This window comes from Chryseobacterium ginsengisoli (assembly GCF_039542325.1).
Classification (GTDB): domain Bacteria; phylum Bacteroidota; class Bacteroidia; order Flavobacteriales; family Weeksellaceae; genus Chryseobacterium; species Chryseobacterium ginsengisoli.
The window spans coordinates 288,357-346,027 of the sequence record NZ_BAABHX010000002.1; the positions used below are offsets into that span (position 1 = coordinate 288,357).

The following is a 57,671-nucleotide window of genomic DNA, read 5'->3' on the forward strand; positions in this document are numbered from 1 at the left end:
TTATATAGAAAAGGGAAAATTAAAAACGTATTTCCTGTTGACATCGAAAGTGAGCTTCCACAGTTTTATGAAATAAAAACCAAAACAAGTAATAATCTGTGCAATATTAATAAAGCATTAGATCTTATAAATAATTTGCCTGAAGTTCAAAAACAGTCAAAATTTGTGGATTCTATTTCATTAAACAAGAAACGTCTTTCTTTTATGACTGACAGTCTGGAGCTCGATAAACAGGCATATTATATGATCAAAACAGGGTTTAGCGGGGAGTTTCATTGGGAAACATATACTATTTTCTATATCAATAAGAATAACTGCAATGAAATTTTAGTTGATGAAACAGTTACTGGAGATATAATTTCCTTGAAAAAATGGAGAAAAAGGAATCAATAATTAATTCACTTATTTTAAAGAGTACCTAAATACCATATCATGAATGAAACAATTGAAAAATTAGACAAATTTCTATCAACCTTAAGACCTGAATTTTATTCTGAATTGAATGATCCATTGACCGATGAGGAATTAGACAATCTAGAAAATTATTATAAAGTAGAAATTCCAAAAGATTTACGAACACTCTATAAATGGAAAAATGGACAAAATATGAATTGTTTTGATTCTTTTGTAAATAATTCAATGTTCATTCCTTTAAATCAGGCTCTTTTTGATGCATCCGAATTAAATCCAATGATCGGAACTGATTTCGAAATCGAAAATTGGTGGAACGAAAACTGGATTCCTATTTTTCAAAATGGAGGTGGTGACAGTATTTGTTATGATTTATATGGAGTTTTCACAGGACAGAAAGATCAGTTAATTGAATTTTGGCATGCTGATAATGACAGAAATATTATCGCAGAAACACTTGAATCTTTTCTTGACAAATTGATTAACTTTTACGAAACCAAAAATAAAAACGATTTTGACGAATATTTTAACATTGAAAATATTGAAGGATTTCCAAAGAAATTTATTGTTGAGTAATCATTAAAATTATTGATTGTGATAAAAAAATTAAATCGGCGGCACCTTTGGTGCCGCCGATTCTTAATAATAAAAATGTTAATATGAAGTCTATAAAATTACAGTCTGTATAGAATGTGCAGGTGCAGATAACTTCGCCGACATTCCTTCGATCCAAAGATTTGTATCAATATCATTGTCAGAATCATTCATTACTACGGTAACTAGCTGTCCGTTTTCATTCATAAAAGTTGTGGAAGTTAAGGCAATTCTGTTTGATGAAGTCCCGATTCTTTGAGCATTTGGCTTAATGTATTTCGAAACGTGCCCAACATAATAATATTCATAAGTATAATGAACTTCGCCCGTTTTTGTATCTGCGATGATCGGTGCAAAACAGAAATTTCCAACGTGGTTTGGACCTCCTGTTTCGTCAAGAAGAACATTCCAATCTGTCCATAAAGCTGTTCCTTTATTGAAATCGTTGATCATATTTCTTCCATATAATTCGCCCAATTTTACGTCATAAATTTTAGACATATCAAATTGTTCCTTACAACCTTCTGTAAAAGCAAGAAATTTATCCGGAAATGCTCTCTGAGTTTCAGCTAAATTATCAAAAAGTTGGGTTTTATTATTCCACGTTTCATACCAGTGATAACCAATTCCGGAAGCATATTTTGAAGTTTCGGGATCGCTTAATGTTGTTGTTGCTCTTTGATAAATTAAATCACGGTTATGATCCCAAATCATTACTTTTTTATCTTTATAACCGTTTTTCCAAAGCGTCGGACCTAAATTCTTTTTAAGGAACTCTCCTTCCTCTTCAGCCGTATAAATACATGATTCCCAAGTCTGAGTTGCCATCGGTTCGTTCTGAATTGTTAATCCCCAAATATTGATCCCTCTTTTTTCGTATTCTTTGATGAATTTTACGTAATAATCTGCCCAGGTTTGATAATATTGATTTTCCAATCTTCCTCCTTTCAACAGATTTTTGTTTGACTTCATCCAAGCCGGCGGACTCCAAGGCGAAAAATAAAATGTAAAATCTTTTCCGATTGATTTTTGAGCTTCTTTAATCATCGGAATTTTAAATTTTTCATCATGCGCAACATTGAAAGATTTCAATGAATTATCATTTTCAGTTACATAAGTATAAGAATCACTTGAGAAATCACACGAGTTCATATTCGTACGAACAACTGTATATCCCAAACCATTTTTCCCATAATAAGCATCAATAATTTCTTTTTGCTTATTTTTTGGAAGCTTATAAAAAGTTTCGGCTGCAGCGTCTGTAATGGCACCACCGATTCCAATTAATTTTTGATATTTAAAATCCGGATCCACAAAAATACAGGCATCTGTTTCTTTTGGCTGATCCATTTTTTCAAATTTTACCGTTCCTTTATCAACCATTTTTTCGTTGGTTGCAGAATTAGTAAAAATCACTCTTGCTGTTTTTCCCGCATTTTTTTTCCAGTAGTTTTGCGCATTTGCGTTGAAAATCATCCCAACTGCAAAACAACTTACGACTAATTTCTTCATAATTTCTTTCTATTTTTTTTGAGCAAATCGCCCACTTCATTATTTGTTTTGATAAACTCTTACATAGTCTATCTCATATTTCTGAGGAAAGATCGTATCATCAATTCCTTCTTTTCCACCCCAAAATCCTCCGACAGCCAGATTTAAAATGATAAAATACGGCTGATCAAAAGGCCACGCTTCATATGTTTTTTCTTTATTTTCATATGTAAAAAACTTCTGGCCATCGATGTAAACATCAATTTTCTCCGGTGTCCAATCCGCTTTATATATATGGAATTTTTCACTTACATCTTTTACAATCAAAGTATCGGTTTTCTGTGTTCCGATGATATGATTATACTTTTTGGTATGAACCGAAGCATGAACAAAACCTTGATTAAAACCAACATGTTCCATAATATCCAATTCTCCGTCTTCCGGCCATTCTTTCATATTTTCGCTCATCATCCAGATTGCAGGCCATGTTCCACGACCTTTTGGAAGCTTTGCACGAACTTCAATTGTTCCATATTGAAAAGAAAATTTTCCTTTTGTTAAAAGTCTTGCGGAAGTATATTTATTCTTTTCCCAATCTTCTTTTTTGGCTTCAATGACAAGATTCCCATTTTCCACTCTTGCATTTTCCAAACGGTTTTTGGTATAAAACTGAGCTTCATCATTTCCGTAACCATTACCTCCGACATCGTAATTCCATTTGGAAGAATCTGGTAATCCTTTATAATTAAATTCATCATTCCAAATTAATTTTCTGCTCGAATCAGGTTTATTTGAAGCACAATTTAATGATGAAAAAACCAAAGTTCCTCCAATAATTAATTGAAAAATATGTTGAAGTTTTATTTTCAAAATCTTGAATTTATTATTTACTGTTTTCAAAGTTTGTCATTCCGAGGAACGAGGAATCTCTATTATATTAAAAAAATAGATTCTTCACTCCACTTCGTTTCTTTCAGAATGACAAACAATGCTTTCTATTAATGTTTTTATAAAAAACATTCAGTCTTTTACCACCAAAAGCGGGTTTCATCCCGCTCTTAGTAAGTAAACTAATATTTATTTTGACCAATTAATTCTTTTTGTCTGAACATTTTGAGAATCGGTTCCGACCATAATGTCGAATTCTCCACCTTCCCAATCAAAGTTTAACTGATCATCATAGAATTTTAAATTTTCCGGAGTTAATGTAAAATTAACTGTTTTACTTTCTCCTTTTTTAATGAATATTTTTTGGAAACCTTTTAATTCTTTCACAGGTCTGACTACCTTTCCGAAAAGATCTCTGATGTACAGCTGAACCACTTCTTCCCCATCGTAATTTCCCGTATTAGAAACATTTACACTGATGTTTAAATTTTGATTTCCTTTAAGATTGGTTGAGTTTAAATTCATATCAGAATATTTAAATTGAGTGTAACTTAAACCAAAACCAAAAGGAAATTTCGGATCATTATCCAAATCAATATAAGCTGAAACATAGTTTCTGTCTGTATTATTTTTCGCTGGTCTTCCAGTATTATAATGGTTATAATAAACAGGAATTTGCCCTTCTGTTCTAGGAAAACTCATTGGAAGTTTTCCACCCGGATTTACTGTTCCGAAAAGTACATCTGCGATAGAATTTCCAGCTTCCGTTCCCAACCACCAAGTGTAAACAATGGTCGGAATATTGTCTGCAGCCCAGTCAAAAACCAAAGGTCTTCCTGCATTGATCATTAAGACAATTGGTTTTCCTGTTTTTGCGATTTCTTTTAGAAGATCTTCCTGAACTCCTGTAAAATGCAGATTACTTCTACTTTTCGCCTCACCACTCATTGCTGAACCTTCGCCTAAAGTCATGATCACAACATCTGCTTTTTTTGCTGTTTCCACCGCTTCAGCAAACATCGATTTGTCCTGATCATCAACGTTTGCACCTTTTGCATACAACAACGTTGAATTTTTATCTAATTGATTTTTAATCCCATCAAACTGAGTAATGATTCTTTGATTATCATCTTTGAAAGCAATCGACCAAAATCCGTGATTGGCAGAAGTTTCTTTTCCGAAAGGACCAATTAAAGCAACAGTTTTTGTCGATTTTGAAAGCGGAAGAATGTTCTTTTGATTTTTAAGCAAAACAATACTTTTTGAACCAAATTCTCTCCCGAATTTTCTGTTTTCCTGATTGTTTAACTGCTCTTTCTGTCTTTTTTCGTTGCTGAATCTGTAAGGATCATCGAATAATTCCATTTCAAATTTTTTAACCAAAATTCTTCTTGCTGCATCATCAATCAGCTTAGGATCAACCTTTCCTTCTTTAACTAAATTTGGAAGTTCAGCCATGTAAGCACGGCTTTCCATATCCATGTCGCTTCCGGCATTAATAGCTTTTTCGGCTGCTTCTTTATTATCTTTTGCATAACCGTGAGAAACCATTTCGCCGATACTTCCCCAATCTGAAACCACAAAACCTTTATAGTTCCATTTGCCTTTTAACAAATCTCTTAAGATATATTTGTTTCCCGTTGCCGGAATTCCATTGATATCGTTAAAAGAATTCATAAAAGTCGCAACACCAGCTTCCGCAGCTGCTTTGAAAGGTGGAAGATAAGTTTCGTTCAGTTGTCTTAAACTCATATCTACAGAATTGTAATCTCTTCCGCCAACTCCAGCTCCATACGCTGCAAAATGCTTTGCACAAGCCATAATCGCATCAAGATTACCCAAACCTTTTCCCTGAAAACCTTTGATTCTTGCCAAACCAATTTGAGTTCCTAAGTAAGTATCTTCACCAGAACCTTCCATTACTCTACCCCATCTCGGATCTCTTGCGATGTCGACCATTGGAGCAAACGTCCAGTGAATTCCGTAGGCAGATGCTTCTGTCGCTGCGATTCTTTCTGATTTTTCAATTAATTTTAAATCCCAACTTGCAGCCTGGCCTAAATTTACAGGAAACGTTGTTCTGTATCCATGAATAACATCCTGTCCAAATAATAAAGGAATTCTTAATCTTGAGTTTAAAGCTAATTCCTGAAATTTTCTGGTTTCCTCGGCTCCCGCCACGTTGAGCATGGAACCGACTTTTCCTTGTTTTATTTCATTTAAAACATTTGCAGAATTGGAATTCTGAGGACCTGTTGCGTATTCAAAACCGCTGTATTGAACCAACTGTCCTATTTTTTCTTCTAACGTCATTTTTGACAATAGCTCAGAGACTTTCTGATCAATTGTCTTTTGTCCGAATGCATTGAATCCTAATGCTGTAAAAGCTAATATGAAATAAACTCTTTTCATTTTTTAATTTTAGAAAATATATGTTGCGGTTGAAACTCCCGGAATTGTCACAGAAGCTGTTTTTTGATTATACTTAATATTGAACGCTTTTTCCGTAGAATTGCTGTTCTGAACAATCAAAACTGTTTTCCCCACCGGAGTTTTGAAAGCTACCGTTGAAAGATTATCGTTTTGCGTAGAAGCAATTCTCTGAGAATTTACAGGAACAAATTTCGAGGCATGAGCAATAATATAATAGGCAACATTTTTGTCGTAACCTGCTGCTCCATTCACTGTAATTGCACCTTTACATTGGGTACAGCCACCTGATGTATGCGGTCCAAACGAAGCATCATTTGCTACATTCCATTCCAAAGCTGTCTTACTCCAGTTTCTCATTGATCCAATGACAACATTTTTCACATGCCAATCCAAATCTCCGGAAAAACCTCCTGTAGAACTTGTCCATTGTTCTGTAAAATATACGTTTTTATTCGGAAATAAATTATGAACTGTACTTAAAGCCGAAATATCTCCAGCGTACAAATGAAAAGCCGATCCGTCAACATAAGGATTCGCAGCCGTGTCATTTAAAACAGCTAAAGGATAAGCCGGATTATCGCAATTGTGATCGTAAGCAATAATTTTAGTATTAATATTTGCAGCCTGGAAAGCGGGACCTAAATTATTTTTGATAAAATTCGTCTGATCCGTTGAAGTCATATACATACTCGGATTATTTCCGGGATGTAATGGTTCGTTTTGTGGTGTGATGGCATCGATTTTAATTCCCTGAGCCTGCATTGCCTGAATATATTTTACAAAATATTGAGCATAAACTCCGTAAAATTCAGGTTTTAAACTTCCTCCAATTGTATTTCCATTGTCTTTCATCCAAACCGGCGGTGACCAAGGTGTTGCTAAGATTTTAATATTCGGATTAATCATCAAAATATCTTTTAACATCTGTATAACAGCCTGATCTTTAGTCAAACTAAATTGGGCAAGTGTAGGATCTGTCTGTCCTGTCGGCATATCGTCATAAGAAAAAACTTCGCTGTTCAGGTCTGAAGCACCGATGCTGACTCTTAAATAATTAATACCAATTCCTGAACTACTGAATAAGTCATTCAATAATTCCTGTTTCTTGGCTGTATTCAGCTGATTGATCACCTGAACACTTCCTCCGGTAAGCGTATATCCGAAACCATCAATACTTTGGAAAACCTGCGAAGCATCTACTTCGATTGTCGTCCCGGTTCCTGAAGTTCCAGAAAAATAAGCTGTACCCTGTTGTTGTAGTTTCACTGTCTGATCTCCTTTTGTCAACCATACCTGTACCGGATCTCCGGAAGTACCTCCACCTCCGTTGTTCCCTGAATTATCGCTATTATTAGCTAAATCTGAAGATGTGCTGCTACAGTTTAAAAAAGAAAGAAGCGCTACACTGCAAAGTGCAGCACTTCTAAGTACGAAACTATATGAATATTGTGATTTCATATCAATTTAATATTGCAAAAAATTATTGCATTCTACGAAATTCTACTTTATCGATACTTAAACTGTTAACAGTTGATCCTCCACATTTTATCTCCAAATAGACAGTTCCTGTAGTTGTCGCTGTATAAACACCTCCATTTTTTGAACCATCACATCCTACAGATGATACTTTTCCTTTGAATGCAGATTTTCCACATCCTGACCATGTATTAATATTTCTATAAACTGTTCCTGATATATCCTGACCCGTAACAGGAATACTATTTAAGACATAAACTTCAAACCATGTGTCTACTAAAGCCGTATCGGATGAAGCAACCATATCAATTGAATATTTTTGTCCTGCAACAACATTTATGGCCTGAAAAATACCCTGTTGAGCACCACCTGATGCAACAATAGTAGCTTTACCATTGGCAAAAACCCATTGTGCTCCTGAAGTACTTATTTTGTGAGTTGTCCATTTTGAGACTTCGTCTGGTGTATCAAATCTACCGCCAAGAATCATATTTCCGGCAATAGGATCTGAAGTAGGCACAGTAATAGTCTGAGTTCCTTTACCAGCTAAAACTCCACCAATTCCATACGCTTGATGTTCTATTACGTAGGTTCCTGCATCCGGAAGAAAAATATCCTGTATGTTTGTTCCTATATTAAAACCTTCATCATCAATATTCCATTTTGTCATGATGTAGTTATTGGCATTTGTAGTTAATCTATATCTGTTTTCTGCTGTTTTTGCTACTTTAAAAGTACCATCTACAGATCCCTGAGAAAGACCGTTTCCTTCACCATCTATGGTGTCTGGAGAACAACTTGCAAAGAAAAACATTGCTGAACCCAATAAAATGGTTTTATTAATATATTTAGTTATCATTGTTTTATTTAAATTAATAGTTAGGATTTTGTTTTAGAATTGTTCCTGTAAGTTCTGTGTAAGGAATTGGTAAAATTTCATTTTTACCAGCTACAAAACCTCTTGAACCTAATTTTGCAGGAGCATCGCCCCATCTTACCAAATCAAACCAACGGTGCCCTTCACCTACTAATTCTCTTCTTCTTTCATCTTTAATAGCCTGCATAGAAACAGGAACTGATGCTAAACCAACTCTTGCTCTTACAGCATCCAGCAAAGCTTGTGCTCTTGATCCCGCACCATTAAGTGCTTCAGCTTCCATTAAATATGTATCTGCTAGTCTAAGATAAATATAATTTTGACGATAATTTAATTCTGCAGGACCAGGCAAAGTTGTTACTTCGTCTTTTGTTGGCATATATTTATTTAAGAAATATCCACTATCCATATAAGCAGGTGAATAATCAGCTTTATTTTGCTCTTTAAGAGCTTTTACATTCAGAATTGTAGCATTCATTCTTGGATCACCTTGCATAAAGTTGAATAAATCTGTTGTAATAGCATTAAATGCCCATCCTGCAACAACATCTGGTGCATCCGCAGTTTTCTTACTATATCCTCTTGGAGCGACCATAATATTAGTAGAGTTTCCTTCGTCGTTACCTTGCCCCCAGAAACTCCAGTCAGAATTTCCTTTGTTGGTATGCATCACTTCGATGATCGACTCTGTAGTGAATTTATTATCTGTAATCCAAAGACTTGCGAAATCACTTACCAATTTGTATCCATACTGGTTTGTTCCGCCAGGAGTTCCATTTACGTCAGCAAACTGTGCAGCCGCTTCAGCTTTTTTATTATCGAATAAATAAACTTTTCCAAGCAATGCTTTTGCAGCTCCTTGGGTTAGTCTTCCTTTTTGATCTCCCGAAACTGTCATTGGTAATCCTGGAATAGCAGCAAGTAAATCTGCCTCAATCTGAGCATATACTGCAGCTTTAGGAGCTTGAGGAATGTTATAATAATCGTCTGTAGCTTTAATTTCTTTAAGAATTAAAGGTATATTTCCAAACATTCTTACGAGCTCAAAGTAATATAAAGCTCTTAAAGTTTTAGCTTCTCCTGTGAATCTATTCTTTACGGCATCACTCATGTCTGCCGCAGGAATTTTTTCTATCAAAACATTAGCTCTGGAAATTCCCTGATAATAATCTCTCCAATAGCTTGCAGGCATTGTATTCGGGTTCAATTGATAATTCGATAATCCCTGAATCCCTGCACCGTCTGTTGAACTTCCCCCTCCTGCATAAAAATCATCAGATCCTGCATTAAAAAATGTCACCATATTTTCAAAACCACCTGCATATTTTCTTAATGGATCGTATGTTCCTACAAGAGCGAAGAAACATTCTTGCTCATTTCTGAAGAAATTATTTGTATCAAATGCTCCAAGATTTTTTACGTCTTCAAGATTATCTGTATTACAAGCTACATTGATTAATCCGGTTCCGATAAATAATGATGCTGCTATGCTTATTTTAAATATTTTATTTTTCATTTTTTTAATCTTATTTAGAATGTAACGTTAGCTCCGAAAAGAAAAGTTTTAGCTTGTGGATAATATGCTCTGTCTATACCAAAGCTATCACCAGCTGCAATTTCAGGGTCGTAACCTGTGTATTTTGTAAATGTGAAAAGATTTTCCCCTGTCACATAAAAACGTAATTTACTTACCCCAAAATTTTGTGTCATAGATTGAGGAAGAGTATAACCTAACTGAACCAGTTTTATTCTTACATAATCACCTTTTTGCAAATAATAATCGGACATCCAAGTATAATTGTGGTTGGTATCGTTAGTTGTAAGTCTTGGTGTTGTGTTAGAAGTACCTTCACCTGTCCAACGATCTAAAATAGCCGTTTGATAATTAGCATTCAAAATATCAAGACGTCTAAGACCTTGGAAAATTTTGTTTCCCGCTTGTCCTTGAGCAAAAACCATTAAATCCCAGTTTTTGTAGTTCAAGTTAACAGTCATACCAAAATTAAATTTAGGAACTGAATTTCCTAGATTAACTTTATCAGCATCACTTATTTTCCCGTCTCCGTTTGTATCCGCCCAAATGAAATCTCCAGGTTTTGCATCAGGAAGTATTAGTTGACCGTTTGCATTTTTATAAGCATTGATCTGATCCTGATTTTGGAAAATACCTAAATTCTTATACCCGTAGAATGATCCGTAAGATTCTCCTACCTGAATTCTTGAAACTGGTCCCATAGACTGGAATCCAGGTCCGTCAATATATTGTCTTCCTTGCTCCAGACTTGTAACAGTATTTTTAAGATATGCAAAGTTTCCGTTCACAGAAACTCCCCAATCTGACCAGTTTTTCTTATAACCAAGCTCTACTTCTATCCCTTTATTTTCCATATCTCCAATATTTGCAGTCGGAGCAACTGTTACTCCCACATACCCAGGGATTTGGATTTGTCTTAAAATATCCGAGGTTTTCTTTTTATACACATCAACAGTTAAATTGAAATTAGTTAAGAATTTAATATCTGCTGCGATATTTAATTGAGAAGTAGTTTCCCATTTCAAATCTGGATTTGCTAATGTATTTGGAATATATCCCGGCATAATTACATTATTTCCATTTGTGTAATTTGCTCCTGGTACATAGAAACTGGCGAAAAGAAAATCTCCGATTCCATCATTTCCTAAAATCCCATATCCTCCGCGTAATTTCAAACTGTTAACTATTTTATTTTCCGGCCAGAAATTCTCTTTATCTACATTCCATCCTACGGAGAATGCAGGGAAAGTTCCCCAATGATGATTAGCGCCAAATTTTGAAGAACCATCACGTCTGATTGTTCCTGTAAACAAATATTTATTAGCATAATCATAAACAATTCTTCCAAAATATGATGCTTTATGAGTATTTACATAATCCCATGCATTCATATTTTTTTGATCCTGTGGAACAAAATAGTTGAAAGAGGCATCCAGATAACTGCTGATTGGTAAGTTAGTATGTGTTACTGTTTGGCCGAAACCAATATTATATTCGTAATAACCTGTACCAGCTAAAACATTGAAATTATGTTCTCCAAATTTCTTTTGCCAGTTAACCGTATTTTCAAAACTCCACTCTAGTTTTTGCTGAGTTGTTCTGCTTAAGCTATTAAAATTTAAATTACTGTAGTTTGGATTAAGATAAAAAAGTGGTGTAAAGCTTTGATTTCCCCAATATGATTTTTTACCGTTAATAGACGATTTAAATGTAAAATCTTTTGCAAATTTCACTTCAGCAAAAATATTAGCAATAAAATCATCAGACCAACCTGTATTTCCTAATTGTGTATATCTAAAAGCAAGCGGATTAGACATTTCCTGACCTACCAAATTAGAAATACCATAAGGATTTCCATTTGGATCTCTTACAATATTAGGGTTTGAATATGTACTTGAATTAGCTACAGCAGGATCGGTCACAACCAAAGGTGTTGTAGGATCCAAATTTACAGCAGAACTTAAAGGTCCTCCAAATTCACCATTAGCATTAATTCCCTGAGACTTTGTATGAGTATAAGCAAAAGTCTGTCCTACTGTTAACCAGTCTGTAACTTTGTGTGTTGAGTTTAAACGTCCTGTTAATCTTTTGTAATTAGAGATATCACTCATTACAATACCTGTCTGATCAAAATATCCGAATGAACCGTAGAAAGTAGATTTTTCATTTCCTCCACTGATACTGATCTCATGATTAGATCTTTCACCAGTCCCAAAAATCGCATCTTGCCAATCTGTACCCTTTCCTAAAGATTGTGGATTTTGGAACACCGTGCTTTGTCCACCGTTTACATAAGCTTCATTTAAGATTGTTGCATACTGAGTTGCATCCAAAAGATCTAATTTTCTTGAAGCTCTTGCTGTACCATAAGATCCATTATAAGAAAGATTTAATCTTCCTCTTTTCCCTTTTTTAGTAGTAACCAAAATTACCCCTCTTGCTGCAGAGACTCCATAGATTGCAGAAGAAGCACCATCTTTCAATACTTCAATGCTTTCAATGTCCGATTGATTCAGCCAGCCAATTCCATCTACTACAATTCCGTCAACTACCCATAAAGGATCATTATTGGCATAATAACTGGTAATACCTCTTACACGAATTGTTGCCGCAGAACCCGGTTGCCCTGAATTTGAAATTACATTTACACCCGCTGCTCTACCTTGTAATACTTGTTCAGGTTTACCCGCCGGAATGTTATCAATGTCCGCAGCCTTAATACTTGAAATTGCACCCGTCACATTACTCTTCTTCTGAGTACCATAACCGATCATTACTACTTCCTCGATTTTCGTCTCTTTGGAAACAGTATCTTTCTTTGTGTTTTGGGCACTGAAATTCGCAGTGAAATATAGCACTGCAACCATTCCCAAACTTCTAGATATTCTTACATTCATATACAGTTAGTTTTTTAATTCTCAAATTGAGACAATAAAAATATATTTTTTTTTAAATAATTAACATTTTATTAATAATTATTTTAATATTTCGTTTATTTTTGGGGGTTTAAAGGCATAAATTTTATCTCATAAACTGTAAATTTTCCTAAAAATCCAATAAAAACAATCCCCAAAATGACGACCAAGCTCTCCAAAATTTCACTTCCGCTCAAGTTGACTTTTCTAATTTTCTCAATGGTGTTAAACTGCATGGGCATTGTAATTCTTCAACTTTCGGAGGCAAAAATCACGTATGATAAGCTTGGTTTTTTAGAATCATTTAAGGATCTTCCGATCGCATTTATTTCTCTTTTTGCCGTGAACTTTATCAGTAAATTCGGGACGAAAAAATCATTAATTCTGGCTTTAACAATTGTTGGGATTTGTTCACTTATTTTACCATTTGTAGAAGTATTTTGGTTTTATAAACTTTGGTTTGCGATTATCGGAACCTGTTTTGCCATCGGAAAAATTTGTGTTTTTGGAATTATTCGAAATAATATTTCGGACGAAAAATCTCTTGCAAAAACCATGAACAGCGTTGAAGCTTCTTTCATGATAGGAATTTTTGTTGTGAATACAGGTTTCGGCTGGATCATTTCCAGTCAGTTCTCGGAATTTTGGAAATTTGGATTTCTGTCAATTTCAGTTTTATCGGCGATAACGATCTTTTTATTTTCAAGACTTCCAATTTCAGAACCTATTAAAACGGAGAAAGAAAATATTATTAAAGATCTTTCAAATTTAATTAACCCTCTTCTAATAACATTTTTAGCAGTCATTTTTTCAATCGTTTTTGTGGAACAAAGTTTTAATTCCTGGTTACCTTCTTTTTATAAAAATCATTTAAAGGTTAATTCATTTTTTGCCCTTCAGGCTTCTTCATTTTTAGCGTTGTTTTCTTACATTGGCAGAACAATTACTGCAAATATTATCCAAAGATTTTCATTATCAAAATATTACGTTTTATGTTTATCATTGATTGTTTTAGTATTAATTATCATCATCGGAATACAGTTTTTTAACACAGATGATTCAAAATCATTACTATTTTTATTCCCGGTAATCGGGTTGTTCCTGTCGCCGCTCTACCCTGTTATCAATTCAAAAATGATTGCTAAAATTGATAAATCAAAAGCAAACCTTTTTACCTCATTAATTGTCATTTTTTCATCTTTAGGAAGTTCCATAAGTTCAATTATTATGGCAGTTTTATTTGGAAAGCAACTTTTAAATTTTTATTCTGTATATATTTTACTCGCTGTAATTGTGATGTTTATGATAAGTTTAATTTATTTTAGACTTGCTGATAAAACATTTGGAAAATAATTTTATTTTTACTGTCATGGAAATCAAGAACGAAAAAAATAAGGAAACACTTCAGGAACTCATTGATACAAAAGACTTTGTAGCGCATGTATCTGTTGACTGCACCATATTTGGTTTTCATAATAACATCCTGAAAGTATTACTTTTGAAGTATCACGACCTGGATTTGTGGTCACTTCCCGGTGGTTTTGTGTTTAATGATGAAGATCTTCGTGAAGCAGCCGCGCGTGTTTTGCATGAAAGAACTCATCTTAAAGATATTTTCCTTAAACAATTTCACACCTTCGGAAGAATTGACAGAACGGAGAATAATGTTCATCAAATCCTGCTAAATAATAAAGGCGTTGAAGTTCCTAAAGATCACTGGATTTTCCAACGATTCATCACGGTCGGTTATTGCAGTTTGATCGATTTTTCAATGGCAAATACTTTTCCGGATGCCTTTAATGAAAGCTGCGAATGGTTTGAAGTAGATAAGCTTCCAAAAATGGCTTTTGACCACGACAGAATCATCGAAACCGGACTTGAATACTTAAGAATGAATATCAATACCGAGGTGGCTGCAAGTAATCTTCTCCCTGAAAAATTCACAATGAAGGATCTTCAGCTGTTATATGAAACGATTTTAAATGAAACCTTTAGAAGAAACAATTTTCAACGTAAGATATTAAGTTTAAACATTTTAGAAAGGTTAGAGAAGCTTTATGACGGCTCAGCCAATAAAGCGCCCTATCTTTATAAATTTAAAGAAAGAATTTATAATCCTACCAACGAGTATCCTATTTCAAACGAAGATGAAAATTAATTTTGCTCTTTTTTGTTTAGAAAATTCAATTTAATCAATTAAAAATCAACAACTAAAAGACATTAAAAAAAAATTTCTCTACAATAATGAAAAGTCTTATTTTTAGGAAAATTAAAATATAATGTCATATTATTCCCTTACAAGCATTCCTGATTATTACGGGATCGATGCTTTACTTACTGAAGAACATAAACTTATCCGCCAATCTGTGAGAGATTGGGTAGAAAGTTTTGTAATGCCACAAATAGATCACGCAGCACAGAATCATACAGATATCCCTAATTTGATGAAAGAATTGGGGCAAATCGGAGCTTTAGGACCATATATTCCTGTTGAATATGGCGGTTCAGGTCTTGATCAGATTTCTTATGGTCTGATTATGCAGGAACTTGAAAGAGGCGATTCTGCAGTACGTTCTGCAGCTTCCGTGCAAAGTTCTTTGGTAATGTTTCCAATTAATGAATTTGGTTCTGAAGAACAAAAAAGAAAATATTTACCAAAATTAGCAGCCGGAGAAATGATTGGTTCTTTCGGTTTAACAGAGCCTAATCACGGTTCTGATCCTGGTTCTATGGAAACTCATTTTAAAGATATGGGAGATCATTATCTTTTAAATGGTGCTAAAATGTGGATCACAAATTCTCCTCTTTGCGACATCGCCGTAGTTTGGGCAAAAAATGAAGAAGGAAAAGTTCAGGGATTAATTGTTGAAAGAGGAATGGAAGGTTTCACAACTCCGGAAACTCATAACAAATGGAGTTTAAGAGCTTCAAAAACAGGAGAATTGGTTTTCAATGATGTGAAAGTTCCGAAAGAGAATTTACTTCCGGGAGTTACAGGTTTGAAAGGACCTTTATCTTGTTTGAATTCAGCGAGATACGGAATTTCTTGGGGTGTAATCGGTGCTGCAATTGATTGTTATTGCACTGCAGTTCAATATTCTAAAGAAAGAAAACAGTTTGGAAAACCAATCGGATCATTCCAATTACAACAAAAAAAATTAGCTGAATTTTTAACGGAAATAACTAAGGCTCAATTACTTTGCTTACAGTTAGGAACGCTTAAAAATGATCATAAAGCAACTCCTGCACAAATTTCAATGGCAAAAAGAAATAATGTACATATGGCTATTGAAATCGCAAGAGAATCTCGTCAAATCCTTGGTGGAATGGGAATTATGGGTGAGTTCCCGATGATGAGACACGCTGCAAACCTGGAATCTGTGATTACTTACGAAGGTACTCACGACGTTCATTTGTTAATTACAGGTCTTGATATTACAGGAATTAATGCTTTCTAGAATTTAGAAAACTGAAATAAAAAAGAGCTTGATGAATAATCAGGCTCTTTTATTTTGTTTAAAATCAACAAATTAATTTAATTTGAATACGCTTTTATTTCTTCAATAAAATTCATATTTGGATTTAAAATTTCTTCAATTAAGCTTTTAATAGATTTCATTGCATCATCAATATCTCCTTTATCAAATTGTAAAGAAACAACACCTTTTCTGGCTTCAGCAAAGCTCCAAATTCCTGTTTCGATGGGCAATCCCCAAAATTCCGGAAGATTTTGAACTACGTAATGATAAATACACAATTGTAACGCCTGCTTTCTGTCGCCATTATGAAAATATTCATCAATATTTGATTCATCAATTTTAACGGTCAAATTCTTAATTTTTGCTGTTTTATAATCTATAATTCTTAGTGTTCCGTTCAGTCTGTCGATTCTGTCAATGAAGCCGAAAAAAGAAATTTTATCCTTTTCATCAAGATAAAAATCTACATTTTCGAAACGCTTTTCTATGTCTAAAATTTCTAGTTTATTGCCTGATTTTACCAATTCAAGATCATAATTCAGGATGCTTTCAATTACTTTTTTGGCAATCGCTTTATGTATGAAATTCATTCCTTTTTCATAAAACTCAGGCTGATGTTTTAGCTTATCAATAGCAATTTCAATATATCGATCTATTGCTTTAATTGATTCTTTTAAATCATTTTCTTTTAATACTTTACCTTTCAAAACCTCATATACTTCTTGAAGTGTATAGTGAACCAGATTTCCATAATTTCTAACCGATAGTTCTTCTTCAATTTCATCATTTTCAGAAGTTTTTAAGATCTTAGAAAGATAAAAATCGATTGGATTGTAAAGGTAACTTATAAGGTGTGAAGCTGAAACTTTCTCTTTCCATTTTTCCAGTCTTTCCAAAACGATATTAGTTTTAGAAATTTCGATCGGCTGAGTAATAATCGGCTCAGAAGAATTTTCAATAATCAGATGTTCAATTTTATGAGAACTCTCCATTTCAATCTGTGTGATAAATCTACTTTTTTCGCCCGTGTTTACTCCCGAACTCAAAGCATTAAACAACAGATGAACATTTTTGGAATCTTGAATCAACCGGTAAAAATGGTAAGCATAAATACTGTCATTTTCCAGGAAAGTATGAAGATCAAAAAATCTTCTGATATCGAAAGGAATATAGGTATTCTGTGAATTTCCAAGCGGTAATTTACCTTCATTCACGGAAAGTAAAATTACATTCTCAAAATTCAAAAGACGTGTTTCCAATAAACCCATAATCTGTAAACCTCGTAAAGGTTCACCCTGAAAATCAATACTTTCAGAATTAATATGCTGATTGATCAAAATTTCCAGTGTTTCCATTTTGATCTCAAACTGATACGGCGATAATTGATTCTTAATTATCCTAAATGAATTCTCGAAGTGAGAAACGTTTTCGTATTGAATATCATCTATTTCCAACCATTTTACTTTCTTACAAAATTCAATAAGAAGGTCCAAATAAATGCTTGTAGAATCCGCTTTTCGAAGTAAATCATAATAAGAAAGTTCACCCAAAAGTTCCTGAAATAATTTTTTGGAGATATAGACAATATTCCTCTCCTCTATTTTTGTCCTAAACTGATTGATAACCAACTCGTCTTCAACAGATTTCGGAAGCTCTTCAAGGATTGGAAAAACATCACGGTAATAATAAGATGACTTATTTTTCTCTAATTGTTTCTGAAGATAAAAAAGCTGTTTTACAGCATTCGAAAACGAAAGATTTTTCAGAGGAAAACCCATCGTAATATTCAGATTTTGAACTCCATGCATTACATCTAAGCTTGCAGGAAGTAAATTTTCATCCAATAAAACAACTGCCGTATTCGAATAAGTTTTATTTTCTATTTCTTTAAAGATTTCCGGTAAAATTTTCGTTTGTGTAATATTTCCTGAAACTTCGTAGACCTTTATATTTTTAGGCTGGTTAAAGTCATCTTCAATCCAGTTGAAAAGCCTGTTATCATCAAATTCTTTCCAAGTTTTATGATTTCGAAGAAACTTTCCCGCTTCCTGTCTTTCATCATCAAAATAATAGTGATCTGCCTGAAAAAAACACTGTGCTTTATTCCATTGCAAAAGACTTCTAACCAACTTTTCTTCAACCGGAGTAAAGGCATTAAAACCGCAAAAAACAAATTGCTCCTTAGTATTTTTAGCAAAATCAACAATTTTAGCTTTTGCCGTTTCATGAATCATTCCGGAAGTTGCCCAGTTTTTTTCCTTTAATTTTTGTTTTAAAGCTGGAAGAAAAATATTCATATTTTTCCAGAAATTAAGGAATTTTTTTCGCGGGACATCGTCATCTTCTCCCAAATCCTGCGCCCATTCCTTAATCCTTTCTTCATCAAACATATATTCTAACACTGCCTGATCACTTTCAGAAAACTTCAAAATATCATCCCAATCTTTCTGCAAAGTAGGAAACCATTTTAAAAATTCGGAAAAATCATCATTTGGAATAAGATTAAGACTTTTATAAACATCAAAAGAAAAAAGCCATAAAGAAATTCCCTGAATAGCCTGTTTATCTGCAATTCTGTCAATTAATTCTTCCACTGTAAAGAAGTTCGGAAGAAACCCTGAATAATTATTTTCTTCGAGGATCTGCCGGATAAAAACTATCGGACGTTTTCCAGGCAGAACGATGTTAAACTCAGAAAGATCCGAGTTTTGAGCTAATAATTCGTTGATGATTTTATTGAGGAACTTCAAGACGCTTTATAGCTTTTATAATTTTCTAATTCTTCAGCAATAATACGATTATATTCTGATTGTTTTTCTTCGACGATTCCATTATGTGTATCACCGTCATAAGCTTTTTGAAAATCCTGATATTCCTTAAGAATTCTGTTGTAAATAGTCTGAAAATATTTATCGAAATCGTTTCCTGTTTTAATTTTTTCCGCGACTTCTTTCCGTAATTTTCTCGAAAAAACTTCAGCTACATCAAAATGTTTTTGTTCGTGTAAAAGCACATAATTATTGATTCTTTTTACATCTTTCCAAGATTTATCTTCATTGAAAACTGTTTCAATCTTTATTTTTATCGGTGATTTTGGATTTGAGGATCTTACGTAGGAATAGATCCAGCCACAGTTGGTGTATGCAACCACATTTTCACCACGCTGATTATTTATTTTACTTTTAAAATTACTCCATTTTAATTTAGTTTCCTCTGTCCAATATATTTTTTGACTAAATAAAGCATTGGAAATCAGAAAACAAACTACAAAAATCCCTTTCATTTATTTTTTACTCAACTACGATTGTTTTGGCAATCCAGTTATTGCCGCCATTCCAGAATTTAAAAGTGTAGGTACCAACATGTTGCGGGCTGAAATTGATCTGACTTGCAGCCGTATAAGCAGACTGTGTGCAAGGACCATTTGTGATGTATTTATAAGCCGTTACTGTTCTTGCAAAATTATCATTATGAACATAATCATATCCATAAAACCCCTCACAATGAGAAGGATAAGCAGAATATGTTTTAATACTTTGAACGCCAAAAACATCCATCGTATCATTAATGATTTTTACGCTATCAATTTTTATTTTATCAATATTTTCTATTGTCTGATAATCGTCGTCGTCATTACACGAAGTAAAAAATAATCCTAAAACCAATGCAGAAAACCCAATATGGAAAAACTTTCTCATAACTACAAAATTTTATTAATAATTTCGGCAAAAATTATTCCTTAATTATGTTAAATTAAGAATTAAAATTACCTTTTGACAGATACACTACTTTTTTAGTATCATAAAATTCTTCATCAAAATAATTTTTAAGACTGAAAATTTCACATTTCAATCCGGCAAGTTCTTCTGCAAGATCTCCGCCTTTTAAATATAAAATTCCGTTGTGTTTTGGATTAAACTGTTCTTTTTCAAATTTGCCTTTCAGCCATCTCAGAAATTCAGGCATTTGCGTCACAGCACGACTTACTACAAAATGGAATTTTTCCTTTAATTTTTCTGCTCTCCCGTGAATTCCGGTTACATTTTTTAATCCTATTCGTTCTGCAACAGCATTTACTACAGTTATCTTTTTACCGATAGAATCTATTAAAGTAAACTGTGACTCAGGAAACAAAATCGCCAAAGGAATCCCCGGAAAACCACCTCCGGTTCCGATATCCAAAACTTTGGTTCCCGGCGCAAATTCCATCACTTTTGCAATTCCCAAAGAGTGTAAAATATGCTTTTCGTACAAAGATTCCATATCTTTTCTTGAGATTACGTTGATTTTTTCGTTCCATTCATTGTATAAATCTTCCAATTTATTGAACTGATCAATCTGTGTTTCTGTAAGATCCGGAAAGTATTTTAGTAGTAACGTTGTAGACATGTGAAATATTATAAAAAGCAAAAATAAGTTTTTTATCAGCGTTATTCAAAACTCAAAAAATAAAAGATTGCCGAGTGACAATCTTTTGGGTCTAATTTCTTTCGATATAATTATTGGTTCTTCTTAAACGTTTGGTAATTTCTTCGTCTAATTTGGGATTTTTCTTGATATCATCAAGTCCAAGTTGGGCAATATAACCATCTTTTAACTGAATATCCATTTTACCTGCCTGTTTGTTAATACTCATACTTTCAATATCGTCATTGCTGAAAGTAAAACCATTCATCGTTTTTTTATACTCTGCAAATGTCATTTGTTTAGTAGATTTTGGCAGAAGTGAAAAAATTCCTTTTATTTTTTTGATCTGGATTAAATTAAAAGCATGATCATTTTCAGAATCTTTAATGCTTACTATAAGTCCCGGAAGTCCTGAAAACTTGTACGGACCATCATTTACAGGATAATCTTTACTGAACCAAGCTTCCCAAATTCTGCCTTTGTAATTTGCAGTTGCTTTTTGACAATTGATATTATTGATCTTTAAAAATTCTTTCTCAATTTTCCATTTTGGAGTTTCATTATCAGGAATTAACAAATTGACTGTCTTGAATTTATCATAAAAATTCATTGCCTTTTTTGCATAATCTTTTTCCACGATATAACTTAAATTTTGATCATAAGATTTAGCCGATAATAAATCTTTATAACTTTTTGTCACAGAATAAGTTGAATCTCTTTCATACTTTGTTGAATTGTAGAAATATGAATTTTTTCCGTCTGTATCAAGATTCATGTAATCGGTAATGATAGAATCTTTTTTATTTACGTCAGGTTTCATTTTATATTCATAAACGAAACGATAATTCTGAGCCGAAGCAAAAGACATGATGAAAAAGAAAAGTAATTTGTACATTATTTTTTGTTTGGTGTTTAAAATCTTTCGAATAACTACAAACATAGTGATAAACTTCAACCTGAACAAAAAACCTATAAACTAGTTTTATTTTAATTTTTTGAGAAATACTTTTTATTATATATTTGTTAAAATAGAAATAATTTAAATGAATAAACTTTCAGATAGAGTAAATAGACTTGGTTACTCACAAACTTTTGTAATGTCGAATAAGGCTAGAGAAATGAAAGCCAGCGGAATAGATGTCATCAGCTTAACTTTGGGCGAACCCGATTTCGATGTTCCGGATAATATAAAACAAGCGGCTTTTGACGCGATCAACGAAAACTACAGTCACTACTCTCCTGTTCCCGGATTTTTAGAACTTCGTGAAGCAATTGCTTATAAACTAAAGAGAGACAATAATTTAGAATACAAACCTTCACAAATCTGTGTTTCAAACGGTGCTAAACAGGCAATTATCAATGTTTTAGCGGCAATTATCAATGATGGAGATGAAGTTATCCTTCCGAATCCTTATTGGGTAAGCTACGACGAAATGGTAAAAATGATGGGAGGAAATTCTGTTATGCTTCCGACGTCGTATGTTACTGATTTTAAAATCACTGCAGAACAATTGGAAGAAGCGATTACAGATAAAACCAAAGCCGTACTTTTCAGTTCGCCATGTAATCCTTCCGGAGGATATTACACTTATGATGAATTAAAATCTATCGCAAAAGTTGTTGCTAAATATCCTCACGTAACGATAATTTCAGACGAAATCTACGAATACATTAATTACGAAACAAAAACAACTTCGATTGCTCAGTTTCCTGAAGTCTATGAACAAACAGCCGTAATCAACGGAATGTCAAAGGCTTTCGCAATGACAGGTTGGAGAATCGGCTATTCCGCGTGTCCTGAATGGTTGGCAAAAGCTTGTGAAAAAGTTCAGGGACAAATGACAAGCGGAGCAAATACTGTTGCACAAAGAGCTTCAATTGTAGCTTTAAAAACAGATCCTTCCGAGTATAAATATATGATCGATGCTTTTAAAGTAAGAAGAGATCTTGTTTATGATTTAATGAAAGAAATTCCAGGATTTAAAGTGGTTTTACCAAAAGCTGCATTTTATTTCTTCCCGGATATTTCTCACTATATCGGAAAAACGTTGGATGGAGTTGAAATTAAAGATTCTGATGATTTCGCGATGTTTATTCTTGAAAATGCTCATGTTGGCTGCGTTGGAGGTGTTTCTTTCGGAAGCCCGGAATGCATCAGATTTTCCTATGCAGCTTCTGAAGAAGATTTAAGAGAAGCGATGAAAAGAATGAAAGATTTATTGGATAAATTCAACTAAATAATCTTCAAGTATTTTAACCACAAAAGAAACAAAAGATATTATTTACATGAATTTAGAATACAAAAGTTTATAAAAGAATAAAATCTTTGATTTTTAAAACTTCTATACTCTTAATTTGAAGGTTTAATAATAACTTAAATAATTAAGTATTAATCTTTTGATTCTTTTGCGGTTAAAATAAAAATCTAAACAAGTTTAAAATATTAATAATCAACCCTAATTAAACAATGAACTTTTTAAAGAGAATCACAATTGCAACAAGTATCGCTGCAGCCAGTTTCTGCGGATATGCTTACGGACAGGATTTCGAATGGAAAGAAGCACAATCGAATGGTTACACTTATAAATATGTAACCAACGATCCTACTTCTGCAAGATACTACACATTAAAAAATGGTTTAACGGTAATTTTAAGTCCGACTAAAAAAGATCCGAGAATCCAGACTTTTATCGCTACAAAAGCAGGAAGCAAAACAGATCCTTCCGATCATACAGGTTTGGCGCATTATCTTGAACACATGCTTTTCAAAGGGACGGATAAATTCGGTTCTAAAGACTGGGCGAAAGAAAAACCGCTTTTAGATCAAATTGATGGTCTTTACGAAAAATATAATTCGACAAAAGACGAAGCAAAAAGAAAGGAAATTTATAAAGAAATCGATAAAACCTCTGGAGAAGCTGCAAAATATGCCATTGCCAATGAATACGACAAAATGATGTCGGGAATGGGTGCAGACGGAACAAATGCCTTCACTTCTTACGAACAAACGGTTTACACGGAGGATATTCCTGCAAATGTAACGGATAAATTTCTTGCAGTTCAGGCAGAACGTTTCAGACAACCGATCTTAAGGCTTTTCCATACGGAATTGGAAGCGGTTTATGAAGAAAAAAACAGAGGTCTTGATAATGACGGAAGAAAAGTTCTGGAGTCTATGTTTGCTGCAATTTTCCCGAATAATAATTATGGAAAACAGACAACCATCGGAACGGTTGAACACTTGAAAAACCCTTCATTAAAAGCAATCAAAGAATATTTTAACAATTACTATGTTCCAAACAACATGGGAATTATCATGTCGGGAGATTTTAATCCTGATGAAATGATTGCAAAGATTGATAAGGATTTTTCTTATATGAAAACCAAGGCAATCCCTGTGTACAATCCCGGACAGGAAAGCCCGATCACAACTCCGATTACAAGAGACGTTTACGGTCCGAATCCAGAAAATATCATGATCGGATTCAGGTTTCCGGGAGCTACGACGAAAGATGCAAGAATGCTGAATTTCATTGGAAGTTTGCTTACAAACGGACAAGCCGGATTGATCGATCTTGATCTTGTTAAAAAACAAAAACTGTTGAGCGCTTATGCTTTTCCATATGTTTTGAAAGATTATTCGGTTTTATTGTTACAGGGAAATCCTACAGAAGGACAATCTTTGGACGATGTAAAATCTTTATTACTTCAGGAAATTGATAAATTAAGAAAAGGGGAATTTTCTGATGATCTTATTCAGTCTATTGTAAATAATGAGAAGAAAAATATCATTCAGAAGTACGAAAAATACAATTCAAGAGCTGAATCTCTGATGGATGAATTCACTTCTGAGGTTGACCACAAAACTCAGCTGCAGTACATCGACGAAATCTCGAAACTGACAAAAAAAGACATCATGGATTTCGCTTCGAGATATCTTAAAGACAATAATTATGTCGCTGTTTTCAAAAGAAAAGGTGAAGATAAGAATATCGTAAAAGTTGATAAACCAACGATCACTCCGGTTTCTGTAAACAGAGATGATCAGTCGCCATTCCTTAAAAAAATCAACGAAATGCCGGAAAATCCGATTTCCCCGGTTTGGTTGAATTTTGATAAAGATATCGATAAAAGTAAAGTAAAAAGTGTTGATGTTCTTTCTGTAAAAAACACAGACAATGAACTTTTCAGATTGTATTATTATTTTGATTCAGGAAAATGGAATAATAAAATGCTTCCTCTGGCTGCAGAATATTTACAATATTTAGGTACAAAAAATAAGTCTTCAGAAGACATCAGTAAAGAGTTTTACAAGCTGGCTTCAAGTTTTGATGTAAGCGCAGGAAACGAAGAAACATATGTAACTTTAGAAGGTTTAAATGAAAATTTTGATAAAACTGCTGCTTTATTTGAAGATTTAATTAAAAACTGTCAGGCAGATCAAGGCGCTTTAGATTCTTATAAAGCAAGATTGAAAAAAGCCAGAGCCAACGCAAAACAGAACAAAGGAACGATCATGAGCGGATTGAGAAGTTATGCTCAGTATGGCCCTCAAAATCCATTCAATAATGTTTTAACTGATGCAGAATTAGATGCTTTAAAGGCAGAAGATTTGGTGAATGTACTTCATGATTTATTTAATTTTAAACATAAAATTCTTCACTACGGACCAAAATCTGCAAATGAAGTTTCATCTTCTTTAACGTTGATCCACAAACTTCCAAATTCGCTGAAAGAAATGCCGAAGTCTAAAACTTTTGTGCAAATTCCGACGGATAAAAACAAAGTTTTGTTTGCGCATTATGATATGGTTCAGGCAGAAGTTTTCTGGATGAGAAATGGTGAAGCTTATAATGCTACGATCACTCCGACCGTGAGTTTATTCAATAATTATTTCGGTGGTGGAATGGGTTCTGTGGTTTTCCAAACGATCAGAGAGTCTAAAGCTCTTGCCTATTCTACTTATTCTTACTTCTCGCTTCCTGGTAAAAAAGAAGATAAGGATATGATTATGGCGTATGTAGGAACTCAGGCTGATAAATTCAACGAATCTACAACGGCAATGAACGAGCTTTTAACAACCCTTCCAAAGTCTGATCAGTTGTTTGAAACAGCAAAAAGCGGATTGAAAAAATCGATCGCTTCTGAAAGAATTACTCAGGACGGAATTATCTTCTCTTATCTGAGAGCGCAAAAGCTTGGAAATAATACAGATATCAGAAAAAATACATACGAACAGGCTCCTAAACTGACGTTTGCTGATATCAACAGCTTCCACGATAAGGAAATGAAAGGTAAAAACTATACTTATTGTTTAGTTGCTTCCCAAGATAAAGTAAACGAAGCCGATATGAAGAAACTCGGTGAAGTGAAGAAATTGAACTTAACTGAGATATTTGGTTATTAGAATAAATGAAAAGCAGCTATTTTTTAGCTGCTTTTTTATTTGCACACATCCTTTCTAATCACACGTTTCAATTTTACATTATTTACCTTCGTCTATAACCTTCAACATAAACTTTTTTTATATATGGGTAAAAACTTCCATATAGAGTAATTCCTTGATAAAAATCACCAATTTTGTCAAATTTCATATTAACAGTAAATGTTTGAGAAGTATTTGGCAACATTAGACTATCATATTTTGATACTTCGTTGCAGGAGCAAGGAGGTTTAACAACAAATGAAGTTAAGTTATGATGTCCCTTATTTTTAATAGTAATACTAACTAATTTACTATTACCTTCAATTGTATCCAAATCAATAAATTCGGGAATCTCTATTTTAGTTAATTGATTGTCTGGAATTTTGGATATTTTTTTATAAATTTCATCGCTATTCTTAAGATTAAAGTTGTTTGTACTTTTTACAATTTTCTCTTCCTTACAGGAAAGAAAAAAAATAAATATTACATATATATAATTTTTCATTTTTCAAAGATTCTAGAGATTATTGTAAGATTTTTAATTTATATAAATATCCATTGTTTTTTATTGACTTCCATTCTTTGTTTGTTGGATAAAACAAGAACATATCTGATTCATTATTTAATTTTAATGTTGCTGTCATTTTTTTGTTATTGGATTGATAGTAAAAAACAACAAAGAAGCCATTGTCAGGATATTTCATAATTCTTGGTAGTTCAATTTCCCATTTATTTTGATAAGTTTCAGACATATCTTTTTCAAAAGTTAAGATTGTTGAATCTTCATCGGGAAAACCTCCTAGATTAGGCATTATTTGAATTTGAATTTTCCCAGATAAATTTTTTATGGAAAATCTTTTATCAGGAAAAAAGGTAATTGATTTTACAAATGTCCTTTTTTTTGCACCTATTTTTATAAAAGTTGCTATATAATTATTTGGAAAAATATCTGCATAAACCTTTTGAGTTTCTCCACTTTTTATTATTTTCTCATTCTTATTTCCAAGATTCTCCCCAACTATATTAATCTCTTCAATCTCTTTTACTTTGTCAAAAAAATATAGACTATCTTGGTTTATAGAAAAATCCAACAATCTATTATCATAAACTATTTTATCATCGGGCTTAAATAAAAAATCTTTGAAATTGGTTTTGTTTATTTCAATATTTTTCCCATCTTGTTTCACAATAACATTATTAAAGACCTTTTCGTCAGAACTTCTAATGAATGTTTGACCGTAAAAAATAGCAGAAAATAATAAAAAGGAAAAGAGTAATACTCTTTTCCCATTAAAGTTAACTTTTTTCTTCATATAACCTAACAGTTTACATATACTTGCTCTGTATGATCGAACCTAATCCACCTAAAATAGTAAGTGTAATGAGCAGTACAAATCCAGAAATTCGTTTTTTTATTTGTAATCAATTTTATTATTCAATTCTATTGGATTATTATTTTCTTTTATTCTTCTTTTCATCTTGTCAGTATAAAGTTTCATATCTGGAATAATAGCATTACCCTTACCGTCATCAACTTTAATAGGAGCTCCCATAGATTTTATTCGAGTTAAAGGATCAGAATAATAATTTTCAGAAAGTTTTTTAAATTGTTCCCAAGTTAGTTCAGAACCTTTACTTCTATAATAAATTTTATGATCTCCATTTTTTATTTCAGTTAAGACAAAATTATAATCGTTTTTTTCATCCGAAATTTTAACAATTAAACCAGGCAAACCTTTAAAAACATAAGGACCTTCTTGAATAGGAATTTCAGTAGTAAACCAGGCAGTCCAACTTCTGCCTCCATAATTAACCTTTGCTTTTTGAACATTGAAATTTGCTATTTTACTTTTCTCAGATAAGATTTCCCAGTCAAGTTTTTCATGAATCTTTATAAAAAATATCTCAGAATAAATTGTCTGGATACTTTTTTGAATTTCATTATTAAGTAATTTTTTTACAATATAAAATTGATCTTCAAATCTAGGTTTTCTTCCTAGACCAAAACCTGTTTTTGCAATAAGAGAGTCAGATTTTTTTTCAACTTCTGTTCTGAAAATAGATAAATTTCTATCTTCAATATCTAAAACCATTTTTTCTAAAATAGTACTATCTTTTAAAGGATTTGGTTTATATTCCAAATCATATTTAAATGATTGACTTTGAGCAAAAAAGTGATTAAAAAATATTACACAAAAAAAGAACAACGAAACGTTTAAAAATTTATTTTTTTCCATAATGCAAAGATAATATTCATATTAAAAATAATGAGACGTAAATTATACGTCTCATTCCATTTAGATTACAAACATCTATTGCACCAATTACCATTTTTATCCTGATAAAAGCCACATGTTAACCCAAATTGTGCACAACTGTCACCCGAACCTCCAGTCGGTGTACACATATCACCACATCCTCCTGCTGATCCACCAGAATAAATTTTACCACCTTGTACATTTTTTAAATCTTTTCTCGAAAGTTTCTTTAAATTTTTCATAATTTAAATGTTTAAAAATTAAAATTAATTTGTTACACTACAATTTTTTTCCGGATCAATTGCTTGTTACAAAAATGAAAAATTCTTTATACCTTTACCAACCAGAGAATTAATTATTTCAATCAGAAAACTAATTAAATTAAACATGAATATTGGAACTAAGATCAAAAATTTAAGAGAAGAAAAACATCTGTCACAAAGTGAACTAGCTTTTGAATTAGGAGTTTCTCAAGGAACTTTACATAATATCGAAAGTGGAAATTCGAAAAAAGTAGATTTTTTGTTGATGGATAAAGTCTGTCAGTTTTTTGATAAGGAATTTGAATATTTTTTGGAAACAAAAATCGTTAACAATATAACCGAAAATAATGGACAAGTTAGCTGTGAAGATTTTACAATAAACAATAATTTTCCCGATAATTTTTTAGAGGAATTCAAAAAATTGGTTGAGCAAAATCAAGCCAATGAAAAGATAATTGAAGATCTTAAAGATAAGCTTAATACTAAAGATTAAAATAAACAAAAAGCCCTGAATTCAGGGCTTTTTTATTTGTATTCATATCAAAAACAATTATAGATTCTATTTATCGATATTGATTTGTTTGATAGACAAAATGTTTTTATATTTGCATCAGAAAATTTAAATAAAAACAAGGAAATTATGTCTTTAGTAGGAAAAAAATTCCCAAATGTAACAGTAGATGCAATGTCTGAAATGGGTGACGATTTGAAAATCAACATCTTTGAAGAAGCAACAGCAAACCAACAAAAAGTTATTTTATTCTGGTATCCAAAAGATTTCACTTTTGTTTGCCCGACTGAACTTCACGCTTTCCAGGAAGCTTTACCGGAATTCGAAAAAAGAAACACTAAAGTAATCGGTGCTTCTTGTGATACAAACGAAGTACACTTCGCTTGGTTGAACGTTTCAAAAGATAACGGAGGTATTGAAGGAGTAACTTACCCACTTTTAGCTGATACTCACAGACAATTAGCTAACATTTTAGGAATTGTAGATCAGGATTTTGAATACAATGAAGAAGGTGAAGAAGTTTACACAGGTTCAAACGTTACTTACAGAGCAACTTATCTTATCGACGAAACAGGAAAAATTTTCCACGAGTCTGTAAACGATATGCCTCTAGGAAGAAACGTAAAAGAATATTTAAGATTAATCGACGCTTATACTCACGTTCAGAAGCACGGTGAGGTTTGTCCTGCAAACTGGGAAGAAGGAAAAGATGCTATGAAAGCTGACAGAACTTCTACTGCTGAATATTTAGCAAAAAATTAATAACTTAATTTTAATCTGACAATGTAGCAAAATATAATGTTCCAATATAACAATGTATCAGTTTACCAATATTTGGGTGCTGTTAAGTTTAATTGTTACATTGATAAATTATTAGATTGCTACATTGTTAAATTTTATTTTAAAATTTAACTTATGTATACAGAATTAACAGAAGATACGCTGCAAAATATTGTAAGCGATAATGAAAAAGTGGTCGTTCAATATGGCGCTACATGGTGCGGAAACTGCAGAATTATGAAGCCTAAATTCAAGAAATTAGCATCTGAAAATGACAGCATTCCTTTCCTTTATGTAGACGCAGAAAAATTACCGGAAAGCAGAAAATTGGCTAAAGTTGATAACTTACCTACTTTCGCTATTTTCAAAAATGGTGAATTGGTGAATCAGGTTCAGTCTAACCAGGCGGAAAGTTTAATTAACTTATTTAACGAATTGTAATTATGAAGTTACCCGTAATAAGACAGTTTTTTCAAAATCAAACTCCTGAAAATCTTGAGAAAACTTTAGAAGTTTTGGAAAGCTTCACAGAGTTCAGAGGAACGACAGAAGAAGATATGAACGTTGCCGGAGAATTAATTACAAACATCTGCGGAGCTCTGGAAGTTCACGCCAACGTACAAAACGGAATGAGCGAAAAAGACGCTTTAAACTCTTTTGCTCAGAAGGTTTTAGGATCGATTGACAAGTAATTTTAAATTACTTACTAATTAATAAAACACAGACTTCGCGCGAAGTTTCCCTATATCTTTAAATAGAAAAATCCCGATGAAAAGACATCAGGATTTTTTGGGTTTATAAATTTCTTATTCTAATTAGCTTCTTCTGCTCATTAAAATTCTTAAAATATACCAGAACAACAACATAATAGAAGCAAACAATTGTAAAGAAGCTCCTACGTACTGATCTGTAGTGTAAGAATCTTTCAGTTTACTTGTCTGATATAAAATTGTTGCAGAAGCTAAAATTACCATTCCTACTGAAAACCAAAGTCCAAGATTGAATCCAAAGATTGCACCTCCGACAATTAATCCAAGAGAAATAAATCCTCCGATAATAATGATATTTCTAAGGAATGAAAAATCTCTTTTCGAAGTAAAAGCAACTGCAGAAATCCCCGCAAACATTGCAATTGTCAACATTGCAGCCTGATAAATTACACCAACTCCAGCTTGTAAAACAGCAACATAAATTAATGGTAAGAAAATTGCGGCTTCAAGCAATATATAGAATCCCAATCCTAAATATTGAACCGATTTACTTTGTGATAAAGACCATTTATTTGCCAACATAGAAGCCAGCCAAAATACTCCGATAATCAACAACCAAGTATATTTTTGTCCGAACATCATTGCAATAAGCTCTGTTGGAACTACATTCAATAAAACGGTTTCAACCCCGATAAACGCAAGAATAGATAATGCAACGTGCAAATATGTTTTCTTGTAAAAACTAGCCTTTTCAACATCCGAAGAATGTGCGACCAAAACATTTGTCATCATAGTTTTTAATTTAATATGTATAAAATAATTTTATTTAATAACCTTATATGGTTTAATTCCTAATATTTTTCCGTCTTTTTCAAATACTGCCGTAATCACTTCCTTCGGCTCCGCACTTTTATCATCAGAATATTTGTATTGAATCATCGGAAAACTACTTCCATCTATAAATGGTTTATAGACTGCATTGATGATCTCAAACGTTTTGCTTGTATCAATATCCGTCGATAGTTTTTTATAGACAGTCTCAGTAATCTTCTTTTTTGCACTTTCAGATAATAAGGCATCCATTGCGTTGCGGTCAGAGATTTTCAGAGCACTGATAAACTTCAGAAACTTCCCGTTGTAAAGATTGATTTCCTCTTTGCTTAAACTTAAAGAGCTCTTCGTATTTGTTTCTACACTTGCATTTTTCTTGTTATCAGCTTTTATGCCAGTTTTCTTTTGTGAAAGAAAAAACTGCATCGACAAAACAGAGAGAATTAAAAATATTTTTTTCATTATGCTTTAATTATTTTGAATAAACAATAAACGAAATTGCTTATCAATTATTTGCTGTATTCCGGCTTTACACCAAGAATTTTTCCGTCGTTTTCAAAAATCACCGTAATAATATCTCTCGGTGGATTTTCTTTATCTCCAACGTATTTATATTGAATTCCAGGATATATTTCATTATCTCCAAATTTCTGATAACCCGATTTATATACTTCAGTTTTTTTCTCGAAGCTGATTCCGCCGGATAATTTCTCAATCACATTATCTGTAACAAAATATTTTATCTGATCGGAGATTAAAGCATTGACTGTCTGTTTGTCAGAAGCCTTTAAAGCAGCTACGAATTTTAGAAATATTTTATTATAAAATTCGATTTTATCTTTGCTTAATTCTGAAGTTAATTCAATTTTTTTACTTTCAACAACTTTTATCCTGCTGTTTTGAGAAAATCCCAATTGAAAAGCTAAAACGGAAAGAATAAGAAACAACTTTTTCATACTATTTTGTTGATTGGTTTACGGAAAGATACAAAGAATTATATTAAAGATAAAAATTTCATCGTATCTACATTGTCTGCGTAAGTATCCAAGCCCGGATTCTGTGCTTCTCCCAGTTCAATTGAATCTAAACCAAGTTCTTTTTTTGCTACTACACACTGGATATTTTCCTCATTTTCAGCGATAAAAATTTTCACTTCGTCCAAAGAAGAATATCGGCTGAAATTAATCACAGAAAGCGGGCTGAACAATTTATCATCTTCCTTCATCATCACAAAATTATTATCCCAGAATTTTTCCTGATTTAAAAGATAAACTGCTCTGTTATATTCGTAATTGTTCACATATTTATTATGATTTATGACATCCTGAAAATTCAAAAAGTTTTCAAATAATCTGTCGATCACAAAATCCTGCGGAATCAAAAGTCTTGTTACATTTCTGCAGCCCAAACCGAAATAACGGAAAATATCTTCTGCCAAAAGTTGTAATTCCTCCTCACTTTCATCGCCTTTTAAAACAGCAATCGATGTTCTGTTTTTTCTGATAATATTCAAATGATTTTTAAAATAATACTCAAGGTACCTTGCTGTATTATTGCTTCCTGTAGCGATTACTGCATCAAAATTCTCCAGTTTTTCAACAAATTCAAATTCCACATTTCCCTGTGAAAATTCATTCCAGTTTTTCAATAAGAATGGAATCATATATTTATCTTTCGAAGACAATTTGATGACCGGAATATGATTGCTCAATACAACAGAAATTACATCATGAAATCCTACCAAAGGTATATTTCCGGCAAGGATAAGTCCTACTCTTTTGGAGATTTTTGATATCGAATATTCTTTAATCCAATTCTTTATATTTTCCTCCGTGAGCAAATCCGCCCATTGTTGTAAAGCAAATTTCTGATTTTCAATAGTAAACCACTGATTTTCGATTTTCGATTTCTCTAGCAATAGTTCAAAATCAGAATCATTTTCATTGTAATCCTGCTCGTTTTTTGCTAAAAATGCTTTAATATAATCACTTAGCTTCGTAAGTCCTAAAACTTGATTTTCAATATTCATAATTACTGTAAAATTGGGGAATATTTTGTAATTTTGTGCAAATTTAAAAAAAATTAGCGATGGCTATTAAAATAACTGATGAATGCATTAATTGCGGGGCCTGCGAACCGGAGTGTCCAAATAATGCAATTTATGAAGGAGCGGTGGATTGGAAAGCTTCAGAAGGAACGGAACTGAAAGGCACTGTTACGATGCCATCAGGAATGACAATGAATGCAGATGATCCACAGGAACCTGTAAGTGATGATGTTTATTTCATCGTTACTGATAAATGTACAGAATGTAAAGGTTTCCATGAAGAACCACAGTGTGCTGCAGTTTGTCCTGTCGACTGCTGTGTTCCTGATGAAGACCATGTAGAATCTGAAGAAGCACTGCTTAATAAAAAAGCATTCTTACACGGAGAATAAAAACTGCCGTCTCATTCATTATGAGACGGTTTTTTATATACAAAAAGCCAGAATTTTTTAATAAGAAACTATAAATGAAGCTGTAAGAAGAAAATTTTTACAGAAAATCCAAAAAATAAATAATATGAGCAAAAAGCACAACTTTAGCGCAGGACCATGTATCTTACCTCAGGAAGTATTCGAAAAATCGGCACAGGCGATTTTAGATTTCAACGGAATCGGACTTTCACTTCTTGAAATTTCGCACAGAAGTAAGGATTTCGTAGCGGTAATGGACGAAGCTCGCGCGATTGTAAAAAGACTGATGAACTTAGGTGATGATTATGAAGTTTTATATTTAGGAGGTGGTGCTAGTTTGCAGTTTGCTATGGTTCCTTACAATCTGATGAAAGTTGGCGGAAAAGCGGCTTATCTGGATACGGGAACTTGGGCTGCAGGAGCAATAAAAGAAGCTAAAAAAGTAGGAACTGTGGATGTTGTAGGTTCTTCAAAAGAAGAAAATTATTCATTCATTCCTAAAGATTATACAGTAGGTTCAGAATACGATTATTTCCACTGTACTTCAAACAATACAATTTACGGAACTCAGATGAAATCTTTCCCTGAAGTTGATACTTTAATGGTTTGCGATATGAGTTCTGATATTTTCTCAAGACAACTGGATTTCTCAAAATTTGATTTGATCTACGCTGGAGCTCAAAAAAATATGGGACCTGCAGGAGTAACTTTAGTAGTTATTAAAAAAGAAATTTTAGGTAAAACAGGAAGAGAAAATATGTTCTCAATTCTGGATTATTCTCAGCATATTGCTAAAGAATCAATGTACAATACTCCACCGGTTTTCCCTGTTTATGCGTCTTTGCTGACTTTACAACATTTGGAAAACAATGGAGGAATTGCAGCTGCTGAAGCTAGAAATGAAGCAAAAGCAAAACTTTTATACAACGAAATCGACAGCAATCCTCTATTTGAAACGTTCTGCGTAGAAGAAGACCGTTCATTAATGAATGTTTCTTTCAAATTGACGGACGAAAGCAAAAAAGATGAGTTTGACGCTGCATGGAAAGCTGCAGGAATCAGCGGACTGAACGGACACAGAAGTTTGGGAGGTTACAGAGCAAGTTTATACAATGCTTTGCCGATTGAAAGCGTGCAGGTTTTGGTAGATGTTATGAAATCTATTAAATAATTTAAGTCTTTAAAAATCAAATATTTAAATTTAATTTAATATTATTTTAAATTTTCTTAATTTGCGCAACTATTTAAATTTTTAAATAAGCCGAACTTTAAATATTTAAATAAAATAAAAAACCATGAAAGTTTTAGCAAACGACGGTATTTCGAAAACAGGAGAACAGGCATTGAAAGATGCGGGAATTGAGGTTTTGGACAACAGAGTTGCACAAGACCACGTCATCAATTTCATCAATGATAATAATGTAGATGTTCTTTTGGTGAGAAGTGCTACGAAAGTAAGACGCGATCTTATCGATGCTTGTCCGGATCTGAAAATCATCGGAAGAGGTGGAATCGGAATGGATAATATTGATGTGGAATACGCCATAGAAAAAGGAAAATATGTAATCAATACGCCGACTGCATCATCAAAATCTGTTGCAGAATTGGTTTTTGGACATTTCTTTTCTTTAGCAAGATTTCTTCATGAATCCAACAGATTAATGCCATTGGAAGGGGAAACTCATTTCAATGCCATGAAAAAATCATTTGCCAATGCGTATGAACTTTCAGGAAAAACATTAGGAGTTATTGGTTTTGGAAGTATTGGTCAGGAAGTTCTGAAAATAGGAATTTCTTTAGGAATGAAAGTTAAAGTTTTAACAAGAAAACCTAAAACGAAAACACTTATTTTAGAATTCTTCGACGGACAATCCGTTAATTTTGAGATTACATCCGTAAACGATATGAATGAATTTCTGAAAGAATCAGATTTCATCAGTATCAATACTCCGAAAACGAATGAATATATCATAGACACGCCTCAGTTTGAAAAGATGAAAGACGGAGTTTATATTGTAAATACTGCAAGAGGCGGCGTGATCAATGAAGTTTCCCTAATAGACTTTATTGAATCTGGAAAAGTAGCCGGAGCCGCTCTGGATGTTTTTGAAAAAGAACCGAATCCTGAAGTTCTTTTGCTGATGAATCCCTCTCTGTCACTTTCTCCGCACGTTGGAGGAAATACGGTAGATGCTCAGGAAAAAATCGGACTGGAGCTTGCAGAACAGATTATTAAGATAAAAGAAACTATAAAATAAAATATGCCTATTTTTAAACCTTTCCGTGGAATAAGACCTCATAAAGATCATGAGAGCACTTTCCCTACACATCCTCTGGATAATTTTACTCAGGAAGAGATAGCGGAGAAAGCTCAAGTTGAAGATACTTACATTAATATGATAAAGCCGTATGTTGTAAGTAAATCTAAAGATATTGACAGGAATTTAAGGAAGATCCGTTCTACTTTTGAAGAACTGATGGAGGAGAAAAAACTCGTTCAGGACAGTTCTGCATATTATCTTTATGAGCAAATTTATCCCAGCAAACAGGTTTTCAGAGGGCTTTTAGGATTGGCAAGTATTGAGGATTTCTGGAGCGGAAAAATCAAGAGACACGAAAGTACAATTCCTCAGAAGAAAGAGAAACTGGCTCATTATCTTGAAAAAGTAAATCTTCAGGCAGAACCTGTTTTATTGACTTATCCAGCCAATTCAAAGATTGAATTGCTGATGAACCATGAGGAGAAAAACGTTCCGATTTTCAACCATGTGGATACAAAAGGAATCAGACACAAAATCTGGAGAATTGATAACCGTCTGAAACTTCAACAGTTTAAAGAAGTGATCGATCAGATCGATTCTTTTTACATTGCTGATGGACACCACAGAATCGGTTCTACAGCGCTGAATGCAAAGCACCATAAAGACAAAAACAAAAGACATAATGGTACGGAAGCCTATAATTTTGTTTACAGTTTTATTGTTTCCAACCAATCCATTAAAATTCACGATTACAACAGGATTGTAAGCGATATCAACGGATTGTCAAATGAAGAATTTTTGAAACAGTTAGAAAAATACTTTCTGATTCACGAAAAAGGAGAAACGGCATATTATCCTTCGCAAAAATTCCACATTTCGATGTATATGGATGGTAAATTTTATTCTCTACATGTAAAGCATGACCTTCGTTCTGCGGAAATGTCGCTGGATAATTTGGATCATCATCTTTTGGATAAATATATTTTTAAGGATATTTTAAAAATCGAAGATCCGGACAGCTCTGAAAAAATTTCTTACGTAAAAGGAACTTCAAGTCTTGAAGGAATCAACCAGATAAAAGAAAAAATCGACAACGGAGAAGGAAAAGCCGGATTCGGAATTTTCCCTGTAAGTTTTAATGATATGATCAAAATATCAGATTTAAAGCTGAGCATGCCTCCAAAATGTACATTTATTGAACCAAAATTGGTTACAGCATTGTTAATGTACGATATGAAACAGTAAAAAATAACCAATTTTTCCTTACTTTTAGCAACGGAAAAAAGGTAAATAAAAATGAAAAAAGTCTTCATTATAATTCCACTCTTTTTGGGTGGATTTTTATTTTCTCAAAAAAAGCCTCAAAAGAAGCCTGCAGGTAAAACTGCGGCTGCCTCAAAATTCAATTATAACGATGAATTCAGAAAGATCTCGGACGAGATCATGACCAACGGAACGGCATATGAAAATCTCGGACAGCTTACGAAAGGCATCGGTCCGCGTTTCAGTGCTACTCCGGGATATACAAAAGCTGTAGAATGGGCAGAAAAAAAACTGAAGGAAATCGGGATTGAAATGATCTGGAGACAGGAAGCAAAAGCTCCGATCTGGATAAGAGGAAGAGAATCTTTGCAGATAAAAGCTGCAAATGGAGACTGGAAAAACATAAGAATGCTTTCTTTCGGGAATTCCGAAGGAACAGGCGGAAAAGATCTTACAGGGGAAATTGTTGTGATCAACAGTACTTCTGAGCTTAACGCAATGTCTGTAGGACAGTTAAAGGATAAAATTGCATTCGTCAATCTTCCGATGGATCCGAGAATCATTAATACCAGTGATTCTTATTTACTTACCGCAAAATCAAAATTAATTTCCGCTTCCGTCATTGCTAAAACGGGAGCGAAAGCTTTAATTATAAGATCTTTAACAACCGCAAATGATGATACGCCACATGCAAAAATGATCTATTACGAACCGGATGACAAGGTTAAAATTCCGGCATTGTCAATCGGGACAAGATCTGCAGATGAGCTTGAAAAATTAATAAAAAAACAAAAAGTTACTGCGAAAATAAATATGACCGCCGAATCAAAAGGCGAAACAACCAATCCGAATATCATCGCTGAAATTCCGGGTAAAAAAGATTCTAAAGTCATTGTTTTGGGAGCTCAGCTTGATTCATGGGATTTCGGTGAAGGTGCAATTGATGACGGAACCGGAGTTGCACAGTGTATTGAAGTTTTAAGAACATTAAAAGCACTTGGTTTTGAAAACAATCATACGATCCGTGTTGTATTATATGCCAACAGTGAAAATGGCGGACAAGGACGAGAAATGTATGCAGCTTATGTAAAAAAGAAAGACGAAAAGCATATTTTCGCGTTGGGAACCGACGCAGGAGGTTATTCTCCGAGAGGATTTTCATTGGATATGCCTCCGCAAAGAAGAAGGCAGATTTTTGAATGGAAAAACTATTTCCTTCCTTACGGCGTTTATGATTTTGACCAGACTGAAGCTATTCAGGATATTTCTCCTCTGAAAAAACTGGATATTCCTTTAGCTGAATTGGTTGTAGATACTCAAAGATATTTCGATTATCATCATTCTGAGCAGGATACTTTTGATAAAGTGAATAAAAGAGAGCTTCTTTTGGGAGCTGTTGCCATGACGCAGATGATCTTTATGATTGATAAAAATTGGTAGAAAATCAAACTTAAAATAAATAACCTCAACAATTTATGGGTGTTAACAAAAAGTTTTTAGAAGAAAAAACAAATCAGGAATTAGAAGAATATATTAAACCCGAGAGTAAATTTGTTCAGGAAGCAAATCAATACGCCTATGAAATTTTAAAATCTCGCGGCAGAACATTTACTGATGAAGAAACTGAAAGATTTTCAAACAAAGAAAATCATGAATATAACAAAATCATTCATCCCAACTATAAAAAATCATCCGAGATTCTTTATATCTCAGTTTTTTTAGGAATAGGTAATCTTATATGGAAATATGATACTTTAGATAGCAGATTGAAAATTTTCATTTCACTTATTGTATTAGCTTTTGGTTTTGCATTAGCATATTATACAAGCAAAGGTATTGAGTGGTTTAAATATGTACTACTTGTTCTTTTCGGATTTGGGCTTTTGAGCATTCCATTTATAATTTCTGATATAAAAAATGATCCTGTAATTGGAATCATCAATATTATCCAAACAGTTTTGCAGGTTTGGGCTTTAGTTTTATTGTTTAAAATTCCAAAAACTGTAAACTCGGTTAATTCGAATGTATAATTAATTAAAAATGGAAATCAATCAATTAAATTTAAAATTTGATCAGGTTCATAATCCAAACCTCATCGGTCTTTATTTCCAGATACAGGATATTCTGAAGAAAACCAATAACAAAAAACTGCCTACTGAAGCCGTACAATATATCAATCATATTGTTGAACAGATCAATTCATCAACATTAAAAGATAAGCCATTATTAGAGTTGTTAGAAGAGAAACAAAATTACATTGTAAAATTTCTCGAAAAGAAATATGATATTGTTCCAAGAAATCACTTTAGAAATATGTGGATCAGTCTTGGAGCATTAATTTTTGGCTTGCCTGTTGGCGTTTTATTAATCTATATATTTGATCAAACCGGCTTTTTAGTATTAGGACTTCTTGCTGGTGCGGGAATTGGGACTTTAGTCAGTATTTCTATGGATACAAAAGCTTTGAGAGAAGGAAAACAGCTTAACATCGAATTAAAATATTAATCATGAAAAATATTCTATCAACTGCCATTATATTTTTAAGTTTAAATGTTTTTGGACAGACAAAAGAAGACTCTATACAGTTTGCAAAAATTTCTACGGAAATACTGAATAACGGAAAAGGTTACAACGAATTAAGAGATCTCACTAAAAATATCGGTCACCGTTTAAGCGGTTCCGAATCGTACGAAAAAGCCGTAAAATGGGCAGAACAGAAACTTCGTGATGCAGGAGCTGATAAGGTATGGCTGCAAGAGGTAATGATACCTGTTTGGGTGAGAGGAAAAGAATCTTTACAGATCCAAACTTCCAACGGAAAATGGAAAAACCTTAAAATGCTTTCTTTAGGAAATTCTGAAGGAACAGGTGGAAAAGATGTTTCAGGAGAAATCATCATGGTGAGATCGATAGAAGAATACGACAAACTTTCACCGGATCAGGTAAAAGATAAGATTGTTTTCTTTAACTATCCTTTCAGTCAGTCTTATGTGGAAACTTTCAGAGGATATAGTGATGCAGCAAAATACAGAACGACAGCCGCTTCATTAACCGCTAAAAAAGGCGGAAAGTTTGCGATTATCCGTTCACTTTCTTCGGCTTTCGATAATGTTCCACATACTGGCGCGATGCGTTACAGCGACGATAAAAAAATTCCTGCTGTTGCGATCGGAAACACGACAGCCGATGAATTGGCTGAACTTCTACAATCACAAAAAGTCACTGCAAAACTGAATTCCAACTGCGGAATGAAAGGTGAGAAACTCTCCCACTCTGTTATCGGAGAAATTACAGGTAAAAAAGATAAAAACGTCATCGTTGTTGGCGGACATCTGGATTCCTGGGATGTGGGTGAAGGTGCACATGATGACGGAACCGGAATTGTTCAGAGTATCGAAGTGTTGAGAACCTTCAAAAATCTTGGAATTAAAAATAATCACACAATCAGAGTAGTTTGTTTTGCGAATGAAGAGAATGGCGTAAAAGGCGGTGTTCAGTATGGAAAAACAGCCAAAGAAAATAATGAAAAACATCTTTTTGCGATAGAAACTGACGCGGGAGGTTTTACCCCGAGGGGAATTTCTTTAGAAATGGATAACGAAAAGAGAAAGCAAATTCAAAGCTGGGCAAATCTGTTCTTACCTTACGGAGTTTATGATTTTAAAAATACGTATTCCGGGACAGATCTTTATCCGCTTCATGATATGGGCGTTCCGACTGCGGAATTGGTTCCCGATTCTCAAAGATATTTCGATATTCATCACACGGAAGAAGATACTTTTGAAAAGGTAAACCGAAGAGAATTACTACTCGGAGCGAGTACTTTGACGCAGATTATTTATATGGTTGATAAGAATTGGTAAATATAAATTCCGCCGCCGAAAATTTCGGCGGCGGATTCTTTTTAATATAGTAAGTAGTTTTTCTTTAGAAGTTTTTAGATTGTAGACTATTTCAACAATTCATCAAGTTTAGCTATCATTTTCTTAAATTCATCTTCATTAAAACTTACAGAAGCGAAAACAACATTTCCCTTCTTATCTACTATATAAGTTCTTGGAATATATTCTTTTGCAAAAAGCTTGTAAACAGATCGATCTTCATCCGGATAGATTGGAAGGGTGAAACCTTTTTTAGCTTTAAATGTCGTAATCTCATCCTGAGAATGTTCCCGGCCTATTACCATTAAGGTAAACTTTTTATTGTCTTTATATTTTTCCCATATTTCTTTCTGCAAATGAGGAAGTTCCATCATACAGGGATCACACCATGTTGCAAAGAAATTGATAAGAACAATTTTTCCTTTAAGGTCTGTTGATTTTAAAATACTATTCTCTGTTTTAACGGTGAATTTTGGAAGCGGTTGGTTTTCTTTTATCTCTTGGCTGAATGCAAAAGTTGTGACAGCAAGAAATCCGAAGGCTAAGATTTTTTTTCTCATATTTTGTTTTATTTTTTGTTTTCTATAAAAATGATATCTCAAATGTATTTCAAAAAAATACCATAGATTTTGGCAGATTTCCATGTATTAAATTCTTTTTGTTTGAAAATATCTTCAGTGGCTTTTTTAGTTACCTTTATTTTTAATAAAATCCAGAATTTCGTGATAATTATACTCTTCGATTCGCTTTTGAAAACTCCCATCGGGTCGGATTGCAATATAATTCCCATTCTCAAAGGGATAATTAAAAAACAGATCTCTTATTTTTCCTTCTTTATCTTCATATACATTTTTTATATCACTTTGATACCCTTTTTCTGTCATAAAAAAGATGAAGGCTTTATTATTCTTTTCACTAAAAAAACCTGTGTAAGAACTATGTAAAAATTGTTGTTCAACTATTCCTGCATCCATATTTACAGGTCTAAAAAAATAACAGATAGCAACAGTATATCCTTCATCAATTCCAGCATTGGTTATTTTATTAATATAATCTATAGTTTCTTTATGTGTTTCTTTGGGTATTACACCTTTTTCCAAAGCTGGGAAAATCATTGCTACTTCTGTATTTGCATTTTTAAGATCTGAAAAATATCCTTTTAAATAACCTTTTTTCCTACCTGTCTTCCTATTATCAAATTCTTCTTTTGAAATTTCATGCTGGTTCTCATCATAATAATAGGTTTTTGGTTTTTGTGAAAACCCAATGAAACCTAAGAGTAAACTTAGAATAATTATAACTTTTTTCATATTTCATCATTTGAAAAAGCCTCCGAAGAGGCTTTTTTTTACTGTTTCGTAAATACTAAATTGTTTGTCTTGGGTAAATAGATAGTCGTATCTGCTCCATTGGGACAGTTGAGATTCGTCAGAATGACACCTTCCGGTTGATATCTCCATTTTATGTGTGTTTTGTCTACAAATTGTAGATCAACATCTCCCCAACCATATTGACAATCACCTCCTTGATATACAAAAGATACAAGATTTTGATTAGGAAAAGTAACGTCACTTTCAATTTTTGCTTCTGTTATGGGTAAGTTCATCGTACTTTTTATTATTGTCCCTTGAGAGTTTTTTATACTGTAACGAATAAACAACACATCTCTGTAAAATATTTTTTTGCCCGATCTCACAAGATGTTGATCAATCTTATCAACCTTAATTGTAATTTCTTTGTTGTTGAATGTAGCTTTCCAATTTCCAATAAAAGGGATTAATTCATTATTAGTATCTTTTAAATAAGTATTATTCTGGATGTCAGAAAAACTTGTATTCAGCGGATAGATCTGCTGTGCTCTACAAGAAAAAGACAATAGTATAATTGATAATAAGAATATATTTTTCATAATTGTATAAACTAAAGCCTCCGAAGAGGCTTTTATTACTGTTTTGTAAATACAAGATTGTTTGTCTCGGGTAAATAGATAGTCGTATCTGCCCCGTTAGGACAGTTTAGATTTGTGAGAATAACTCCTTCCGGTTGATATCTCCATTTTATGTGTGTGGAATCTATTAATTGTAAATCAACATCTCCCCATCCATATTGACAATCCCCCCCATCATATGTAAAAGCCACAAGATTTTCATTAGGAAAAGTTCCAATGCTCTCAATTCCGGATTGAGTTATTGGTAAATTCATTGTACTTTTTATTACTGTTCCTTGAGAATTTTTTATAATATAGCGTATAAACAAAGTATCTTGATAAAATTTATGGTTAACATATTCAATAAGATGATGATCAATTTTGTCAACTATAATTGTAATCTCTTTATTGTCAAAAGTAGCTTTCCATGTTCCAATAAATAGCAGTAATTCATTATTTGTATCTTTAAAATAAGAATAATTAGGTACTGTATCATAATCTGTACTTAATGGATAAGTTTGCTGTGCTCTACAAGAGAAAGATAGTAGTACGATTGATAATAAAAATATATTTTTCATAAAATGTGTTTAGTTAAAAAGCCTCCGAAGAGGCTTTTATTATTGTTTTGTAAATACCAGATTGTTTGTCTCAGGTAAATAGATCGTTGTATCTGCTCCGTTAGGACAGTTTAGATTTGTGAGAATAACACCTTCTGGTTGATATCTCCATTTTATGTGTGTGGAATCTATTAACTGTAAATCAACATCTCCCCACCCAAATCTGCAATCGCCTCCTGAATAAATAAATGAAATTAACTGATTTGGAAAAATTGTGCTACTTTCGATATTAGAATTCTCAATATTCAAATTCATTGTACTTTTTATTATTGTGCCTTGAGAGTTTTTTATACTATAGCGAATAAATAGCATATCTTGATAATATATGTGTGTGCCTAATTTCATATAATGATGGTCAATCTTGTCTATTTTAATGGTGATTTCTTTGTTATTGAAATTAGCTTTCCATATTCCAACAAAAGGCAATAATTCATTATTTATATCTTTTAAGTATGCGTTGTTAGAAATTGTAGAAAAACTTGCATCTAATGGATAGATCTGTTGTGCTTTACAAGAAAAAGACAACAGTACAATTGATAATAAAAATATATTTTTCATAATAGTTGTTTTAATAAGTTAGCAAGGTATTGGTGCTTTTATGGTTCCATCAGAGTTTTGTTGTATGGTAGAAGTATTACCGCCACTTTCTTTGATAAGGTTTATTTTGCCTTCTAAATCCATCTCTTTGATTATACTAAAAAATAATTTTTGAAGTCCCACTTCTGATAGATCATCATTTTTACTTTTTCCTTCTGCTTTTAGCAAGTCTTCAACTGTTTTTTTGTAAACTTTATTCATCTCTAATTCAAAAGCCTCTTCATCCGCTTGTGTCATAGGAGGAGGCAAGTCCCCGCTTGCGCCATTAAAGGTAATAAAATAACTGCTCGATTGGGAAATCATCCCTAAAAATGCATTTCCTGTATTGTCGATAATACTTCCCGATGGTAAAGTCTGATTTTGTACCTCGGCAAAACTTAAAAAAGTTAAAATATCTTTCGGGGAAAACATATGAGTCCCGTTCAGAGTATGGCAGTGGATACCCCCTAAAGAATTTTGGTCAATAATAAAATCTACATGGTGCGCTCCATTTACAGGTGCAGGAGTTACGTTTCCTGATTTATCCTGCTGATAACCTTTTTCATTCTCAACGGCCGTCAAAGAATATTGTTTCAAGCTATCGATTTTGGGTTTCAGCTGAGCATTGTTTACAACACTTTTTATTTTCGCACAAGGAGTATCAAGATCAGGAGTTTCTACATTACCATTATTCCCTACACATTGTGGAGATACCCTATAAAATGGCATTCCGCTTTGTGTACAAGGATCTACAGGAGGAATTCCTTTGGGAGAAGGTGCCCCTCCACCTCCGCCTCCGCCGCCAGGTAATGGAGGAAAAGGATCGTCATCTATCCAGGTAGCAGTTGTTGAGCAGGAAGTTACTAAGAAACAGCTGATAAGTCCCCCACAGTTACAGTGGCCATAATCGCAAATTGAAGTACTTTGACCGTGTACACAATAATGGTATGTGGTACAAATAGTATTGTATATAAATCCCTTGTTCTGTTCGGTCCCTTTTTTTGCATCCAGAATATTCAGCCTGTTATATTCCAAGGAACCTTCATAAATATCTTTTGGCAAGTTGGTAAACTGTTGATGTCCGAAGGTAAAGAAATTCATCTGGAGGAAGGTATCCATAAGAAGTTTCCTGTTCTCTTTCGGATACTCGGTATTATAGACATATCCTTTCAGATAATCATTGGTAAAGTCTTGCAGGTGAAAAACAGAATTTTCTTCATCCAATTTCACAACCATCAGTGAGCTCAAGTCAGTCTTATCTTCTGAAAGCGGCACATACAAAACGGTTTTTTCACCAATGTCCAATACCTGCATCTTGTCCCAGATCGGCATTCCTTTTTGGTCAGGCATTGTCGTTAGAAAATCTTTTTCACGGTTATAAGCTTCAAGAATACTCACATAATCTACTCCTGATTTTGCAGTATTAGAAGTTACATGTTTAAAGAAATTGGCATTGTTTCTTTGGGATTCCGTCTCGCCCTTGGCGAAGTCTTCATTGTGGCAGGACCACAGTAAGGTAAGGAAGACCATCAGGCAGGAGAGCCTGGTAATAATTTTTTTTGACATAATTGTTTGTGTTTAAGAATCGTAAATATATTATTTTTTCTTAAATAATCACTGCGTTGTGATCATCTTGGGACAAAACTATTCTTTATTTTTATTCAACATCATAAGAATTTTTATATTTTTGATAAAAATTCTTATAAAATGAGTATAGGTACAAGGGTAAGGCAATACAGGGAAGCGAAGAACTGGTCTCAGGAAGATCTGGCAATGCGTCTGGATACGACACAGACTACGATATCGAATATTGAGTCTGATAAAAATATTCCCAACTCTTTATTGCTAAACAAAATTGCTCAGGAATTGGAAGTTGATATTAATGATTTATTAGATGATAAATCGAATGTAATTTTCTCTAATAATGAATTTAAAGATTCAAGTTCTGCGATTCATCAATATAGACCAATTATAAACATGCAATCGCCTGAATTGATAGAAAGTATTTTGAAAAATCAAGAACAATTAACAAAACTAATAGAAGTACAAAGTAAACTGATAGAAAGTTTACTCAAGAAGGGGTAAAACTTTTGGTTTGCCCCGTCGGAAGTCTCCGAAAGTCTCCCTGTGTTCTGGTTCCCTCCGTCGGAAGTTCCGACGACCCGAAACAGTTTTGGTTTGCCTCGTCGGAGATCTCCGAAAGCTTCCCTGAGTATTGGTTTGCCCCGTCGGAACTTCCGACGATAAGAACCACTAAAAGTTTGCCGTCGGAGATCTCCGACGGGGGTATAAAAAAATCATCCGCAGACTCAGTACGACACTGATGATCTGCAGGAGGTATAATAATAAATATATAACACACATGAAAAAATTAATTTCGATGGATGCAGCAAAGCTGCATCACGCCGAATTGGGGCAGCTTATTGTCCGTTTCTATGAGGATTTCGGAGCCTCTACATTAGATGTCAATACAGACGCAGATTTCAAAAGAATGTTTGATGCCATACAGGCACAGCTCCCAAGCTACAACAGCGCACTCGACCAGATCCGCGCCAGTGAAGAATCTAACAGAATTGCGGAGCTGGACAGAGTTCGTGATGCAGACATTCAGGCATTGAGAGACGCTTTAAGACCTTACAAAAATGCCAAAACACAAACCGAAAAAGATGGTTACACCCTAATGAAAATCCTTCTGGATCAGTACAAAAATGTACAGAACGACTCTTACGAAGAAGAAACTATCCGTCTCAACACCCTGCTGGAAAAACTGCTTTCTTCGGAATACAGTTCCGCCGTTTCAGCTTTGGGCCTGGTAAAATTTATCAATCACCTGTCAGATTCCAACACGGCTTTCAATGATCTGTTTTCGCACCGTTCTTTCAAGACTTCGCAGAAACAGACCTATGATGTAAAAGCACTGAGAAAAGTTCTTACAGAAGATTACAAAAAAATGTGCAACTATATCGCCACATTAGCCAATGTAAGATCCGACGCCTTTTATACGGATGTTCTCGCCATCATCAACAATGGCAGAAATTATTTCTCCAATATTGTTCTGGCAAGAAGACAGGGAAAAAAGACTTCTCCACAGAAACCTGAATAATGAGAAACCGCCTTTTACTGAGGCGGTTTTTTATTTTGAACTATTAAGATATTTAATATTTAACATCAACTCTGTCATTCTGACGAAGGAAAAATCTCTTAATAATAAGAATAAAAAGAGATTCTTCACTCCATTACATTTCATTCAGAATGACAACTTTGAAAACAGGCTTTTATTTTGTTGGAAATCGCAAAGACGCAAAGGTTGTTACTTATTAAACTGTTTTTAAGGCGCAAGAAAATCTAAGATTTTCGGCAATGTTATCTGAAACATTAATAATCTTTAAAAATATTTGACAGTAGCTTTGTCATTCTGACGAAGGAAGAATCTCTTAACAATAATGATAAAAATAGATTCCTCACTCCATTACATTTCATTCAGAATGACAACTTTGAAAACAGGCTTTTATTTTGTTGGAAATCGCAAAGACGCAAAGGTTGTTACTTATTAAACTGTTTTTAAGGCGCAAGAAAATCTAAGATTTTCGGCAATGTTATCTGAAACATTAATAATCTTTAAAAATATTTGACAGTAGCTTTGTCATTCTGACGAAGGAAGAATCTCTTAACAATAATGATAAAAATAGATTCCTCACTCCATTACATTTCATTCAGAATGACAACTTTGAAAACAGGCTTTTATTTTGTTGGAAATCGCAAAGACGCAAAGGTTGTTACTTATTAAACCGTTTTTAAGGCGCAAGAAAATCTTAGATTTTCGGCGATGTTATTTGAGTCATTACAAAAATTCTCCGTCAAGTTTGTCATTCCGTAGGAATCTGGGCATACATCTTTTCTAATACTTTTCTAATACGATGCTGAGATCCCTACGGGATGACAAACTTAATGGTAATGAAAAGAAAAAAATAAATTGCACCTATCAATTATCAAAAAATAATCCTACTTTTAGGCTTCAAATAAATAACTATGAAAAAACTATTTTTTGCATTCTGCATGATCATCGCATGCAGCAGCCAGGTAGCAATGGCACAGTCTAAGACAAAGACAAAAACACAACCAACGGAAACCAAAGCTTCTATTTTAAAAGCATTACACAGCGACATCTCAGAAAGCATTATCAAAGAGGGAACTCCCAAAGAAAAAGCTGAAAAATTTGCAGACTGCCTTACAAAAGACCTAGGTGCAAAGTTAACACTGGAAGAACTTAAAATATTTCAGAAACTGAACACTTTAAAATCCCAAAAAGAAAAAGATGAGCTTGCGAAAAAAGCTGAAAAAATGGGAATAAGAAAGAAAATGGAAACCGTAGGAGTGAATTGCGGATCTATCCTGAAATAACTATTTAAGTAAACAGTTTATTATCTAATAAATAAAACAAACAGCACCTTAATTGGTGCTGTTTGTTTTTATAATTACTTTAAATCTTTTTTACTCTCTACATAAACTCGTTGGTATCTGCATGATAAGTCTTATTAAAAATACCAGATTGTTCAAGTCTCTTTACATGAGCTTTCACACCATCAATCCTTGACTGGTAATGGTTATTTCCTATTGTACACAGGTTTTCAAACGCTTCTTCATGATCTTTTGTATCAAGAGCATAACTGATCCTGTCATACGTTCCTCTTCCCTGATGCAGGATATCGCAAACCATAAAGCATACTTTTGCAGGATAGCCATTCAGGTTCAGTCTTTTGCTGTATCTCCTCATGTTTTCTTTGTACAGACTGATTGAATGCTCCACCTGTATTCTTCTGTGTTCCTCATCATTGGATGCCCAATGCACAAATCTTGCAGAGCAGATAAGTTCCTGTTGTTCCACTTCGTTAGTCGTTGGATTCAGGTATTCCATCAGCTTTACGGTACTGGTATCATTTTCCAGCTGTGAAGTTGTTCCAGCATCGCTTTTATAAAAAATTCTGCCGCTAGTTAAGCGAAGCCTAGGAAAATAATCCAACGCATTAGGCAGTGTCAGTAGCTTTCTGAAAAATCTGACAAAATCACCATTAGGAACGTGTGTAGCAAACTGCATGAATCCGAAAGTGAAAAAAGCCCTGTCATAGGTATTCAGACAAAGAAAAGAACCTTCACTTTCCACTTTGGCAGTAGCTTCTATAAAGTATGCCCAAAAGCCAAATTCGCCAACATAATCGCTTGCTTTGTAAACCAGGTTGGTAGAAACAGAAGAATTATAAAGTCCGAATCTTTCCTGATATTTTGTCTTATAGGCAACGAAAAATTCCGGATCTGCGGAACCAGTTATTTTTGCATAATAAGAGGTTTTTCCTTTGGTGTTTACCTCTGAACGGATTTTGAAATCGTAAGCCATGATTTTAAGTTTTAGGGATTAGTATGAGACTAAATCACCATCCTTTTTCAACTTAAAAAATAACTACTTCGGGTGATTTTCACCTGATAAATGTTTATATATGAAGGTTTTCCACCAGTGCTTCCAACCGCCAAACCGCCAATTTATATCAAACTTCATTTCATTCACTGCATAAATCGGTCTTGCTATTTTAGCATGAAACATCGGAGGATTATCTTTTATTTTCTCAAAATATTCAGGATCGAGATTTGATTTTCTGAAATATTGAATTTCAATGATTGTTTCCTTTTTACCAACCTTAAAAATGTACAAATTAATATCATACAGATCTGAATATTCATTCCGCAAAATATCAATAATAGTTTCTAAACTTTGTGGCTCTTTTTTACTATTGAGTTTAATTTCTGATCTTCTTCTTTCAAAAGAGTGATCACCTTCAAATTCATTGATATTGGATAATATAAAGGAAAATTTTGGTGACAATTTATTCCAACACTGTATTTCAGCTAACTTTAATAAATCAGCAAAAGAAACTTTAAGATTTGTTTCTAAATTATCTTTAAAAATGAATTCATTCATCTGATTTATCAAATAATCAATCCAGATATTGTTTTCTCTCCATCTTAAAATCCAGAACCTTTCCGTCTCTTTTTATTTTAATCGTAATGGTTTTCTGGTCTTTTTCTATCCTGTTGATGAAATAATAACAAGCCGAATCATGATCCAGATTATCCAGCATAATATCATTGATGCTGATAATAGAATCCCCTATTTTTAAAGGAAAATTTCCCTGCTGAAAAAGAAAAGCCACAACAGGTTTTTTATCTATAAAACGGTATGTGAAACCAAAAGATTCCAGCTTGAGAGGATTGGTTTTGATGCGTTTCATATAGATCTTATTGTTTTTCCAGTCGAAGATAAAGGAGAAATCTATCAGGAATTCGTTACCCAAACGGTCTGAAGTGCTGGTAGAAATAAGCTCATTGCGAAAAATACCATTTCCCAAATTCAGCAGATCGGCGCGAAAAATTGTTCCCGCAACGGCTTTTGCAGCTCCGAAAGCTCCCGTAGATCGTGTCCCGAAAGTTTCGATCTTAGTTTTCACATTTTTAGGATCGAATTTTTTTTCTGCCATTTCAAATCTGCCGGAAAATCCCGTGTCAAAAGTAAAATCTATATCTTTATCGAAAAGACGGGTTTTTACGATCGGCGTGCTTTGCAGTTGCGGCTCAAAAGGAATGACCGTAGAATAGTCTTTCAGATTGAAAACAGAAAGATCTTCAGTTGCCTCCAACAGATTTTCGGTATAACTAATTCTCCAAAAAAGCTTTGCCATCTGATTGGCTCCGATAATTCCGTCAATTTTCAGGCAGGATAATTCCGCGGAATCAAAATCCAGAACGATCGCTCCGATATTTTTGAACACAATCTGGTCAACAATCATTTCCGGAAGCTCCGTAAAGATTTGCTGTTGGGTATTTTCGTTAGAGTCCTTTACCGATCTTTTATATTTTTTGGTAAGATTCAGTTCGTTATAGATGGCGTGAGAAATCACAGTGGGCGAACCTGAATCGAACAGAAAATTATACATTTTACCATTGATACTCACCTTCACAAACGGCAGATTGTTTTCAAATCTCAAATTAATTTTCTCCACAGGATGCTGAAGCTGCACTTTCCCTTTTTCAAAAAATCTCTTTGGCTGCGCAGAAATAGTAATTGTAGAGAATATGAGGAGCGAGTATAGGAGTTTTTTCATTTGCTTATTTTACGCGAAAATAAGGTTTTTTGTGGGGATGGGGAAATTATAAAACTGTCCTTTAAGGACGGTTTAAATAATTAATATTAAATTCTAAAGACAAACCTGCATCTGTAGCATCTCTGTATAACTCATTCATTTTCATTATAAATATTAAGGATTTAAATTGAGAAATATTATTTACATTTGTTACTCTCTCAACTAATCCCCAAATATTAATTGTTGTTACATTTAGATCTTCTCCATTATTTTGAATTTTAGATGCATTATTTTTTAATAACTTAATTATATTAGTTGCCTGATCAATTGCATAATTTAATTCTTTTGGCCCTCCTTTTTTAACAAAAAACAATGTCTCGTCTTTATATAAATCCATATTTTCAACAGTATATCTTCCAGCTATTGTAACCATTGATGTATGTAAATTTAAATATCCATCAATAACTCGATCGTCATTGAAGGTATCCTCAATAATTTGTATAGGATAGTCAAAATCCGGAAAATGATTAACTTGAATTTTACCAACTTTTTCATTTAATAAATCCACATAAGATTGATTAAATTTATACCATTTGCCATCTATTAGGGTTTCTCTATCATCAGTTACATATTGTAAAATCGATTTTAATGATTTACTGAAATTCCTTCCTTCATCTCTAATAAACTTGACTTGTATATTATTAAGTTTTTGAACTATATCTATATGATTCAATCTTAGGAATTCTCGTAAATTATCCATTGAAAGTTCAATAAAGGTTTCGCTTTCAAGATTAGTTCCTTTTAATTTAAAAACAAAAATAGCATTACTCGTAAAAATAAAATCAACTCCTGATAAATTAAATTCATCATTTTCAACATCTGAATCATAATCTCTTATTGCTTCTGAAATTAAAATATCCAGCCTTTCGTTTTCACTTTGATCCTTTATTAATTCTGCTTTTGGAAAATTTGCAATTGGAGCTTCACTAAGCTTAGATTCAATTCTTTCTATCAGTCTTGGAAGCTCGGATATTGGAACATCTATACTTAATTGTACGGAATGTCCAAAACTAGCTGTATTTCCCCATAAATTCTGATCTATTGTTTTAGCCTTTACAAAATGTAATGACTCTCCACTATCATAATCTAAACTTGTATTATCTGAAAAAGAAATTATAGATTTGTTCCTTTTAGACTTATAGAACTTTGAATTTTTTAATTTTAAATTATTAACATCAATTATTCTCTCGGCTAAGTTTATTCCAAATTCCAGATCTGAAAATTCTTTAAGATAAAAATGAGTTTTTCCTAAACTTATTACATAACATAATTCATCATTGTGAATAACCAAGCACCCAAAATATATTTTATTCTGAGGCATATCATTTTCTTCAAAAAAATCATAATAATATTCTGTCCACCAAATATCTATTAATTCAGGATTACTTGATAAGAAAAAATCTAAATTAAACCCTCTTATATGTTTAGAGCTAATTTGTGACAATCCAACAGAATCAAATTTTTCAATTAAATCTTCTTGGCTTGGTTTAGGAACTTTATAAATATTAAATTTTGACATATAATTTATAATTTTAATAATTAATTGTTAAAATTATAAAGATAGAATATGAAAAAATTACGGTTATCCGTATTTTCACGGAAAATCAACAAAAAAGCCATCCTCACGGACGGCTTTCAATATCTAAATTCAACTTCTAAATTTTATCAAGAACTTTCTTTGGCAAAACCTTTACTAACTGAGGTTTATATTCCTTTTCAAGAATGACAAATCTCCATATCTTTTTATCCGAAGAAACAGCACAAGCTCTCATATTGGCGTTTATGATATAAAAACCTTCATTAGCTAAATATTTTACATTGTTTTTTCCATATTTATTCATTAGCGCACTGCTGATTTTCTTTTTAATATCATCATTCATCAAACTCACGTCCCATTTTAACTGAAAAAAATAATTGGCAATAGAAAAATATTCTCCGTTAATAAGCTCAGGTTTTTCAATATTCCCGAATCGCAAATTATTCATTTCGAGTTTTATCATTGGATTATTATAGGTCATATTCAGAATCTGATTCATCTGTTCTTTCGGAATGACTGTAAATAATTTCGGATAGATACAGTTAACCGCCTGATCTATCTTTTTGGTTTTAATGCTATTCGCGAAGTAAGTAAGCGATTTTTTTATCGCTGCATCATCAGGATTTACTTTTGTCTGTGCAAAAGATATAAACGACAACAGAACGAACAGAAACAGAAGTGATTTGGTTTTCATTATTTATAAATTACAATGTGAATGTCACAGATTCTAAATTATTTTTTAATAAACGATGTCATAAAACGCTCTGTATTCTTTTTAGAATGTAATCCCAAAATATATTTTCCGGCTGATAAAATCTTTACATTAATTTCGTTACCGACCATATTTCCTGAGGTTATCATCCTTCCAGATAAGTCATAAATGTCATATCTTTCAAATTGAGCATCTCCCTTTACGTTAATAAAATCTGTCGCAGGATTTGGGTAAATCGTTACAGCATATATTTTTTCTGTTTCCTGTGTTGAAAGAACCGCACTTGTGTTATATAAAATATCCAGTCCTACATTGTAATCTGCAATCACAATATCTTTTTTGCCATCATTATTAATATCTCCTATTGCAACTCCATCTTCGTTATAGCTTGTCGCATAAGCCACGGGAAATGACTGATAGCCGTTGACATAATTTCCTGCAGCATTTTGAGAATACGTTGTTACTTTGCTCCAACCTCCGTGAGCGGCAATAATTTCATTCTTTCCGTCATTGTTAAGATCTGCTACTTTTACGGCGTCCGGTAATTCGTAAGCAGGTATCTGTCCCTGATCTGCATACACTGCGCTTCCCGAAATTTGATGCAATATTTTGATCTTCGAAGTTCCGTTCGGTCCTTTGCATAAAAGAAGATCCTTTTTGCCGTCATTATTTACATCTCCAAGTGTCATTCCGTCATAAGTTTCAACGGTATCGAATACGACAGGATTAGGATTGATGGTATTTCCTGAAGAAAAGTAAGTAAATACTTTATGAAGATTCGGAATGTGGATCACAAGATCATTGCTGTTATCATTATTCATATCAGCGATTTCCATCATCGGAGCCGGATAAACATAAGCATTTGCAGGTTTAGGAATAGATACCGTCTGAAAAGTTCCCGGGTTATTCTGTTGATACAAAACCTGAATATTCTGCCAGTTCGAAAGAATAATATCATTTCTTCCGTCACGGTTCATATCTGCAATTCTCACTCTTTCATTGGTATCAGACATTGGAGTTGTAACAATAGGATCTAATGTTCCGGATGCATTCTGATAAAATATTCCGTAGAAAGATGAAGGAGATTTGATGCCTACAATAATATCGTTTTTCCCGTCCTGATTAAGATCTCCGATATCAATAGAACCAATAATTTTATAATCGCTTGCATAAGGATATCTGATCGGTGCAGCCAGTGTTCCGTTCACATTCTGCAAATACACCAATATCGAATGATTGTTCACACTGGAACCATAAGCCTGAAGTCCCAAGACAACATCATTAAGCCCGTCATTATTTACATCTCCTATCTTTACAACTTCTGGCCAGGATTCTGTCCATTTATTTTCATAAGGCAGAAAACTGATCTGTGTAAAAGCTTTAGAAGAAGCAAGTAAAAGAATAAACAAAAAGTATTTTTTCTTCATGGTCAATTAATTTTTGTGATTGTTAAAAAAGCCATCCTTTCGGACGGCTTTTCAGAATATTTTTAAGATTCGATTATTTTACTTTTACAAGCTCAACATCGAAAACCAACCATGCATTTGGCGGAATAACACCTCCTGCTCCGTTTGCTCCGTAACCCATTGCAGGTGGAATCAATAACGTTGCAGTTTCACCTTCTTTTAATAAAAGGATCCCTTCGTCCCAACCTTTGATTACTCTTCCCATTCCGATAGGAATTTCGATCGGCTCATTTCTTTTGAATGAAGAATCGAACTCTGTTCCGTCAACTAATTTTCCTGCATAGTGTACAGAAACATTGTCACCCGATTTTGGAGCTTTTCCGTCAGTTGTTTTTGTAATTTTATAGTAAAGACCAGATTCAGTTTTTTGCATTCCGGCTTTTAGGTTTTCAACCATTTTCTCCTGATTTGCTTTAAACTCTTCTTCTTTTTTCTTTTTATCAGCCTCTTCTTTAGCAAGAGCCGCTTTGTTATTTTCTGCAATCTTCGCTTTTCCTTCCGTAAAAGTTTTTGCAGGATCGTAGTTTTTGTACTCGTCACCTTTGCTGAAAATAGAAACTTTTTCTAAAACAATATCTGTTTTAGGTTTATCCTGAGCTCCTTTTTCTACGTTAGCAATAGCATCAATCACATCATCACCTTTTACCACTTTTCCGAAGATCGTGTGTCTTCCGTCCAACCAAGGTGTAGCAACTTCAGTGATGAAGAACTGAGAACCATTTGTATTCGGTCCAGAATTCGCCATAGAAAGAATACCTTTTCCAGTGTGGTGAAGGTCGTTTCTTTCGTCCTCAAATTTATATCCAGGATCTCCCATCCCTGTTCCTTGAGGATCACCTCCCTGAATCATGAAATCTTTGATCACTCTGTGAAAAATAGTCCCATCATAAAAAGGAACTCCTTTCGCTTTAGCTTTGTTGTCGATTTTTCCTTCTGCAAGACCAATAAAATTAGCCACAGTTACAGGTGCCTTTTTATCCTCGAATTTTACGATCAAATTTCCTTTTGTCGTTTGAAGATTCGCATAAAGTCCGTCATTAAGACCTTCGTAAGTTTCTTTGTCTACGTTCATTTTTTTATAAATTGGTGTACAACTCATCAGCGAAATACTTGCCGCCGCCAGAATTATATTCTTGTTAAACAATTTCATTGATTATAATGCTTTTAATTTTATGATTAAAGGAATATCATTATCTATTTTCTTCTCATCGCCATAGGTTCCGTATGCAAGGGAAGATGGAACCAAAAGCGTAACTTCCTCACCATCATGGATAAAACGCAAAGCATCTTCTACAGCTTTCAATTCATCAAAGTGTCCGAATTTGGCATCTCTTCTTTCGATCGGCTCATCATAGATCTTTGTTTCATCGAAGTCATAAAGATCATAAGAATAAGAAATTAAGGTATTATCCTGCCTTCTCTGCCTCTGATCAAAACCTTGCGTACTCACCCAATAATTAAGCTGAGTAGGATAATACTTTACAGGCTGATTATTAATCCATTCCTGCATATGCGTTCTTTCCTGAGTGTTAAGATTTTTCATCCTGTTTCTTGAAACATCAAGATCATTCTGTGTAAGAACACCGCCAACAGGAGGATGAGTCTGTGCATTTTTGCTGCAGCTCAATAAACTTAAAACCGATATGAAGAGTATTTTTTTCATAAACTTTTGCGAAAATACACATTTCGGGAATCAATTACAAAAACAAAGAGTTTAAATATAAATTCTTTATTAAAAAATTTTAAGTAAGAGAATTATTCAAATTAAACATATAATTTTTCTCCACATTGTCAGGCTGAGGTTCTCGAAGCCCTTTCCATAATAAAAAAACATAATGTATAAACCCTTCGAGAACCTAAGGGCGACAACGTGAATACTAATTATTTCAAATTAATTAAAAACAAAAAAAGCCGGGAAAATTCCCGACTTTATATTATTTTAAGTTTAAAATTAAACCGTTTCCAATACATGATCAACCAAAACTCTCCATCCGAAAGGATCTTCTGAAAGGTTTGTCTGTAGATCAACCAAGTCATTTTTCAATGTAACTGCGAAACTTTCTTCGTCTGATAATCTTGGTAACTCCAATTTATCGCCATTGTATCCTAAAGCCTGGAAAACTGTTGTAACAACTGCTGTTCCTACTCCCCAAACTTCTTTCAAAGTTCCGTTTTTCTGAGCTTCTACAACGTCTTTTACTTTAATTGGCTCTACTTTTACTTCAATTCCTCTCTTTTTAGCCAATTGGATGAAGCTGTCTCTTGTAACACCGTCAAGGATTTTCTCAGAAGTCGGAGGCGTGAAGATTGTATCATTAATTCTTACGAAAACATTCATTGTTCCGCTTTCTTCGAAATATTCGTGAGTAGCATCATCTGTCCAGATAATTTGCTCATACCCTTCTTCGATAGCCAACTGAGTCGGATAAAAAGATGCAGCGTAATTTCCTGCAGCTTTCGCAGAACCTACTCCTCCACTTGCCGCTCTGGAATAATGATCT

58 protein-coding genes (2 of these 58 cut by a window edge) are annotated in these 57,671 nt (G+C 33.4%); 22 read left to right on the forward strand and 36 right to left on the reverse strand.

Translation table 11 applies throughout. The annotated features are described in order from the left end of the window. A protein-coding gene (locus tag ABD940_RS06380; RefSeq protein ID WP_345201194.1) for a hypothetical protein crosses the window boundary here: on the forward strand, positions 1 to 393 show its 3' portion. It extends 366 nt beyond the left edge of the window; the window shows 393 of its 759 coding nt (coding positions 367-759); its start codon lies beyond the left edge, outside the window; its stop codon occupies positions 391 to 393. A 39-nt stretch (positions 394 to 432) separates the two neighbouring features. Beyond that, positions 433 to 987, forward strand: a complete 555-nt coding sequence (locus tag ABD940_RS06385) for an SMI1/KNR4 family protein (protein WP_345201196.1) — start codon at positions 433 to 435, stop codon at positions 985 to 987. Between the two features lie 90 nt (positions 988 to 1,077). On the opposite strand, the gene ABD940_RS06390 is transcribed toward ABD940_RS06385, so the two are convergent. The 7 genes from ABD940_RS06390 to ABD940_RS06420 form a co-directional block, all read right to left on the reverse strand. Beyond that, positions 1,078 to 2,517 carry a glycoside hydrolase family 30 protein gene (locus ABD940_RS06390; protein WP_345201198.1) on the reverse strand — a complete coding sequence of 480 codons (1,440 nt, stop codon included), beginning with the start codon at positions 2,515 to 2,517 and terminating at the stop codon, positions 1,078 to 1,080. A gap of 39 nt (positions 2,518 to 2,556) precedes the next feature. Further along, positions 2,557 to 3,396 carry a glycoside hydrolase family 16 protein gene (locus ABD940_RS06395; protein WP_345201200.1) on the reverse strand — a complete coding sequence of 280 codons (840 nt, stop codon included), beginning with the start codon at positions 3,394 to 3,396 and terminating at the stop codon, positions 2,557 to 2,559. 177 nt (positions 3,397 to 3,573) lie between these two features. Beyond that, on the reverse strand, positions 3,574 to 5,796 hold the full coding sequence (gene bglX, locus ABD940_RS06400; protein ID WP_345201202.1) for a beta-glucosidase BglX: 2,223 nt from the start codon (positions 5,794 to 5,796) through the stop codon (positions 3,574 to 3,576). Positions 5,797 to 5,805: 9 nt separating this feature from the next. Then, positions 5,806 to 7,275: a glycoside hydrolase family 30 protein gene (locus ABD940_RS06405; RefSeq protein ID WP_345201205.1), complete on the reverse strand. Its 1,470-nt coding sequence runs from the start codon at positions 7,273 to 7,275 to the stop codon at positions 5,806 to 5,808. 22 nt (positions 7,276 to 7,297) lie between these two features. Continuing rightward, positions 7,298 to 8,152 carry a hypothetical protein gene (locus ABD940_RS06410; RefSeq protein WP_345201208.1) on the reverse strand — a complete coding sequence of 285 codons (855 nt, stop codon included), beginning with the start codon at positions 8,150 to 8,152 and terminating at the stop codon, positions 7,298 to 7,300. 13 nt (positions 8,153 to 8,165) lie between these two features. Next, positions 8,166 to 9,686 (reverse strand): RagB/SusD family nutrient uptake outer membrane protein, encoded by a 1,521-nt coding sequence (locus ABD940_RS06415; RefSeq protein ID WP_345201210.1) that lies wholly within the window; start codon positions 9,684 to 9,686, stop codon positions 8,166 to 8,168. A gap of 14 nt (positions 9,687 to 9,700) precedes the next feature. Next, the gene (locus tag ABD940_RS06420; RefSeq protein WP_345201212.1) at positions 9,701 to 12,601 is read right to left on the reverse strand and encodes a SusC/RagA family TonB-linked outer membrane protein; all 2,901 of its coding nucleotides are present in this window, start codon (positions 12,599 to 12,601) and stop codon (positions 9,701 to 9,703) included. Positions 12,602 to 12,838: 237 nt separating this feature from the next. Between ABD940_RS06420 and ABD940_RS06425 the strand changes: the two genes are divergently transcribed. The 3 genes from ABD940_RS06425 to ABD940_RS06435 all read left to right on the forward strand — a co-directional run bounded on the left by ABD940_RS06425 (position 12,839) and on the right by ABD940_RS06435 (position 16,077). Then, the gene (locus ABD940_RS06425; protein ID WP_345201214.1) at positions 12,839 to 13,972 is read left to right on the forward strand and encodes an MFS transporter; all 1,134 of its coding nucleotides are present in this window, start codon (positions 12,839 to 12,841) and stop codon (positions 13,970 to 13,972) included. Between the two features lie 16 nt (positions 13,973 to 13,988). Further along, positions 13,989 to 14,777, forward strand: a complete 789-nt coding sequence (locus ABD940_RS06430; RefSeq protein WP_345201216.1) for an NUDIX hydrolase — start codon at positions 13,989 to 13,991, stop codon at positions 14,775 to 14,777. A gap of 121 nt (positions 14,778 to 14,898) precedes the next feature. Continuing rightward, entirely contained in the window at positions 14,899 to 16,077 is a 1,179-nt protein-coding gene (locus ABD940_RS06435) for an acyl-CoA dehydrogenase family protein (RefSeq protein ID WP_345201218.1), read from the forward strand. Between the two features lie 77 nt (positions 16,078 to 16,154). On the opposite strand, the gene ABD940_RS06440 is transcribed toward ABD940_RS06435, so the two are convergent. The 5 genes from ABD940_RS06440 to ABD940_RS06460 form a co-directional block, all read right to left on the reverse strand. After that, a complete protein-coding gene (locus ABD940_RS06440) occupies positions 16,155 to 18,848 on the reverse strand; it encodes a PD-(D/E)XK nuclease family protein (protein WP_345201220.1) in 2,694 nt (897 codons plus the stop codon). Then, complete coding sequence (locus ABD940_RS06445) at positions 18,845 to 19,381, reverse strand: DUF922 domain-containing protein (protein ID WP_345201222.1); 537 nt, start codon at positions 19,379 to 19,381, stop codon at positions 18,845 to 18,847. Before ABD940_RS06445 ends, ABD940_RS06440 begins: the two co-directional genes overlap by 4 nt. Positions 19,382 to 19,388: 7 nt before the next feature. Continuing rightward, positions 19,389 to 19,796: a hypothetical protein gene (locus tag ABD940_RS06450; protein ID WP_345201224.1), complete on the reverse strand. Its 408-nt coding sequence runs from the start codon at positions 19,794 to 19,796 to the stop codon at positions 19,389 to 19,391. A 55-nt stretch (positions 19,797 to 19,851) separates the two neighbouring features. Further along, entirely contained in the window at positions 19,852 to 20,487 is a 636-nt protein-coding gene (gene rsmG / locus ABD940_RS06455; RefSeq protein WP_345201226.1) for a 16S rRNA (guanine(527)-N(7))-methyltransferase RsmG, read from the reverse strand. Between the two features lie 91 nt (positions 20,488 to 20,578). After that, positions 20,579 to 21,400, reverse strand: coding sequence for a GLPGLI family protein (locus tag ABD940_RS06460; protein ID WP_345201228.1), 822 nt, complete (start codon positions 21,398 to 21,400; stop codon positions 20,579 to 20,581). Between the two features lie 148 nt (positions 21,401 to 21,548). Between ABD940_RS06460 and ABD940_RS06465 the strand changes: the two genes are divergently transcribed. Both ABD940_RS06465 and ABD940_RS06470 read left to right on the forward strand, forming a co-directional pair. Next, the gene (locus tag ABD940_RS06465; RefSeq protein WP_345201230.1) at positions 21,549 to 22,742 is read left to right on the forward strand and encodes a pyridoxal phosphate-dependent aminotransferase; all 1,194 of its coding nucleotides are present in this window, start codon (positions 21,549 to 21,551) and stop codon (positions 22,740 to 22,742) included. A gap of 230 nt (positions 22,743 to 22,972) precedes the next feature. Further along, the gene (locus tag ABD940_RS06470) at positions 22,973 to 25,912 is read left to right on the forward strand and encodes a M16 family metallopeptidase (RefSeq protein ID WP_345201233.1); all 2,940 of its coding nucleotides are present in this window, start codon (positions 22,973 to 22,975) and stop codon (positions 25,910 to 25,912) included. Positions 25,913 to 25,994: 82 nt separating this feature from the next. Here the strand turns inward: ABD940_RS06470 and ABD940_RS06475 are convergent, their stop codons facing one another. The 4 genes from ABD940_RS06475 to ABD940_RS06490 all read right to left on the reverse strand — a co-directional run bounded on the left by ABD940_RS06475 (position 25,995) and on the right by ABD940_RS06490 (position 28,430). Continuing rightward, positions 25,995 to 26,435, reverse strand: coding sequence for a DUF1573 domain-containing protein (locus ABD940_RS06475; RefSeq protein ID WP_345201235.1), 441 nt, complete (start codon positions 26,433 to 26,435; stop codon positions 25,995 to 25,997). A gap of 19 nt (positions 26,436 to 26,454) precedes the next feature. Continuing rightward, positions 26,455 to 27,243: a hypothetical protein gene (locus ABD940_RS06480; protein ID WP_345201237.1), complete on the reverse strand. Its 789-nt coding sequence runs from the start codon at positions 27,241 to 27,243 to the stop codon at positions 26,455 to 26,457. A gap of 99 nt (positions 27,244 to 27,342) precedes the next feature. After that, a complete protein-coding gene (locus tag ABD940_RS06485) occupies positions 27,343 to 28,167 on the reverse strand; it encodes a GLPGLI family protein (RefSeq protein ID WP_345201239.1) in 825 nt (274 codons plus the stop codon). A 65-nt stretch (positions 28,168 to 28,232) separates the two neighbouring features. Continuing rightward, positions 28,233 to 28,430: a bacteriocin-like protein gene (locus tag ABD940_RS06490; RefSeq protein WP_345201241.1), complete on the reverse strand. Its 198-nt coding sequence runs from the start codon at positions 28,428 to 28,430 to the stop codon at positions 28,233 to 28,235. Between the two features lie 145 nt (positions 28,431 to 28,575). Here ABD940_RS06490 and ABD940_RS06495 point away from each other — a divergent pair, with 145 nt between their 5' ends. The 4 genes from ABD940_RS06495 to ABD940_RS06510 all read left to right on the forward strand — a co-directional run bounded on the left by ABD940_RS06495 (position 28,576) and on the right by ABD940_RS06510 (position 30,434). After that, on the forward strand, positions 28,576 to 28,944 hold the full coding sequence (locus tag ABD940_RS06495) for a helix-turn-helix domain-containing protein (RefSeq protein ID WP_345201244.1): 369 nt from the start codon (positions 28,576 to 28,578) through the stop codon (positions 28,942 to 28,944). 147 nt (positions 28,945 to 29,091) lie between these two features. Continuing rightward, a complete protein-coding gene (locus ABD940_RS06500) occupies positions 29,092 to 29,724 on the forward strand; it encodes a peroxiredoxin (RefSeq protein WP_345201246.1) in 633 nt (210 codons plus the stop codon). A gap of 153 nt (positions 29,725 to 29,877) precedes the next feature. After that, positions 29,878 to 30,183, forward strand: coding sequence for a thioredoxin family protein (locus ABD940_RS06505; protein WP_047402181.1), 306 nt, complete (start codon positions 29,878 to 29,880; stop codon positions 30,181 to 30,183). A 2-nt stretch (positions 30,184 to 30,185) separates the two neighbouring features. Next, entirely contained in the window at positions 30,186 to 30,434 is a 249-nt protein-coding gene (locus tag ABD940_RS06510; RefSeq protein WP_072959348.1) for a DUF6952 family protein, read from the forward strand. A 123-nt stretch (positions 30,435 to 30,557) separates the two neighbouring features. Here ABD940_RS06510 and ABD940_RS06515 read toward each other — a convergent pair whose 3' ends face one another. From ABD940_RS06515 to ABD940_RS06530, 4 genes are read right to left on the reverse strand one after another with little or no spacing between them, the layout of a single operon-like run. Continuing rightward, the gene (locus ABD940_RS06515; protein ID WP_345201257.1) at positions 30,558 to 31,244 is read right to left on the reverse strand and encodes a Bax inhibitor-1/YccA family protein; all 687 of its coding nucleotides are present in this window, start codon (positions 31,242 to 31,244) and stop codon (positions 30,558 to 30,560) included. Positions 31,245 to 31,274: 30 nt separating this feature from the next. Further along, positions 31,275 to 31,745, reverse strand: a complete 471-nt coding sequence (locus ABD940_RS06520; RefSeq protein ID WP_345201259.1) for a peptidylprolyl isomerase — start codon at positions 31,743 to 31,745, stop codon at positions 31,275 to 31,277. A 47-nt stretch (positions 31,746 to 31,792) separates the two neighbouring features. Continuing rightward, the gene (locus ABD940_RS06525) at positions 31,793 to 32,239 is read right to left on the reverse strand and encodes a peptidylprolyl isomerase (RefSeq protein ID WP_345201262.1); all 447 of its coding nucleotides are present in this window, start codon (positions 32,237 to 32,239) and stop codon (positions 31,793 to 31,795) included. A 38-nt stretch (positions 32,240 to 32,277) separates the two neighbouring features. Further along, on the reverse strand, positions 32,278 to 33,312 hold the full coding sequence (locus tag ABD940_RS06530) for an acyl-CoA reductase (RefSeq protein ID WP_345201264.1): 1,035 nt from the start codon (positions 33,310 to 33,312) through the stop codon (positions 32,278 to 32,280). Positions 33,313 to 33,371: 59 nt separating this feature from the next. Between ABD940_RS06530 and ABD940_RS06535 the strand changes: the two genes are divergently transcribed. The 8 genes from ABD940_RS06535 (at position 33,372) to ABD940_RS06570 (ending at position 41,127) form a co-directional block, all read left to right on the forward strand. Further along, positions 33,372 to 33,722 carry a 4Fe-4S binding protein gene (locus tag ABD940_RS06535; RefSeq protein ID WP_345201266.1) on the forward strand — a complete coding sequence of 117 codons (351 nt, stop codon included), beginning with the start codon at positions 33,372 to 33,374 and terminating at the stop codon, positions 33,720 to 33,722. A 124-nt stretch (positions 33,723 to 33,846) separates the two neighbouring features. Continuing rightward, the gene (gene serC / locus ABD940_RS06540) at positions 33,847 to 34,911 is read left to right on the forward strand and encodes a 3-phosphoserine/phosphohydroxythreonine transaminase (RefSeq protein WP_345201268.1); all 1,065 of its coding nucleotides are present in this window, start codon (positions 33,847 to 33,849) and stop codon (positions 34,909 to 34,911) included. A 124-nt stretch (positions 34,912 to 35,035) separates the two neighbouring features. After that, on the forward strand, positions 35,036 to 35,998 hold the full coding sequence (locus ABD940_RS06545) for a D-2-hydroxyacid dehydrogenase (RefSeq protein WP_345201270.1): 963 nt from the start codon (positions 35,036 to 35,038) through the stop codon (positions 35,996 to 35,998). A 3-nt stretch (positions 35,999 to 36,001) separates the two neighbouring features. Beyond that, entirely contained in the window at positions 36,002 to 37,246 is a 1,245-nt protein-coding gene (locus tag ABD940_RS06550; protein ID WP_345201272.1) for a DUF1015 domain-containing protein, read from the forward strand. Between the two features lie 51 nt (positions 37,247 to 37,297). Then, positions 37,298 to 38,704, forward strand: a complete 1,407-nt coding sequence (locus ABD940_RS06555) for a M28 family peptidase (RefSeq protein WP_345201273.1) — start codon at positions 37,298 to 37,300, stop codon at positions 38,702 to 38,704. A gap of 35 nt (positions 38,705 to 38,739) precedes the next feature. Then, entirely contained in the window at positions 38,740 to 39,294 is a 555-nt protein-coding gene (locus ABD940_RS06560) for a hypothetical protein (protein WP_345201275.1), read from the forward strand. Between the two features lie 10 nt (positions 39,295 to 39,304). Beyond that, entirely contained in the window at positions 39,305 to 39,769 is a 465-nt protein-coding gene (locus tag ABD940_RS06565; protein ID WP_345201279.1) for a hypothetical protein, read from the forward strand. A 2-nt stretch (positions 39,770 to 39,771) separates the two neighbouring features. After that, the gene (locus ABD940_RS06570; protein WP_345201281.1) at positions 39,772 to 41,127 is read left to right on the forward strand and encodes a M20/M25/M40 family metallo-hydrolase; all 1,356 of its coding nucleotides are present in this window, start codon (positions 39,772 to 39,774) and stop codon (positions 41,125 to 41,127) included. 86 nt (positions 41,128 to 41,213) lie between these two features. Here ABD940_RS06570 and ABD940_RS06575 read toward each other — a convergent pair whose 3' ends face one another. From ABD940_RS06575 to ABD940_RS06600, 6 genes are all read right to left on the reverse strand, one after another. Continuing rightward, a complete protein-coding gene (locus tag ABD940_RS06575; protein WP_345201283.1) occupies positions 41,214 to 41,705 on the reverse strand; it encodes a TlpA family protein disulfide reductase in 492 nt (163 codons plus the stop codon). Between the two features lie 126 nt (positions 41,706 to 41,831). Beyond that, positions 41,832 to 42,455, reverse strand: coding sequence for a hypothetical protein (locus tag ABD940_RS06580; RefSeq protein WP_345201286.1), 624 nt, complete (start codon positions 42,453 to 42,455; stop codon positions 41,832 to 41,834). Between the two features lie 38 nt (positions 42,456 to 42,493). After that, a complete protein-coding gene (locus ABD940_RS06585; RefSeq protein WP_345201288.1) occupies positions 42,494 to 43,054 on the reverse strand; it encodes a DUF6705 family protein in 561 nt (186 codons plus the stop codon). Positions 43,055 to 43,089: 35 nt separating this feature from the next. Beyond that, positions 43,090 to 43,650: a DUF6705 family protein gene (locus tag ABD940_RS06590; RefSeq protein WP_345201290.1), complete on the reverse strand. Its 561-nt coding sequence runs from the start codon at positions 43,648 to 43,650 to the stop codon at positions 43,090 to 43,092. Between the two features lie 39 nt (positions 43,651 to 43,689). Then, positions 43,690 to 44,247 (reverse strand): DUF6705 family protein, encoded by a 558-nt coding sequence (locus ABD940_RS06595; protein ID WP_345201292.1) that lies wholly within the window; start codon positions 44,245 to 44,247, stop codon positions 43,690 to 43,692. 18 nt (positions 44,248 to 44,265) lie between these two features. Further along, positions 44,266 to 45,795 carry a hypothetical protein gene (locus tag ABD940_RS06600; RefSeq protein WP_345201296.1) on the reverse strand — a complete coding sequence of 510 codons (1,530 nt, stop codon included), beginning with the start codon at positions 45,793 to 45,795 and terminating at the stop codon, positions 44,266 to 44,268. Positions 45,796 to 45,972: 177 nt separating this feature from the next. Between ABD940_RS06600 and ABD940_RS06605 the strand changes: the two genes are divergently transcribed. Further along, positions 45,973 to 46,350: a helix-turn-helix domain-containing protein gene (locus tag ABD940_RS06605; RefSeq protein WP_345201299.1), complete on the forward strand. Its 378-nt coding sequence runs from the start codon at positions 45,973 to 45,975 to the stop codon at positions 46,348 to 46,350. Here the strand turns inward: ABD940_RS06605 and ABD940_RS06610 are convergent. Next, complete coding sequence (locus ABD940_RS06610; protein ID WP_345201303.1) at positions 46,337 to 46,627, reverse strand: hypothetical protein; 291 nt, start codon at positions 46,625 to 46,627, stop codon at positions 46,337 to 46,339. The genes ABD940_RS06605 and ABD940_RS06610 overlap by 14 nt on opposite strands. Between ABD940_RS06610 and ABD940_RS06615 the strand changes: the two genes are divergently transcribed. Both ABD940_RS06615 and ABD940_RS06620 read left to right on the forward strand, forming a co-directional pair. Further along, a complete protein-coding gene (locus ABD940_RS06615) occupies positions 46,628 to 47,368 on the forward strand; it encodes a DUF6261 family protein (protein ID WP_345201307.1) in 741 nt (246 codons plus the stop codon). Positions 47,369 to 48,294: 926 nt separating this feature from the next. Beyond that, complete coding sequence (locus tag ABD940_RS06620) at positions 48,295 to 48,666, forward strand: hypothetical protein (RefSeq protein WP_345201310.1); 372 nt, start codon at positions 48,295 to 48,297, stop codon at positions 48,664 to 48,666. Between the two features lie 97 nt (positions 48,667 to 48,763). Here the strand turns inward: ABD940_RS06620 and ABD940_RS06625 are convergent, their stop codons facing one another. The 9 genes from ABD940_RS06625 to ABD940_RS06665 all read right to left on the reverse strand — a co-directional run. Next, positions 48,764 to 49,657 (reverse strand): hypothetical protein, encoded by an 894-nt coding sequence (locus tag ABD940_RS06625; protein WP_345201313.1) that lies wholly within the window; start codon positions 49,655 to 49,657, stop codon positions 48,764 to 48,766. A gap of 63 nt (positions 49,658 to 49,720) precedes the next feature. Then, on the reverse strand, positions 49,721 to 50,236 hold the full coding sequence (locus ABD940_RS06630) for a hypothetical protein (RefSeq protein ID WP_345201315.1): 516 nt from the start codon (positions 50,234 to 50,236) through the stop codon (positions 49,721 to 49,723). A 16-nt stretch (positions 50,237 to 50,252) separates the two neighbouring features. Continuing rightward, a complete protein-coding gene (locus tag ABD940_RS06635; protein WP_345201318.1) occupies positions 50,253 to 51,416 on the reverse strand; it encodes an aspartyl protease family protein in 1,164 nt (387 codons plus the stop codon). 61 nt (positions 51,417 to 51,477) lie between these two features. Continuing rightward, positions 51,478 to 52,974 (reverse strand): DUF6119 family protein, encoded by a 1,497-nt coding sequence (locus ABD940_RS06640; protein WP_345201321.1) that lies wholly within the window; start codon positions 52,972 to 52,974, stop codon positions 51,478 to 51,480. 136 nt (positions 52,975 to 53,110) lie between these two features. Then, the gene (locus tag ABD940_RS06645) at positions 53,111 to 53,686 is read right to left on the reverse strand and encodes a hypothetical protein (RefSeq protein WP_345201325.1); all 576 of its coding nucleotides are present in this window, start codon (positions 53,684 to 53,686) and stop codon (positions 53,111 to 53,113) included. Between the two features lie 38 nt (positions 53,687 to 53,724). Continuing rightward, complete coding sequence (locus ABD940_RS06650; RefSeq protein WP_345201327.1) at positions 53,725 to 55,131, reverse strand: FG-GAP-like repeat-containing protein; 1,407 nt, start codon at positions 55,129 to 55,131, stop codon at positions 53,725 to 53,727. A 73-nt stretch (positions 55,132 to 55,204) separates the two neighbouring features. After that, entirely contained in the window at positions 55,205 to 56,269 is a 1,065-nt protein-coding gene (locus tag ABD940_RS06655) for a peptidylprolyl isomerase (RefSeq protein ID WP_425550358.1), read from the reverse strand. Positions 56,270 to 56,323: 54 nt separating this feature from the next. After that, on the reverse strand, positions 56,324 to 56,833 hold the full coding sequence (locus ABD940_RS06660) for an FKBP-type peptidyl-prolyl cis-trans isomerase (RefSeq protein ID WP_345201329.1): 510 nt from the start codon (positions 56,831 to 56,833) through the stop codon (positions 56,324 to 56,326). Between the two features lie 288 nt (positions 56,834 to 57,121). Beyond that, positions 57,122 to 57,671 carry the 3' portion of a branched-chain amino acid aminotransferase gene (locus ABD940_RS06665; protein WP_345201332.1) on the reverse strand. Its footprint extends 521 nt past the window's final position, so 550 of the gene's 1,071 nt are visible here — the last part of the coding sequence; the start codon falls outside the window, past its right edge — the gene reads right to left on this strand; it ends in the stop codon at positions 57,122 to 57,124.

What these genes read in the sequence shown, in the direction of transcription:
- ABD940_RS06510 (WP_072959348.1), top strand. Translation starts at nt 30,186, where the DNA reads ATGAAGTTACCCGTAATAAGACAGTTTTTTCAAAATCAAACTCCTGAA.
- ABD940_RS06630 (WP_345201315.1), bottom strand. Translation starts at nt 50,236, where the DNA reads ATGAATGAATTCATTTTTAAAGATAATTTAGAAACAAATCTTAAAGTT.
- ABD940_RS06600 (WP_345201296.1), bottom strand. Translation starts at nt 45,795, where the DNA reads ATGGTCTTCCTTACCTTACTGTGGTCCTGCCACAATGAAGACTTCGCC.
- ABD940_RS06505 (WP_047402181.1), top strand. Translation starts at nt 29,878, where the DNA reads ATGTATACAGAATTAACAGAAGATACGCTGCAAAATATTGTAAGCGAT.
- ABD940_RS06590 (WP_345201290.1), bottom strand. Translation starts at nt 43,650, where the DNA reads ATGAAAAATATATTTTTATTATCAATCGTACTACTATCTTTCTCTTGT.
- ABD940_RS06390 (WP_345201198.1), bottom strand. Translation starts at nt 2,517, where the DNA reads ATGAAGAAATTAGTCGTAAGTTGTTTTGCAGTTGGGATGATTTTCAAC.
- ABD940_RS06660 (WP_345201329.1), bottom strand. Translation starts at nt 56,833, where the DNA reads ATGAAAAAAATACTCTTCATATCGGTTTTAAGTTTATTGAGCTGCAGC.
- ABD940_RS06575 (WP_345201283.1), bottom strand. Translation starts at nt 41,705, where the DNA reads ATGAGAAAAAAAATCTTAGCCTTCGGATTTCTTGCTGTCACAACTTTT.
- ABD940_RS06445 (WP_345201222.1), bottom strand. Translation starts at nt 19,381, where the DNA reads ATGAAAGGGATTTTTGTAGTTTGTTTTCTGATTTCCAATGCTTTATTT.
- ABD940_RS06635 (WP_345201318.1), bottom strand. Translation starts at nt 51,416, where the DNA reads ATGAAAAAACTCCTATACTCGCTCCTCATATTCTCTACAATTACTATT.
- ABD940_RS06485 (WP_345201239.1), bottom strand. Translation starts at nt 28,167, where the DNA reads ATGGAAAAAAATAAATTTTTAAACGTTTCGTTGTTCTTTTTTTGTGTA.
- ABD940_RS06585 (WP_345201288.1), bottom strand. Translation starts at nt 43,054, where the DNA reads ATGAAAAATATATTCTTATTATCAATTATACTATTGTCTTTTTCTTGT.
- ABD940_RS06640 (WP_345201321.1), bottom strand. Translation starts at nt 52,974, where the DNA reads ATGTCAAAATTTAATATTTATAAAGTTCCTAAACCAAGCCAAGAAGAT.
- ABD940_RS06615 (WP_345201307.1), top strand. Translation starts at nt 46,628, where the DNA reads ATGAAAAAATTAATTTCGATGGATGCAGCAAAGCTGCATCACGCCGAA.
- ABD940_RS06515 (WP_345201257.1), bottom strand. Translation starts at nt 31,244, where the DNA reads ATGATGACAAATGTTTTGGTCGCACATTCTTCGGATGTTGAAAAGGCT.
- ABD940_RS06525 (WP_345201262.1), bottom strand. Translation starts at nt 32,239, where the DNA reads ATGAAAAAGTTGTTTCTTATTCTTTCCGTTTTAGCTTTTCAATTGGGA.
- ABD940_RS06435 (WP_345201218.1), top strand. Translation starts at nt 14,899, where the DNA reads ATGTCATATTATTCCCTTACAAGCATTCCTGATTATTACGGGATCGAT.
- ABD940_RS06480 (WP_345201237.1), bottom strand. Translation starts at nt 27,243, where the DNA reads ATGAAGAAAAAAGTTAACTTTAATGGGAAAAGAGTATTACTCTTTTCC.
- ABD940_RS06500 (WP_345201246.1), top strand. Translation starts at nt 29,092, where the DNA reads ATGTCTTTAGTAGGAAAAAAATTCCCAAATGTAACAGTAGATGCAATG.
- ABD940_RS06625 (WP_345201313.1), bottom strand. Translation starts at nt 49,657, where the DNA reads ATGGCTTACGATTTCAAAATCCGTTCAGAGGTAAACACCAAAGGAAAA.
- ABD940_RS06385 (WP_345201196.1), top strand. Translation starts at nt 433, where the DNA reads ATGAATGAAACAATTGAAAAATTAGACAAATTTCTATCAACCTTAAGA.
- ABD940_RS06520 (WP_345201259.1), bottom strand. Translation starts at nt 31,745, where the DNA reads ATGAAAAAAATATTTTTAATTCTCTCTGTTTTGTCGATGCAGTTTTTT.
- ABD940_RS06490 (WP_345201241.1), bottom strand. Translation starts at nt 28,430, where the DNA reads ATGAAAAATTTAAAGAAACTTTCGAGAAAAGATTTAAAAAATGTACAA.
- ABD940_RS06425 (WP_345201214.1), top strand. Translation starts at nt 12,839, where the DNA reads ATGGTGTTAAACTGCATGGGCATTGTAATTCTTCAACTTTCGGAGGCA.
- ABD940_RS06595 (WP_345201292.1), bottom strand. Translation starts at nt 44,247, where the DNA reads ATGAAAAATATATTTTTATTATCAATTGTACTGTTGTCTTTTTCTTGT.
- ABD940_RS06460 (WP_345201228.1), bottom strand. Translation starts at nt 21,400, where the DNA reads ATGTACAAATTACTTTTCTTTTTCATCATGTCTTTTGCTTCGGCTCAG.
- ABD940_RS06620 (WP_345201310.1), top strand. Translation starts at nt 48,295, where the DNA reads ATGAAAAAACTATTTTTTGCATTCTGCATGATCATCGCATGCAGCAGC.
- ABD940_RS06450 (WP_345201224.1), bottom strand. Translation starts at nt 19,796, where the DNA reads ATGAGAAAGTTTTTCCATATTGGGTTTTCTGCATTGGTTTTAGGATTA.
- ABD940_RS06530 (WP_345201264.1), bottom strand. Translation starts at nt 33,312, where the DNA reads ATGAATATTGAAAATCAAGTTTTAGGACTTACGAAGCTAAGTGATTAT.
- ABD940_RS06550 (WP_345201272.1), top strand. Translation starts at nt 36,002, where the DNA reads ATGCCTATTTTTAAACCTTTCCGTGGAATAAGACCTCATAAAGATCAT.
- rsmG (WP_345201226.1), bottom strand. Translation starts at nt 20,487, where the DNA reads ATGTCTACAACGTTACTACTAAAATACTTTCCGGATCTTACAGAAACA.
- ABD940_RS06535 (WP_345201266.1), top strand. Translation starts at nt 33,372, where the DNA reads ATGGCTATTAAAATAACTGATGAATGCATTAATTGCGGGGCCTGCGAA.
- ABD940_RS06465 (WP_345201230.1), top strand. Translation starts at nt 21,549, where the DNA reads ATGAATAAACTTTCAGATAGAGTAAATAGACTTGGTTACTCACAAACT.
- ABD940_RS06555 (WP_345201273.1), top strand. Translation starts at nt 37,298, where the DNA reads ATGAAAAAAGTCTTCATTATAATTCCACTCTTTTTGGGTGGATTTTTA.
- ABD940_RS06470 (WP_345201233.1), top strand. Translation starts at nt 22,973, where the DNA reads ATGAACTTTTTAAAGAGAATCACAATTGCAACAAGTATCGCTGCAGCC.
- ABD940_RS06570 (WP_345201281.1), top strand. Translation starts at nt 39,772, where the DNA reads ATGAAAAATATTCTATCAACTGCCATTATATTTTTAAGTTTAAATGTT.
- ABD940_RS06565 (WP_345201279.1), top strand. Translation starts at nt 39,305, where the DNA reads ATGGAAATCAATCAATTAAATTTAAAATTTGATCAGGTTCATAATCCA.
- ABD940_RS06405 (WP_345201205.1), bottom strand. Translation starts at nt 7,275, where the DNA reads ATGAAATCACAATATTCATATAGTTTCGTACTTAGAAGTGCTGCACTT.
- ABD940_RS06495 (WP_345201244.1), top strand. Translation starts at nt 28,576, where the DNA reads ATGAATATTGGAACTAAGATCAAAAATTTAAGAGAAGAAAAACATCTG.
- ABD940_RS06605 (WP_345201299.1), top strand. Translation starts at nt 45,973, where the DNA reads ATGAGTATAGGTACAAGGGTAAGGCAATACAGGGAAGCGAAGAACTGG.
- ABD940_RS06420 (WP_345201212.1), bottom strand. Translation starts at nt 12,601, where the DNA reads ATGAATGTAAGAATATCTAGAAGTTTGGGAATGGTTGCAGTGCTATAT.
- ABD940_RS06650 (WP_345201327.1), bottom strand. Translation starts at nt 55,131, where the DNA reads ATGAAGAAAAAATACTTTTTGTTTATTCTTTTACTTGCTTCTTCTAAA.
- ABD940_RS06545 (WP_345201270.1), top strand. Translation starts at nt 35,036, where the DNA reads ATGAAAGTTTTAGCAAACGACGGTATTTCGAAAACAGGAGAACAGGCA.
- ABD940_RS06430 (WP_345201216.1), top strand. Translation starts at nt 13,989, where the DNA reads ATGGAAATCAAGAACGAAAAAAATAAGGAAACACTTCAGGAACTCATT.
- ABD940_RS06580 (WP_345201286.1), bottom strand. Translation starts at nt 42,455, where the DNA reads ATGAAAAAAGTTATAATTATTCTAAGTTTACTCTTAGGTTTCATTGGG.
- ABD940_RS06415 (WP_345201210.1), bottom strand. Translation starts at nt 9,686, where the DNA reads ATGAAAAATAAAATATTTAAAATAAGCATAGCAGCATCATTATTTATC.
- ABD940_RS06410 (WP_345201208.1), bottom strand. Translation starts at nt 8,152, where the DNA reads ATGATAACTAAATATATTAATAAAACCATTTTATTGGGTTCAGCAATG.
- ABD940_RS06560 (WP_345201275.1), top strand. Translation starts at nt 38,740, where the DNA reads ATGGGTGTTAACAAAAAGTTTTTAGAAGAAAAAACAAATCAGGAATTA.
- bglX (WP_345201202.1), bottom strand. Translation starts at nt 5,796, where the DNA reads ATGAAAAGAGTTTATTTCATATTAGCTTTTACAGCATTAGGATTCAAT.
- serC (WP_345201268.1), top strand. Translation starts at nt 33,847, where the DNA reads ATGAGCAAAAAGCACAACTTTAGCGCAGGACCATGTATCTTACCTCAG.
- ABD940_RS06655 (WP_425550358.1), bottom strand. Translation starts at nt 56,269, where the DNA reads ATGAGTTGTACACCAATTTATAAAAAAATGAACGTAGACAAAGAAACT.
- ABD940_RS06475 (WP_345201235.1), bottom strand. Translation starts at nt 26,435, where the DNA reads ATGAAAAATTATATATATGTAATATTTATTTTTTTTCTTTCCTGTAAG.
- ABD940_RS06645 (WP_345201325.1), bottom strand. Translation starts at nt 53,686, where the DNA reads ATGAAAACCAAATCACTTCTGTTTCTGTTCGTTCTGTTGTCGTTTATA.